Source organism: Pseudomonas sp. F-14 TE3623, assembly GCF_053629015.1.
In genome coordinates this window covers 3,667,226-3,724,896 of sequence record NZ_JBRJHM010000001.1, presented here as the reverse complement: position 1 = coordinate 3,724,896, position 57,671 = coordinate 3,667,226, and the positions used below count along the sequence as shown (strand labels likewise).

46 protein-coding genes and 3 pseudogenes (1 of these 49 cut by a window edge) are annotated in these 57,671 nt (G+C 59.7%); 29 read left to right on the top strand and 20 right to left on the bottom strand.

From position 1 onward, the window contains the following. The 9 genes from glgA to AB7M29_RS17345 all read left to right on the top strand — a co-directional run. A protein-coding gene (gene glgA / locus AB7M29_RS17385) for a glycogen synthase GlgA (RefSeq protein ID WP_217854769.1) crosses the window boundary here: on the top strand, window positions 1-172 show its 3' end. 1,415 nt of this gene lie to the left of the window's left edge; 172 of the gene's 1,587 nt are visible here — the last part of the coding sequence; the start codon falls outside the window, past its left edge; it ends in the stop codon at window positions 170-172. Window positions 173-185: 13 nt separating this feature from the next. After that, a complete protein-coding gene (gene treZ / locus AB7M29_RS17380; RefSeq protein ID WP_454247387.1) occupies window positions 186-1,982 on the top strand; it encodes a malto-oligosyltrehalose trehalohydrolase in 1,797 nt (598 codons plus the stop codon). Beyond that, complete coding sequence (gene malQ, locus AB7M29_RS17375) at window positions 1,979-4,057, top strand: 4-alpha-glucanotransferase (RefSeq protein ID WP_454247386.1); 2,079 nt, start codon at window positions 1,979-1,981, stop codon at window positions 4,055-4,057. Before treZ ends, malQ begins: the two co-directional genes overlap by 4 nt. Beyond that, window positions 4,054-6,852: a malto-oligosyltrehalose synthase gene (locus AB7M29_RS17370; RefSeq protein WP_454247385.1), complete on the top strand. Its 2,799-nt coding sequence runs from the start codon at window positions 4,054-4,056 to the stop codon at window positions 6,850-6,852. Before malQ ends, AB7M29_RS17370 begins: the two co-directional genes overlap by 4 nt. 21 nt (window positions 6,853-6,873) lie before the next feature. Beyond that, on the top strand, window positions 6,874-7,215 hold the full coding sequence (locus AB7M29_RS17365; RefSeq protein ID WP_454247384.1) for a DUF2934 domain-containing protein: 342 nt from the start codon (window positions 6,874-6,876) through the stop codon (window positions 7,213-7,215). A 128-nt stretch (window positions 7,216-7,343) separates the two neighbouring features. After that, entirely contained in the window at window positions 7,344-9,503 is a 2,160-nt protein-coding gene (gene glgX / locus AB7M29_RS17360) for a glycogen debranching protein GlgX (RefSeq protein WP_217854764.1), read from the top strand. 334 nt (window positions 9,504-9,837) lie between these two features. Continuing rightward, window positions 9,838-10,596 (top strand): PIG-L deacetylase family protein, encoded by a 759-nt coding sequence (locus tag AB7M29_RS17355; RefSeq protein ID WP_217854763.1) that lies wholly within the window; start codon window positions 9,838-9,840, stop codon window positions 10,594-10,596. 242 nt (window positions 10,597-10,838) lie between these two features. Next, window positions 10,839-11,639 (top strand): endonuclease/exonuclease/phosphatase family protein, encoded by an 801-nt coding sequence (locus tag AB7M29_RS17350; protein WP_052963430.1) that lies wholly within the window; start codon window positions 10,839-10,841, stop codon window positions 11,637-11,639. 428 nt (window positions 11,640-12,067) lie between these two features. Next, on the top strand, window positions 12,068-13,135 hold the full coding sequence (locus AB7M29_RS17345) for an autotransporter domain-containing protein (RefSeq protein ID WP_454247383.1): 1,068 nt from the start codon (window positions 12,068-12,070) through the stop codon (window positions 13,133-13,135). Window positions 13,136-13,268: 133 nt separating this feature from the next. On the opposite strand, the gene glgB is transcribed toward AB7M29_RS17345, so the two are convergent. The 3 genes from glgB to AB7M29_RS17330 form a co-directional block, all read right to left on the bottom strand. Further along, window positions 13,269-15,500 carry a 1,4-alpha-glucan branching protein GlgB gene (glgB, locus tag AB7M29_RS17340; RefSeq protein WP_454247382.1) on the bottom strand — a complete coding sequence of 744 codons (2,232 nt, stop codon included), beginning with the start codon at window positions 15,498-15,500 and terminating at the stop codon, window positions 13,269-13,271. A gap of 2 nt (window positions 15,501-15,502) precedes the next feature. Continuing rightward, window positions 15,503-18,844, bottom strand: a complete 3,342-nt coding sequence (treS, locus tag AB7M29_RS17335) for a maltose alpha-D-glucosyltransferase (RefSeq protein WP_454247381.1) — start codon at window positions 18,842-18,844, stop codon at window positions 15,503-15,505. Between the two features lie 149 nt (window positions 18,845-18,993). Next, window positions 18,994-20,988: an alpha-1,4-glucan--maltose-1-phosphate maltosyltransferase gene (locus tag AB7M29_RS17330; protein ID WP_217854759.1), complete on the bottom strand. Its 1,995-nt coding sequence runs from the start codon at window positions 20,986-20,988 to the stop codon at window positions 18,994-18,996. A gap of 216 nt (window positions 20,989-21,204) precedes the next feature. On the opposite strand from AB7M29_RS17330, the gene AB7M29_RS17325 reads away from it, so the two are divergent. Next, window positions 21,205-21,387, top strand: coding sequence for a hypothetical protein (locus AB7M29_RS17325; RefSeq protein WP_454247380.1), 183 nt, complete (start codon window positions 21,205-21,207; stop codon window positions 21,385-21,387). 18 nt (window positions 21,388-21,405) lie between these two features. Here AB7M29_RS17325 and AB7M29_RS17320 read toward each other — a convergent pair whose 3' ends face one another. Further along, window positions 21,406-21,906, bottom strand: a complete 501-nt coding sequence (locus AB7M29_RS17320; protein ID WP_217854757.1) for an MgtC/SapB family protein — start codon at window positions 21,904-21,906, stop codon at window positions 21,406-21,408. A gap of 131 nt (window positions 21,907-22,037) precedes the next feature. Here AB7M29_RS17320 and AB7M29_RS17315 point away from each other — a divergent pair, with 131 nt between their 5' ends. The 3 genes from AB7M29_RS17315 (at window position 22,038) to mapR (ending at window position 25,358) form a co-directional block, all read left to right on the top strand. Then, window positions 22,038-22,271, top strand: a complete 234-nt coding sequence (locus tag AB7M29_RS17315; protein ID WP_217854756.1) for a DUF3203 family protein — start codon at window positions 22,038-22,040, stop codon at window positions 22,269-22,271. A gap of 195 nt (window positions 22,272-22,466) precedes the next feature. After that, entirely contained in the window at window positions 22,467-23,879 is a 1,413-nt protein-coding gene (gene ccoG, locus AB7M29_RS17310) for a cytochrome c oxidase accessory protein CcoG (protein WP_217854755.1), read from the top strand. A gap of 69 nt (window positions 23,880-23,948) precedes the next feature. Continuing rightward, window positions 23,949-25,358, top strand: a complete 1,410-nt coding sequence (gene mapR / locus AB7M29_RS17305) for a GntR family transcriptional regulator MpaR (RefSeq protein ID WP_454247379.1) — start codon at window positions 23,949-23,951, stop codon at window positions 25,356-25,358. Window positions 25,359-25,507: 149 nt separating this feature from the next. Here the strand turns inward: mapR and AB7M29_RS17300 are convergent, their stop codons facing one another. The 7 genes and pseudogenes from AB7M29_RS17300 to tpx form a co-directional block, all read right to left on the bottom strand. Continuing rightward, a complete protein-coding gene (locus tag AB7M29_RS17300; RefSeq protein ID WP_052963439.1) occupies window positions 25,508-26,254 on the bottom strand; it encodes an SDR family oxidoreductase in 747 nt (248 codons plus the stop codon). Window positions 26,255-26,384: 130 nt separating this feature from the next. After that, window positions 26,385-28,466, bottom strand: a complete 2,082-nt coding sequence (locus AB7M29_RS17295; RefSeq protein ID WP_454247378.1) for a putative bifunctional diguanylate cyclase/phosphodiesterase — start codon at window positions 28,464-28,466, stop codon at window positions 26,385-26,387. A gap of 179 nt (window positions 28,467-28,645) precedes the next feature. Beyond that, on the bottom strand, window positions 28,646-30,127 hold the full coding sequence (locus tag AB7M29_RS17290; protein ID WP_217854752.1) for an efflux transporter outer membrane subunit: 1,482 nt from the start codon (window positions 30,125-30,127) through the stop codon (window positions 28,646-28,648). Beyond that, window positions 30,124-33,231 carry an efflux RND transporter permease subunit gene (locus AB7M29_RS17285; protein ID WP_454247377.1) on the bottom strand — a complete coding sequence of 1,036 codons (3,108 nt, stop codon included), beginning with the start codon at window positions 33,229-33,231 and terminating at the stop codon, window positions 30,124-30,126. Before AB7M29_RS17285 ends, AB7M29_RS17290 begins: the two co-directional genes overlap by 4 nt. After that, a pseudogene (locus AB7M29_RS17280) lies at window positions 33,228-36,333 on the bottom strand (MdtB/MuxB family multidrug efflux RND transporter permease subunit). The gene AB7M29_RS17285 and the pseudogene AB7M29_RS17280 overlap by 4 nt, the downstream one beginning before the upstream one ends. Beyond that, the gene (locus AB7M29_RS17275; protein ID WP_052963444.1) at window positions 36,330-37,646 is read right to left on the bottom strand and encodes an MdtA/MuxA family multidrug efflux RND transporter periplasmic adaptor subunit; all 1,317 of its coding nucleotides are present in this window, start codon (window positions 37,644-37,646) and stop codon (window positions 36,330-36,332) included. Before AB7M29_RS17275 ends, AB7M29_RS17280 begins: the two are co-directional and overlap by 4 nt. Window positions 37,647-37,824: 178 nt before the next feature. Further along, window positions 37,825-38,325 (bottom strand): thiol peroxidase, encoded by a 501-nt coding sequence (gene tpx / locus AB7M29_RS17270; RefSeq protein WP_048397645.1) that lies wholly within the window; start codon window positions 38,323-38,325, stop codon window positions 37,825-37,827. A 257-nt stretch (window positions 38,326-38,582) separates the two neighbouring features. Between tpx and AB7M29_RS17265 the strand changes: the two genes are divergently transcribed. Continuing rightward, a complete protein-coding gene (locus tag AB7M29_RS17265; protein WP_217854749.1) occupies window positions 38,583-39,008 on the top strand; it encodes a YciI family protein in 426 nt (141 codons plus the stop codon). 145 nt (window positions 39,009-39,153) lie between these two features. On the opposite strand, the gene AB7M29_RS17260 is transcribed toward AB7M29_RS17265, so the two are convergent. From AB7M29_RS17260 to AB7M29_RS17250, 3 genes are all read right to left on the bottom strand, one after another. Then, the gene (locus tag AB7M29_RS17260) at window positions 39,154-39,825 is read right to left on the bottom strand and encodes a DUF3313 domain-containing protein (protein WP_454247376.1); all 672 of its coding nucleotides are present in this window, start codon (window positions 39,823-39,825) and stop codon (window positions 39,154-39,156) included. 224 nt (window positions 39,826-40,049) lie between these two features. Continuing rightward, on the bottom strand, window positions 40,050-40,544 hold the full coding sequence (locus AB7M29_RS17255; protein ID WP_217854747.1) for a DUF934 domain-containing protein: 495 nt from the start codon (window positions 40,542-40,544) through the stop codon (window positions 40,050-40,052). Continuing rightward, complete coding sequence (locus AB7M29_RS17250) at window positions 40,541-42,214, bottom strand: nitrite/sulfite reductase (protein WP_454247375.1); 1,674 nt, start codon at window positions 42,212-42,214, stop codon at window positions 40,541-40,543. Before AB7M29_RS17250 ends, AB7M29_RS17255 begins: the two co-directional genes overlap by 4 nt. A 433-nt stretch (window positions 42,215-42,647) precedes the next feature. Here AB7M29_RS17250 and ccoN point away from each other — a divergent pair, with 433 nt between their 5' ends. Continuing rightward, on the top strand, window positions 42,648-44,075 hold the full coding sequence (gene ccoN, locus AB7M29_RS17245) for a cytochrome-c oxidase, cbb3-type subunit I (RefSeq protein WP_454247374.1): 1,428 nt from the start codon (window positions 42,648-42,650) through the stop codon (window positions 44,073-44,075). Between the two features lie 15 nt (window positions 44,076-44,090). Further along, window positions 44,091-44,312: a hypothetical protein gene (locus AB7M29_RS17240; protein WP_052963449.1), complete on the top strand. Its 222-nt coding sequence runs from the start codon at window positions 44,091-44,093 to the stop codon at window positions 44,310-44,312. A gap of 181 nt (window positions 44,313-44,493) precedes the next feature. Here the strand turns inward: AB7M29_RS17240 and AB7M29_RS17235 are convergent, their stop codons facing one another. After that, the gene (locus AB7M29_RS17235) at window positions 44,494-44,988 is read right to left on the bottom strand and encodes a hypothetical protein (RefSeq protein WP_217854744.1); all 495 of its coding nucleotides are present in this window, start codon (window positions 44,986-44,988) and stop codon (window positions 44,494-44,496) included. Window positions 44,989-45,030: 42 nt separating this feature from the next. Between AB7M29_RS17235 and AB7M29_RS17230 the strand changes: the two genes are divergently transcribed. The 6 genes from AB7M29_RS17230 (at window position 45,031) to AB7M29_RS17205 (ending at window position 48,910) form a co-directional block, all read left to right on the top strand. Further along, window positions 45,031-45,231 (top strand): hypothetical protein, encoded by a 201-nt coding sequence (locus AB7M29_RS17230; protein WP_454247373.1) that lies wholly within the window; start codon window positions 45,031-45,033, stop codon window positions 45,229-45,231. Next, complete coding sequence (locus tag AB7M29_RS17225; protein WP_454247372.1) at window positions 45,228-46,616, top strand: hypothetical protein; 1,389 nt, start codon at window positions 45,228-45,230, stop codon at window positions 46,614-46,616. The genes AB7M29_RS17230 and AB7M29_RS17225 overlap by 4 nt, the downstream gene beginning before the upstream one ends. A gap of 81 nt (window positions 46,617-46,697) precedes the next feature. Further along, on the top strand, window positions 46,698-47,636 hold the full coding sequence (locus AB7M29_RS17220) for a halovibrin HvnC (RefSeq protein ID WP_454247371.1): 939 nt from the start codon (window positions 46,698-46,700) through the stop codon (window positions 47,634-47,636). After that, window positions 47,633-47,905, top strand: a complete 273-nt coding sequence (locus AB7M29_RS17215; RefSeq protein WP_454248769.1) for a hypothetical protein — start codon at window positions 47,633-47,635, stop codon at window positions 47,903-47,905. Before AB7M29_RS17220 ends, AB7M29_RS17215 begins: the two co-directional genes overlap by 4 nt. Continuing rightward, window positions 47,805-48,101, top strand: a complete 297-nt coding sequence (locus tag AB7M29_RS17210; RefSeq protein WP_367616714.1) for a DUF2599 domain-containing protein — start codon at window positions 47,805-47,807, stop codon at window positions 48,099-48,101. The genes AB7M29_RS17215 and AB7M29_RS17210 overlap by 101 nt, the downstream gene beginning before the upstream one ends. A gap of 116 nt (window positions 48,102-48,217) precedes the next feature. Continuing rightward, a complete protein-coding gene (locus AB7M29_RS17205) occupies window positions 48,218-48,910 on the top strand; it encodes an aspartate/glutamate racemase family protein (RefSeq protein WP_217854740.1) in 693 nt (230 codons plus the stop codon). Window positions 48,911-49,051: 141 nt separating this feature from the next. Here the strand turns inward: AB7M29_RS17205 and AB7M29_RS17200 are convergent, their stop codons facing one another. Beyond that, window positions 49,052-49,567 (bottom strand): GNAT family N-acetyltransferase, encoded by a 516-nt coding sequence (locus AB7M29_RS17200; protein ID WP_454247370.1) that lies wholly within the window; start codon window positions 49,565-49,567, stop codon window positions 49,052-49,054. Window positions 49,568-50,109: 542 nt separating this feature from the next. Here AB7M29_RS17200 and AB7M29_RS17195 point away from each other — a divergent pair. The 7 genes from AB7M29_RS17195 (at window position 50,110) to AB7M29_RS17165 (ending at window position 55,550) form a co-directional block, all read left to right on the top strand. Next, window positions 50,110-50,394, top strand: coding sequence for a DUF3077 domain-containing protein (locus tag AB7M29_RS17195; RefSeq protein WP_217854738.1), 285 nt, complete (start codon window positions 50,110-50,112; stop codon window positions 50,392-50,394). Continuing rightward, on the top strand, window positions 50,391-50,657 hold the full coding sequence (locus AB7M29_RS17190; RefSeq protein ID WP_454247369.1) for a short-chain dehydrogenase: 267 nt from the start codon (window positions 50,391-50,393) through the stop codon (window positions 50,655-50,657). The genes AB7M29_RS17195 and AB7M29_RS17190 overlap by 4 nt, the downstream gene beginning before the upstream one ends. A 203-nt stretch (window positions 50,658-50,860) precedes the next feature. Next, entirely contained in the window at window positions 50,861-51,655 is a 795-nt protein-coding gene (locus tag AB7M29_RS17185) for a hypothetical protein (RefSeq protein WP_225922906.1), read from the top strand. Next, window positions 51,646-52,929, top strand: coding sequence for an MFS transporter (locus AB7M29_RS17180; protein ID WP_454247368.1), 1,284 nt, complete (start codon window positions 51,646-51,648; stop codon window positions 52,927-52,929). Before AB7M29_RS17185 ends, AB7M29_RS17180 begins: the two co-directional genes overlap by 10 nt. Window positions 52,930-52,970: 41 nt before the next feature. Next, entirely contained in the window at window positions 52,971-53,804 is an 834-nt protein-coding gene (locus AB7M29_RS17175; RefSeq protein WP_454247367.1) for a fatty acid desaturase family protein, read from the top strand. A 3-nt stretch (window positions 53,805-53,807) separates the two neighbouring features. Then, window positions 53,808-54,791 carry a fatty acid desaturase family protein gene (locus AB7M29_RS17170; protein WP_217854734.1) on the top strand — a complete coding sequence of 328 codons (984 nt, stop codon included), beginning with the start codon at window positions 53,808-53,810 and terminating at the stop codon, window positions 54,789-54,791. Between the two features lie 3 nt (window positions 54,792-54,794). Then, a complete protein-coding gene (locus tag AB7M29_RS17165; protein WP_454247366.1) occupies window positions 54,795-55,550 on the top strand; it encodes a metal-dependent hydrolase in 756 nt (251 codons plus the stop codon). Window positions 55,551-55,660: 110 nt separating this feature from the next. Here the strand turns inward: AB7M29_RS17165 and AB7M29_RS17160 are convergent, their stop codons facing one another. The 4 genes and pseudogenes from AB7M29_RS17160 to AB7M29_RS17145 all read right to left on the bottom strand — a co-directional run bounded on the left by AB7M29_RS17160 (window position 55,661) and on the right by AB7M29_RS17145 (window position 57,668). Continuing rightward, window positions 55,661-56,641 carry a LysR family transcriptional regulator gene (locus AB7M29_RS17160; protein ID WP_217854732.1) on the bottom strand — a complete coding sequence of 327 codons (981 nt, stop codon included), beginning with the start codon at window positions 56,639-56,641 and terminating at the stop codon, window positions 55,661-55,663. 132 nt (window positions 56,642-56,773) lie between these two features. Then, window positions 56,774-56,884 (bottom strand): annotated as a pseudogene (locus tag AB7M29_RS17155) (DNA repair protein); the annotation flags it as partial. A 29-nt stretch (window positions 56,885-56,913) separates the two neighbouring features. Further along, window positions 56,914-56,991: pseudogene (locus tag AB7M29_RS17150) on the bottom strand (transposase); the annotation flags it as partial. A gap of 260 nt (window positions 56,992-57,251) precedes the next feature. Then, window positions 57,252-57,668 (bottom strand): hypothetical protein, encoded by a 417-nt coding sequence (locus AB7M29_RS17145; RefSeq protein ID WP_454247365.1) that lies wholly within the window; start codon window positions 57,666-57,668, stop codon window positions 57,252-57,254. Window positions 57,669-57,671: the final 3 nt, after the last annotated feature.

Sequence of the window (57,671 nt, the reverse complement as noted above, 5' to 3'; positions counted from 1 at the left end):
TCGCGAAGCCCTGAGCCGCGCGTTCAAGGTGTTCGCCTTCCCGGGTCTGCTCAACGCGATGCGTTGCCGGGCCATGGCGGCGCCTTTCAACTGGTGCCAGGCAGTCGAACCCTACGCCGAACTCTACGAAAAACTGGTGACTAAAGCGCTGGGAAAATCGGGCAAACAGTAAGAGGCTTTCAACGATGCCGTTACGGACCCTTGAGACCTGGCCCCACGGCGCAATCATGCTGGACGCAGAACACACGCGTTTTGCCTTGTGGGCGCCAGATGCGTTTTTCGTCAGTCTCGAACTGGAAGATGGACAATCCCTGCCGCTGCTGCCTCAGGCCGATGGCTGGTTTGTGATCAACACCCGCTGCCCCGCGGGTACCCGCTACCGCTACAACATCGATGGCGAACTGGAGGTGCCGGACCCGGCCTCCCGCGCTCAGGCGGGCGATATCGACAGTCCCAGCGTGGTGGTCGATCCCCTCGCCTATCAATGGCAACACAGCGCCTGGCAGGGTCGGCCCTGGAATGAGGCGGTTATCTACGAATTGCACGTCGGTGCACTCGGCGGTTTCAGCCAGGTTGAGCAGCATTTGGAACATCTGGTCGAGTTGGGTATTACCGCTATCGAACTGATGCCGCTGGCGCAGTTCCCCGGCGAGCGTAACTGGGGCTATGACGGGGTTTTGCTTTACGCGCCTCAAGCCTCCTACGGCTCGCCCGAACAACTCAAACACCTGATCGACACGGCCCACGGCCATGGTTTGGCGGTGATTCTCGACGTGGTCTACAACCACTTAGGTCCCGACGGCAATTACCTGCACCGCTACGCAAAGAGCTTTTTCCGCGAAGACCAACACACGCCGTGGGGCGCGGCGATCGACTTCCGGCGGCGCGAGGTGCGCGACTTCTTTATCGACAACGCGCTGATGTGGTTGCTGGAGTACCGCTTCGACGGCCTGCGCCTGGACGCGGTGCATGCCATCGAAGACCCGGACTTTCTTCAAGAGCTGGCGCAACGGGTGCGGCGGCAAACCGATCCGGCGCGACACGTGTGGCTCATGGCGGAAAACGAGCACAACCAGGCCAGCCTGCTGGAGCAAGGTTTCGACGCGCAGTGGAACGACGACGGCCATAACGCCCTGCACGTTCTGCTCACGGGTGAAACCGATGCCTATTACGCCGATTATGCCGAGCAGCCCACCGAACAACTCGCCCGCTGCCTGAGCCAGGGCTTTGTGTTTCAAGGCCATATCACCCGTCTCGGTACGGCGCGCGGTGAGCCGAGCGGTCACTTGCCGCCCACGGCCTTCGTGCTTTTTCTGCAGAACCACGACCAGATCGGCAATCGCGCCTTTGGCGAGCGCCTGCATCAACTGGCCCATCCTGATGCCCTTTACGCCGCCACCGCGTTGTTGCTGTTGTCGCCGATGATCCCGCTGATGTTCATGGGCGACGAATTTGCCGCCGAGCAACCGTTCCTGTTCTTCACCAGCCACCACGGTGAATTGGCGGAACTGGTGCGCGAAGGACGACGCAATGAGTTCGCGGCGTTCAGCGCCTTTGCTGACCCGCACAAACGCGAGCAGATTCCCGACCCGAACGCGACGCAAACCTTCGAAGCGTCACGGCCGACACTGACCACCAGCCGCCAATCGCCGATTTACGCTCTGTATCGCCAACTGCTGCAGATCCGCCACCGACACATCATCCCGCACCTGCCCGGCGCCCAGGCGCTGGGGGCGCAGGTACTGGCCGAGGGCGCGGTGACGGCGCGCTGGCGGCTGGGCGATGGCAGTCAGTTGCGCATTGACCTGAACCTCAGCGATGCACCCGTGGTCCACACCCCACAGGCCGACGCGACATTGCTGTTCGAACACCCGCCACAATCGGCCGGTCTGTTGAATCAGGGCATGCTTGCCCCGTATTGCGCGCTAGTCAGCCTCACGGCCGCAGCCCCTTTGCTACCCCCGGATGGAGAGCGCCCATGAGCAATGCGCAACTGGAAATACTGGCCAGCCGAGCAGGCTTGGCCGTCGACTGGATCGACGCCAATGGTCGCCCACAGAAAGTGACTCCGGCGGTGTTGCGCTCGGTGCTCAGCGGACTTGGCCATCCCGCCAACACTGCCCAGGAGATCGACGCCAGCCTGCTGCAATTGCAGGAAGTGCAACAAACCCGGCACCTGCCACCGCTATTGACCTGCGACGTGGGTGTTGGCCTTGATTTGGCCCACTACTTCGAACCGCAAACTCCGTGTGAAATCCATCTCGAAGACGGCTCACGGATTAACTTGAATCTCGATGACAACGCTGTGTTGCCCGGCCTGGTGCCGGTGGGTTATCAGCACGTCAGCATCGACGATCAGTCCTTCACCCTGGCGGTGGCGCCCCAGCGCTGCTACAGCGTGGGCGACGCGGTTGACAGTCAAAACCCGCGCGCCTGGGGCCTGAGCGTGCAGTTGTACTCACTGCGCCGTCCCGGTGATGGCGGTTTCGGCGATACCCAAGCCCTCGAAGATCTGGCCCGGGTGGCCGGCGAACGAGGCGCCGAAGCGTTGGCGATCAGCCCGCTGCACGCGATGTTCAGCGGCGACACCCAACGTTACAGCCCTTACTCGCCGTCCAGCCGTTTGTTTCTCAATAGCCTGTACGCGGCGCCCGGTGCGATTCTCGGTGAGCGTGCCCTGCGCACCGCGATCGATGCCACCGGCCTTGCCACTGAGCTCAAGCACCTGGAAAAACTGCCGCTGATCGACTGGCCCACCGCCGCCGAAGCCAAGCACCGCTTGCTCGAAGCCTTGTACGAAGGGTTCACCCACGGCGAACACCCTTTGCACCCGGACTTCAGCAGTTTCCGCCATGCCGGTGGCGAAGCACTGGAAAATCATTGCCGCTTCGAAGCGATCCAGGAAGCCCGTGCGCGGCGCGGTGAAAGCCTCGATTGGCGCGAGTGGCCCGAGCAATGGCGTGATCCGCGCAGCACCGCCCTGGCGCATTTTGCCGAAGAAAACTCGTCCCGCATCGGTTACTACGCATTCTGCCAATGGCTGATTGCGCGCAGCCTGGAACGCGCCCAGGCCGCCGCCCGCGGTGCCGGCATGGGTATCGGCCTGATCGCGGATCTGGCCGTTGGCGCTGACGGCGGTGGCAGCCAGGCCTGGAGTCGTCAGGACGAATTGCTCACCTCGCTGACCGTGGGTGCGCCACCGGACATCCTCAACCGTTCCGGCCAGGGCTGGGGCATTTCCGCGTTCTCCCCCGAAGGTCTGGTGCGCAACGGCTTTCGCGCGTTCATCGAAATGCTGCGGGCCAACTTCGCCCATGCCGGCGGCCTGCGTATCGATCACGTCATGGGCCTGCAACGTCTGTGGGTGATCCCCAACGACGCGCCGCCCAGCGACGGTGCCTACCTCTATTACCCGGTGGACGACCTGCTGCGCTTGCTGACCCTCGAATCCCATCGACATCAGGCCATCGTCCTCGGCGAAGACCTCGGCACCGTGCCCGAGGGTTTGCGCGAGAAACTCATCGCGCGCTCGATTCTCGGCATGCGCGTGCTGCTGTTCGAACAGGACAATACTCACTTCAAGCCGATTCTCGATTGGCCGGACAACGCCCTGGCAACCACCAGCACCCATGACCTGCCAACGCTCAATGGCTGGTGGCATGGCCGCGATATCGATTGGAGCGCTCGCTTGAATCTGGTCGACGCCCCGGGTGAAATCGAATGGCGCCAACACCGTGAACGCGAGCGCGAAGGTTTGCGCCGGGTGCTGAGCGAGGACCCGCAGAATTTTCGCGAAGAGTCCCACGAAACCGATCAGGTGCTCGACGCCGCCGTCCGCTTCCTTGGTCATACCCGCGCGCCGCTGGTATTGCTGCCAATTGAAGATGCGCTGGGTATCGAACAGCAGGCCAACCTGCCCGGCACCACCGACACCCATCCCAACTGGTCGCGCAGGCTGCCCGGCGACAGCGAAGCCCTGCTCGATGATCCGGACGCCGCCCGGCGCCTGGAACTGCTCGCCTGTGCGCGACTTCAGGCGGCCGAGCGTGACCAATGAATCAACCGTTCAACCAACCGCTGCGGGCGACTCTGCGGCTGCAATTTCATAAAGGTTTCACTCTGGATCAGGCGGTGCCGTTGGTGCCGTACTTCGCCAGCCTGGGCATCAGCCACGTCTATGCCTCGCCGCTGCTCGCCGCCCGCGCGGGGTCCATGCATGGCTACGACGTGGTGGATCCGACCACCGTCAACCCTGAACTGGGCGGCGAAGCGGCATTGCGCCGTTTGGTCGATGCGTTGCGCGAACAGAACATGGGGCTGATCCTCGATATCGTGTCCAATCACATGGCCGTTGGCGGTGGCGACAACCCTTGGTGGCTCGACTTGCTGGAATGGGGGCGCCTGAGCCCTTACGGCGAGTTCTTCGACATTCAATGGCACTCGCCCGACCCGTTGATGGAGGGCCAATTGCTGCTGCCGTTTTTGGGCAGTGATTACGGCATCGCCTTGCAGGACGGCACCCTGCCCTTGCGTTTCGATGCCCGGCGCGGCGCCTTTTATGTCGAGCACTACGAACATCACTTCCCGATTTGCCCCACGAACTACGGCGAACTGCTCAAAGCCGATGATCAATTGAATGCCGAGCAAGTCGAGCAGCTCAAATCCCTGGCAGACCGCTTCAGCACTTTGAGTTATCAGACCGACGCACACAGCTTGGCGATTCCGCTCAAAGCCGAGCTGCATGAACTCGCCAGCGATCTGGCCATTCTTCACGCCATCCAACACACCCTCGGCACCTACGACTCGCTCACCCCCGAGGGTTTCCAGCGCCTGCATAACCTGCTCGAGCGCCAGAGTTATCGCCTGGCCAGCTGGCGCACCGCGGCGGACGACATCAATTGGCGGCGCTTTTTCGATATCAATGAACTGGGCGGCCTGCGGGTCGAACGCCCGGCGGTGTTCGAGGCGACCCATGCAAAAATCTTCGAACTGGTGGCCGAAGGTCTTGTCGATGGGCTGCGCATCGATCACATCGATGGCCTCGCCGACCCGAGGGGTTACTGCCGCAAATTGCGCCGCCGAGTCGATCGCCTGGTCCCGGACCGACACCTGCCGATCTACATCGAGAAGATCCTCGGCGAAGGCGAAACCCTGCGCCGCGACTGGTCCATCGATGGCAGCACTGGTTACGAATTCATGAACCAGTTGTCGTTGCTGCAACACGACCCCGAAGGCGCCCAGACCTTGGGTGAACTCTGGAGCCGGCACAGCGAACGGCCCGCCGATTTCCGTCAGGAAGCACAACTGGCGCGCCAGCAGATTCTCAATGGCTCCCTCGCCGGGGATTTCGAAAGCGTCGCCCACGCCCTGTTGCAAGTGGCCCGGGACGATCTGATGACCCGGGACCTGACCCTCGGCGCGATCCGTCGGGCCCTACAGGAACTGATCGTGCACTTCCCGGTGTATCGCACTTACATCAGCCCGCTGGGCCGAAACTGCGCCCAGGACGAAATGTTTTTCCAGCAGGCCATGGACGGTGCAAGGCAAACCCTTGGCGAAGCCGACTGGCCCGTGCTCGATTGCCTGTCCCGCTGGCTCGGCGGTCAACCCTGGCGCAAACACCCGGTGGGCCGCCCACGCAAACTGCTCAAGCATGCCTGCGTGCGCTTCCAGCAACTGACCTCACCGGCGGCGGCCAAGGCAGTGGAAGACACCGCGCTTTATCGCTCGGCGGTGCTGCTGTCGCGCAACGATGTCGGCTACAACACCGAGCAGTTCAGTGCGCCGGTTTCCGACTTCCATGCTGCCTGCGTCAATCGCCTCGCCGAATTCCCCGACAACCTGCTCGCCACCGCGACCCACGACCACAAACGCGGCGAAGACACCCGCGCGCGGTTGGCGGTGTTGAGCGAGCGCAGCGCCTGGTACGCCGAACAGGTCGAACACTGGCGAACCCTGGCCGCCGAATTGCGCACTGAACCCGGTGCACCCTCGGCGGGCGATGAGCTGATTCTCTATCAAGCGATCCTCGGCAGTTGGCCGCTGGAGCTGCGCAGCGATGATCAGGTGGCGCTCGAGAACTACGCCCAGCGCCTCTGGCAGTGGCAACAGAAAGCCCTGCGCGAAGCCAAGTTGCAGAGCAGCTGGAGCGCACCCAACGAGGGATATGAACAGGCGACCCATGGGTTTCTCGAGCGCTTGCTGCTCAGCCCCGAAGGCCAGCCACTGCGCACGGCCATCGGTGCGGCGGCACAGAGCATCGCCGCCCCGGGCGCGTTGAATGGCTTGGCGCAAACCTTGCTGCGAATGACCGTGCCGGGGGTTCCGGATCTCTATCAGGGCAACGAGTTCTGGGACTTCACGCTGGTCGATCCGGACAACCGCCGGCCGGTGGATTACGTCAGCCGTCAGCAGGCCATGCACGTACGGTTGGACCTGCCCGATCTGTTGGTGAACTGGCGTGATGGGCGCATCAAGCAAAGCCTGATCGCCCAGACGTTACACCGGCGTGCCGAGCATGCCGGGCTGTTTCAAAAAGGGACTTATCAAGCCCTTGAAGTCCTTGGCAGTCAGGCCCACCGGGTACTGGCGTTTGCTCGTGAATGGCAGGGAAAACGGGCTATCGTGATAGTACCTATACGCTGTGCCGAACTGCTGGAAAACAGTGCCGTACCACAGATTGACGCGCCGCTCTGGGGCGATACACGGGTCACATTGCCGTTCGCCGTCCCTGAAGAAAATATGAGGGGACTTTTTGCAAGCGTCATAGTCACAAAACACAGGGAGCTGATGGTCAGCGCCGCGCTGGGGGATTTCCCGGTCAATCTCTTTATCCAAACTACCCAAGCTTGAGTTCAGTTCAGGAGCATTGCGATGAGTACCGACGATAAACGCATCCGCGAATTTGCCTATCAAATCTGGGAATCCGAAGGAAAACCCGAAGGCCAGGAAGAGCGCCATTGGGAGATGGCCCGCAAACTGGCCTACGCTGAAGCCCAAGCCAAAGCGCTGGCACCTGGCAAGTCATCGAAAGCTGGCAGCAAAAGCCTCGGAGCCAAGTCCGCGGTCGGCAAGCCCGACGGCAAGCTCAATGCCAAAAGCGTCGAACCCAAAACCAAGGCCAAAGCCAAACCCTCTGCTTCGACAGTGACCCCGCTTGGCGAAAAAAACGTCGAGAAAAAGCCACGCGCTGCGCGCAAACCGCCAACGACCTGACGCGTTTATCGCCTTGCCTCGCTTGATTTGTGGCGTGTCTCTCGCCACCGAGGGCGCGCTCGCCCTCGAAAAAAACCAGAGCCACGGTTCATCGCAGTCGAGTACCGTCACCCCATGCAGGAGCAACTATGAGCAGTCCAAAGAAAACCGCGCCCGAACCTCGTGCCGAGGCTTCGCGAATCCGTGAAGGCTTGCCCTTCCCGCTAGGCGCGACCTGGGATGGCCTGGGGGTCAATTTCGCGCTGTTTTCGGCTAACGCGACCAAGGTCGAACTGTGCATCTTCGACGATTCCGGCGAGGTGGAACTCGAGCGTATCGAGTTACCGGAATACACCGACGAGATCTACCACGGCTACTTGCCCGACGCCCACCCGGGGTTGATCTACGGTTATCGCGTGTACGGTCCTTATGACCCGGCCAACGGTCATCGCTTCAACCCCAACAAGCTGCTGATCGATCCCTACGCCAAGCAATTGGTCGGCCGATTGAAATGGTCCGAAGCGTTGTTCGGCTACACCATCGGCCACCCTGACGCGGACCTCAGTTTCGATGAACGGGACAGCGCGCCCTTCGTGCCCAAATGCAAAGTGATCGACCCGGCTCACACCTGGGGTCATGACCATCGTGTCAGCGTGCCGTGGGATAAAACGATCATTTATGAAACACACGTACGCGGTATCAGCATGCGTCACCCCTCCGTCCCCGAGAACCTGCGTGGCACCTTCGCCGGGTTGATGGTCGATGACGTGCTGGAACACATCCGCAAGCTCGGCGTGTCGACCGTGGAATTGCTACCCATTCATGCCTTCGTCAATGACCAGCATCTGCTACACAAAGGCATGACCAATTACTGGGGTTACAACAGCATCGCGTTCTTTGCCCCGGACCCACGCTACCTGGCCAGCGGCAAGATCGCCGAATTCAAGGAGATGGTCGCGCACCTGCACGAGGCCAATCTGGAAGTGATCCTCGACGTGGTCTACAACCACACCGCCGAGGGCAACGAACAAGGCCCGACCCTGTCGATGCGCGGCATCGACAACGCCTCTTACTACCGCTTGATGCCCGACGACAAGCGCTACTACATCAACGACTCCGGGACCGGCAACACCTTGGACTTGAGTCACCCGTGCGTGCTGCAAATGGTCACCGACTCCCTGCGTTACTGGGCCACGGAAATGCATGTGGACGGTTTCCGCTTTGACCTGGCGACCATTCTTGGCCGCTACCACGACGGTTTCGATGAACGTCACAGCTTTCTCGTGGCCTGCCGTCAAGACCCGGTGCTGCGTCAGGTGAAGATGATTGCAGAAGCCTGGGATTGCGGCCCCGGGGGCTATCAAGTCGGGAACTTTCCGCCGGGTTGGGTTGAGTGGAATGACAAATTCCGCGACACCGTGCGCGCGTTCTGGAAAGGCGACGACGGCCAACTGGCGGACTTCGCCAGTCGCATGACCGCCTCCGGCGAGATGTTCAATCAGCGTGGCCGGCGGCCGTATGCCTCGGTGAACTTCGTCACCGCCCACGACGGTTTCACCCTGAACGACCTGGTGTCGTACAACGACAAACACAACGAAGCCAACGACGAGAACAATCAGGACGGCAGCAACAACAACCTGTCCTGGAACCACGGAGTCGAAGGCCCCACTGACGACCCCGAGATCAACGAGCTGCGCCAGCGGCAAATGCGCAACTTCTTCGCCACGTTGCTGCTGTCCCAGGGCACGCCGATGCTGGTGGCCGGCGATGAGTTCGCCCGCACCCAGGAAGGGAATAACAACGCCTATTGCCAGGACAGCGAGATCGGTTGGGTCAATTGGGACCTGAGCGAAGACGGCAAGGCCCTGCTCAAGTTCGTCAAACGCCTGATCAAATTGCGCCTGGCCTATCCGATCCTGCGGCGCGGGCGTTTTCTGGTAGGCAATTACAACGAAGACATCGGCGTCAAGGACGTGACCTGGCTGGCCCCGGATGGCAGCGAAATGTCCACCGAACAATGGGAGGAAGGCCACGGTCGTTGCCTGGGCATGCTGCTTGATGGCCGCGCCCAGGAAACCGGCATTCGCCGCAAGGGGGCCGACGCGACCCTGCTACTGGTGGTCAACGCCCACCATGACATCGTCAACTTCTTGCTACCGGAAGTGCCTGACGGCGGTTTCTGGACCTGCATGATCGATACCAATCAACCCTCGATTCGTGGCCAGGAACGTTTCGAGCTCGGTCACGAATATTCAGTCACCGGCCGTTCGCTGCTGCTGTTCGAACTGCAGCGCGAAGAAGACGAGTAAAAAAGGAAGCAATCCATGTGGGAGCGAGCCTGCTCGCGATAGCGGTGGCACATGCAGCATCAATGTGACTGACAGACCGCTATCGCGAGCAGGTTCGCTCCCACAGGTTTTTGCTGACTATTTGCGACACCTGACACAGCTTGGATTAAAAAAACCGTATCCGACCAAAGGCTGGGGCGACGAATAGCGTTCCATGAGCAATACTCTGCCCGCAGCAATCCAGGGTTCGGAGCGCTGCAACTGCTATTTACCCCGCCTTCACGGGTCTGCCGGGCTTGCTCCCTGCAAGTAATGCGCATGACTGAGGGCAAGACAGAACAAGGAAGTAGCGCCTATGAAATCGGTTTCCATCACTGAAAACAGTTTGCCAGCGCAGATCTGGAACAGCGCCCCGCAACTGGACAATATCCCTGTCATCAACACCGAAACGCTGGTCCCGGCCGGCGCGCGCGCGGTAGTCATCGCGCCGCATCCCGGCGATGAAGTGGTGACCTGCGGTGGCCTGCTGCAATTGCTGTGCGCCCTTGGTCATCCTCTGCAATTGATCTCGATCACCGACGGTAGCGCCAGTCATCCGGGGTCACGGCAGTGGTCGGAAAAACGCCTGAGCGTGTTCCGCGTCCAGGAAAGCGTCGAAGCCTTGCGCCGGCTCGGGTTGCCGATGCACAGCCTGAAATGGATTCGCGGCGGCTTCACCGACAGCGGGTTGGGTGAGCGGGAGTCTGAATTGATCCAATTCATCGTCCGCTACCTGCGCCCTGGCGATGTGGTGTTCAGCACCTGGCGCGAAGACGGCAACCTCGACCACGATGCCGTCGGCCGGGCCTGCGCCAGGGCCGCGGCGCTGGTCGGCGCGACGCTCAACGAAATACCGGTCTGGGCCTGGCATTGGCCGACACGCGATCACGGGCTGATCCCTTGGCATCGCGCACGCAAGGTACGCCTCGACAACTGGACCGTCGCGCGCAAAAGCCACGCCACCTACGCCTACGCCAGCCAACTCGCCGGCGAGCCGGCAATCGGCATCGCCCCAATGCTGCCCCCGGTGATACTGGAGCGCATGCGATTGCCGTATGAAATTGTGTTTGTATGAATCATTCGGGGAGTGCCTTAGGCGAGGGGGCTTGTCGGAACGCCGCATCGCCCCGTTCGGCTGCGAAGCAGTCGCAAAGCTTTTGGGGCCGCTTCGCGACCCAACGGGGGCAAGCCCCCTCGCCACAAAAGCCCCCTCGCCACAGTAGTCCGCTCCCACATTGGATTGGCGTCGCTCAAACTGAACTGCTCGTCCGTGTATCAGTCGCATGGAAACAGCAGCCCTGATTCAGAGGAGTGAACGTGACCAGCGATGCCGAACGACAGGCCGTCGAATCAATGCCACCGAACACGCCTCCGGCGATTCATCGACTGAGAGTGCTGACGGTCAACACCCACAAAGGCTTCACTGCCCTCAACCGGCGTTTCATCCTCCCGGAACTGCGTGAAGCGGTACGCAGCACGTCGGCAGACCTGGTGTTTCTGCAGGAAGTAGTCGGTGAGCACGACCGGCATTCTTCCCGTTACAACGATTGGCCACAGACCTCGCAATACGAGTTCCTGGCCGACAGCATGTGGAGTGATTTCGCTTACGGTCGCAACGCGGTCTACCCCGACGGCCACCACGGCAATGCCCTGCTGTCGAAATACCCGATCCGCGAATTTCGCAACCTCGACGTCTCGATCACCGGCCCCGAGCGGCGTGGGTTGTTGCACTGTGTGCTGGATGTGCCGGGGCATGCCGAAGTGCATGCCATCTGCGTGCACCTGAGCCTGTTGGAAAGCCATCGACAACTCCAGTTGCAGTTGCTCTGCCTCTTGCTTGAGTCGTTGCCCGATGACGCCCCGGTGATTATTGCCGGCGACTTCAACGACTGGCAGTTGCAAGGCAATGCCGCCCTCGCCCGACGCGACTACCTGCATGAAGCCTTTGAACGCCATCATGGCCGGCCGGCGAAAACTTACCCGGCGCGTTTTCCCCTGCTGCGCCTGGACCGGATCTACCTGCGTAATGCCAGCAGTCATGAGCCGCGAATACTCGGCCACAAACCCTGGACGCATCTGTCGGACCATTTACCGCTGGCGGTGGAAGTGCGCCTGTAACACCGTCAAATGGCAGTCGCCAAGGACTGCCAACTCTGACAGAAAAAATGACAGCAATGGCGCGCCGACGCCGTTTGTTTATCCTGCACTGGATCATCCGCCAAACAACCGATAGCCCCCTACCCAACGCGTCTGGCTCGCGCCTTTCTGGATGATTTTTTGCACAAACAACAACTTATATACGCGCCAAAAATCAGTCACTTACAAAGCCTAAAATAGACTTACCGCTTATCGGCCACTTTCTTGACGCAGCGTCAGCAGTCTTCTTAGCTAGTGCTTACTACCCCCGGAAATCCATCAGGGGCAAGCCTCCAGACTCCTGTAAAAACGGGCGGGTCTGACCTTGCCTCAATCCATTCGGTCGCCCCTCATTCGGGGTAGGAGAGACGCCAAAGCGAGATACGCATGCGATTGCAAGGTAGACCCCCATGAAAACTTCGTTCACCCCACAAGAGATCAGAATCACTTTTTGCACGGTCACGAGTTCATTACTGCTGTGCTCATCCATGGAGGTGCAGGCCGCGTCTGCCGAGGACGAAACAACCCCTTTGTATAACCAGGAGTTACCTGGCCTCACCTTACCTGCCGGCGCCCCCCCCTATCCCGGCCGTTCACGCGTCAATCCAGACTTACAAAATTCACGCCTGACGGTTGAAGATGCCTCGCCTTCAGCCTGGGACCACGTCTACGGAAAGACCTCACGGCAGGCCCAAACCGACTCTCTGGCCCAGGGTTCTTCTATCCCCGGCGCCAGCGAATTCAAAGGCCCGGCGGTGCTGACCGTAGAAAGCAACAGCGGCCATACCCAACGGGTTGGACTGATCGGCGGCACCACCCAATTCCAGGGCAATGACAACGGCCTGCTGACCAGTCGCGCCCTTGCCGACCCCGGCCATGACACGCTCAACCTTCAAGGCCAAAGTCTCGGCGCCTACTGGAGCCTGACCGGCCCGCAAGGCTGGCACGTGGACTTGTCGGCCAGCGGTGGCCGGGTCAACGGTTACAGCCGCAATGACCAAGGCGCGCGACAAGCCGCCGAAGGCAGCGCGGTGACGTTGTCGGTGGAAGGTGGTTTCCCGATTGGTCTGGGTAATAACTGGGTGATCGAACCCCAGGCACAATTGATCAATCAACGCATTACGCTGGATACGCCCTATGCCGGTTCTGGTAATGCGTCATCCAGCGACTTGATGTCCTGGAGTGGTCGTGTCGGTGCACGCTTGAAAGGCAGTTACGATATTAACGGCCTGCCCGTCGAACCGTATGTGCGCACCAATGTGTGGCACACGGTGTACACCGGCAATACCGTGAGCCTGGATCAGGTCGACAAAATCAGCAGCAGTCGCAAATCCTCGACGGTGGATGTGGGTCTGGGTTTGGTGGCCAGAGTGACGCCTTTGGTCAGCTTTTATGTCAGTGCCGATTACAGCAGTGATGTGGATGACAATGATTTGAACGGGTTGATTGGCAGCCTTGGGGTGCGGATGCGTTGGTGAGTGCATGATTCAAGAAGCGCTTTGTTCGGTCTGGCCCCTTCGCGAGCAAGCCCGCTCCCACATTGGATTGTCGTCGTACACAAAACCAATGTGGGAGCGGGCTTGCTCGCGAATGGAGCGACGCGGTTTTAGATCAACCCTCCGGACGCAAAATCAACACTGCCAACGGCGGCAGGTTCAACTCCAGTGAGAGCGCCTGGCCATGGCTCGGTTCTTCGTCGGTGAACACCCCGCCGCCGTTACCGTAGTTGGACCCGGCATAGGTGTCCGCATCGCTGTTGATCAACTCGACCCAACGCCCGGCAAACGGTACGCCGACGCGGTAGGCCTGTCGCGGCACCGGGGTAAAGTTGGCCACCACCAACACCGGCCGCCCGTCCTTGCTCCAGCGCAGCCAGGCGTAGACGCTGTTGACCGCATCGTCGCCAATCAACCACTGGAAGCCTTGTGGGGCATCGTCCTGATCATGCAGTGCCGGCTCTTCGCGATACAACCGATTCAGGTCACCGACCAGTTTGCGCACCCCTTGGTGTTCCGGGTATTGCAGCAAATACCAGTCCAGTTGCTGATCGTGATTCCACTCTCGCCACTGGCCGAATTCGCAGCCCATGAACAACAGTTTCTTGCCGGGATGCGTCCACATGAAACTCAGATAAGCCCGCAGGTTGGCAAACTTCTGCCAGCGATCGCCGGGCATCTTGTCGATCAGCGAATGCTTGCCATGCACCACTTCATCGTGAGAAATCGGCAGGATGAAGCGCTCGGACCAGGCATACACCAGGCCGAAACTCAGCTCGTTGTGATGATGGGCGCGGTACACCGGATCCTGCTGAATGTAATGCAGTGAATCGTGCATCCAGCCCATGTTCCATTTATAGGCAAAACCCAGCCCACCCTGTTGCGTGCTCTGGCTGACACCCGGCCACGCCGTGGATTCTTCGGCAATCACCAACGCGCCCGGCGTTTCCAGGGCCACCACATCGTTGAGATGGCGGACGAAATCAATGGCTTCCAGATTCTCCCGACCGCCGTGACGGTTGGGCACCCATTCGCCGGCCTTGCGCGAGTAATCTCGATACAGCATCGACGCCACTGCATCCACGCGCAGACCATCGACGTGGAAATGCCTGAGCCAGTGCAACGCCGACGCCAGCATGTAGCCATGCACCTCGGTGCGGCCCAGGTTGTAGATCAGCGTGTCCCAATCCTGGTGAAAACCTTCCTGCGGGTTGCCGTACTCATACAACGCGGTGCCGTCGAACTGCGCCAGGCCGTGGGTGTCGGTGGGGAAATGCGCCGGCACCCAATCGAGGATCACGCCGATCTCGGCCTGGTGACAGGCATTGACGAACGCGGCGAAGTCATCCGGCGTTCCGTAGCGGGCGCTCGGGGCGAATTGCGACAACAGTTGATAACCCCAGGAGCCACCGAACGGATGCTCCATGATCGGCATCAGTTCGATGTGGGTGAAACCCAGCTCCTTCACATAAGGAATCAGCCGCTCGGCCAACTCGGGCCAGGTGTACTGACGGGCGACCTCGCCCAGGTCATCCAGCTCGCATTGCCAGGAACCGGCGTGCAACTCGTAGATCGACAACGGTGCGCTGGTTCGCTGACGCTCGCCCCGCGACTGCATCCAGGCGTGGTCCTGCCAGTCGATTTTCAGCGGTGAGGCGACTTTCGATGCCGTGTCCGGTGGCAAAGCGGTGGCAAGGGCCATCGGGTCGGCCTTGAGCGGCAGAATGCCGTGGGCGCCGAGGATTTCGTATTTGTAGGCCTCCCCCGCTTGCAGGCGCGGAATGAACAATTCCCAGACGCCGGAAGGGTGGCGCAAACGCATCGGATGCCGGCGACCGTCCCAGACGTTGAAATCACCGACCACCGAAACCCTTCTGGCATTCGGCGCCCACACGGCGAAGCGCACGCCATCCACGCCATCGACCGTCTTCAGCTGCGCGCCGAGGCAACTGCTCAGGTCGCGGTGATTGCCCTCGGCGAACAGGTACAAATCCATCTCGCCGAGTAACGGGCCAAAGCTGTAAGGGTCCTCGGCGAGTTGCTCGCCACCGGCCCAACGGGTTCGCAACAGATAGGGCCGGGCCCCCTCGAAGTGCCCGACGAACAGCCCCGGGGTTTGGGTGGTCTCAAGGCTGCCGAGTTCCTCCCCGGACTCTTTGTCCACCACCTGCACGCTCAAGGCGTCCGGTAGATAGGCTCGAATGAACTGCCCGCCGGCGCCATCGCCATGCGGGCCGAGAATTGCAAAGGGGTCTTGGTGCTCGGCGCGTACCAACGCATCGATATCCCGCGCCCTGGGTAGCAGCGCCTGTCCCACATGCCCCTGTTCCTTGTTCGAGATACTCATGACTACTCTCCACCAAGATCGGAAAAGGGTTTGAGCCCACTCAATAACCCGTACAGACCGTGCAACGGCACGGGCAGCCAAGTGGGGCGATTTTCAGCCTCATAGGCCACTTCATAAGCCGCCTTCTCCAGACCGAACAACGCCAGCGCGGCGTCTTCGCCTTCGGGATCTTGCCATGCATGAGCAAGACTAGCTGCCGCCAGCCGATAAGCGTCGACAAATGCTTGCCGCGCTTCCCTCAGATAACGATCGGCGACCCGTTGACGCGCGGCTTGGGCCTCGGCGGTGTTATCGACGTTATGCACGTTGATTGTCATCGCCGCGGCGTAATCGAAGGAGCGCAATACGCCGCTGACATCTTTATAAGGGCTGTGTTTACCGCGGCGCTCATGCAGCGGCCGCGCCGGCTCGCCCTCGAAATCGATCAGGTAGGCATCGCCCTTGATCACCAGCACCTGCCCCAGGTGCAAGTCACCATGGACGCGGATACGCAAACCGCCAGCAGCCTTTTTACCCAGTTCCTGGACATGGCTGAGGATGGATTTTTTGTTGTCCAGCAAGCGACTGACCAATGCCTGATCCTCGGCGTTCAGTTCAGTCTGATGCTGCTTGAGTAACTTCAGGGCATGTTCCAGTTGCGCCGCCACGTCCTTGGCCGAGGCCAGGGCATCTTTCTGGGTGGTGACCTGTGGAGCGAAGTCCGGGTTGGCGCTCGGGGCCGCCAACACCTGATGCATTTCCCCCAGACGCTGGCCGAGCATGCCGGCAAAATCCTTCAGCTCGCCGAGGGCATTGTAGTGCTGCTCCTGTTCCGAGACAGCATCGGCGAGTTCGTCGCGAAGCGCCCGTTCGAGGTTGTTCTGGGTCCACTCCCACGCATCGCCCTGATTGCTCAAGTAGCCTTGGGCGATCATCAACAGCGTGTCCTCGCCCGCTGCATCGCGACGAATCACCGCCCCCAGCAGCGGCGAAATATTCTGGAAACCGGCATGGGTCAGGTACGCACTCATTTCCAGTTCCGGGTGCACCCCTGTCGCGACCTTGCGGATCAGTTTCAGCACCAGGCTGCTGCCGATCACTACCGAACTGTTGGATTGCTCGGCGGACAGGTAGCGCACCTCCGACTCGGCTGTCAGGCCAAGCCTGGTCAGTTCGTCGGTCGGCTCGAAGCGGATCTCGCCACCGTCGGATGACAACACCGTGCCGGCCTGCATGCCCTGCAACACGGCATGAACAAAGCTGTCGAGGCTGAAGGCATCGGTGATCAAACCGACCTGACGCCCGCGCCGGACCCTGGCCAGCGCCAATTGCTGCGGCAACGCCGCGCCGACTTGCTCCTCGGAGATAAAACCGAATGGCAACTGATAGCGGCTGGTCTGACCGCCGCTGGTGACGTCGATTTCACCCAACAGCACGGGATGCTGCGGGTCGCCAAAGCGCACGCCGTAAGCGAGGTTGACGTTGTCGATGATGCCGTCCTTGCCGGCGTACCAGCGGCGGTTTTGCAACCAGCTCGGCAGGATGCCCTGTTCCAGGGTGTGGCGGGACGGCGCTTCGAGCAGCTCTTCCATGCGTTTCTTCAGCACCAGGGTGGTGAAGTCCGGCAGGCTTTGTGCCGGCTCCACGTGCCAGCTGGGCATTTGGTTTTCCGCCGCCAGCCCGAACCAATAGAAGCCGTAAGGCGCCAGCGTCAGCAGGAAATTCAACTGGCCGATGGGCGGGAACGCATTACCGCCAAGCATCTCCACCGGAACCATGCCGACATAAGCCGACAGATCCAGTTCCGCCGCTTGCGCGCTACGGGATACGTTGGCCACGCACAGAATAATTTCGTGCTTGCCGTCCGGGCCGGTGAATTCGCGGGTATAAGCCAGAATCCGTCGATTGCTCGGCGAGAGCATCTTCAGCGTCCCGCGACCGAAGGCCTTGGACTGCTTGCGCACCGCGAGCAGGCGCCGGTTCCAGTTCAACAATGAATGAGGGTCGCCGGCTTGGGTTTCGACGTTGACCGACAGATAGCCGTAGAGCGGGTCCATGATCGGCGGCAGCACCAGGCTGGCCGGGTCGGCGCGGGAAAAACCGCCGTTGCGGTCGATCGACCACTGCATCGGCGTGCGCACACCGTCGCGATCGCCGAGGTAGATGTTGTCGCCCATGCCGATTTCATCGCCGTAATACAGGGTCGGCGTACCGGGCATCGACAGCAGCAAACTGTTGAGCAATTCCACGCGACGACGATCACGTTCCATCAATGGCGCCAGCCGCCGGCGAATCCCCAGGTTGATCCGCGCCCGACGGTCGGCGGCATAGTAATTCCACAGGTAATCGCGCTCCCGGTCGGTGACCATTTCCAGGGTCAGCTCATCGTGGTTGCGCAGGAAAATCGCCCACTGGCAGTTGGCCGGAATTTCCGGGGTCTGGCGCAGGATATCGGTGATCGGGAAGCGATCTTCCTGGGCCAGCGCCATGTACATGCGCGGCATCAACGGGAAGTGAAAGGCCATGTGGCATTCATCGCCGTTCTGGCCAGTGGCGTCGGTGTTGCCAAAGTACAGCTGAGTGTCTTCCGGCCATTGATTGGCCTCGGCCAGCAACATGCGGTCGGGATAGTTTGCGTCGATCTCGGCACGGATCTGCTTGAGGACGTCGTGGGTCTCGGGCAGGTTTTCGTTGTTGGTGCCGTCGCGCTCGATCAGGTACGGGATCGCGTCCAGACGCAGACCGTCGATGCCCATGTCGAGCCAGTAACGCATCACCGACAGCACTGCTTTCATTACCTGCGGGTTGTCGAAGTTCAGGTCCGGTTGGTGCGAATAGAAACGGTGCCAGAAGTACTGACCGGCCACCGGGTCCCAGGTCCAGTTGGATTTTTCGGTGTCGAGAAAGATGATGCGAGTGCCATCGTATTTCTGATCGTTATCAGACCAGACATAGAAGTCACGGGCCGCCGAACCAGGCTTGGCCTTGCGCGCGCGCTGGAACCACGCGTGCTGGTCCGAGGTGTGGTTGATGACCAGTTCGGTAATCACCCGCAGGCCGCGTTTATGGGCCTCGGAAATGAACCGCTTGGCATCGGCCATGGTGCCGTAGTCAGGGTGCACGCCACGGTATTCGGCGATGTCATAGCCATCGTCGCGTCGTGGCGAGGGGTAGAACGGCAACAGCCAGATGGTGTTGACGCCCAGATCGGCAATGTAATCGAGTTTGGCGATAAGGCCGGGAAAGTCGCCGATCCCGTCATTGTTGGAGTCGAAAAAAGACTTAACGTGAACTTGGTAGATCACCGCATCCTTGTACCAGAGCGGGTCTTTGATAAAGGTGGCTGACCTGGGTTTCTTCGCCATTTGTAACTCCTGTTGAATTCGAAAAAGCCGCTGAGCCGATCACCAACCTTGTGGGAGCGAGCCTGCTCGCGATAGCTTTCTATCAGTCGACATGTCTGTTGAATTTGAAGGAGCCATCGCGAGCAGGCTCGCTCCCACAGGTACTGCGTCTACACGGTAATCCGCCAAATCCCGAACGGCAGATGCCACGGCTCGATCCGCATGAACTGGTACTTGCCGTGCCAGGTCCAGCGGTGGCCGTTCATCAAGTCCTCGCCCTGAGTGACAGCATCGTCGGGCAGGCCCATTTCCCACAGCGGCAATTCGAAATTCGCCTCCTGGGCGTGATGCGGATCGAGGCTGACCGCCACCAGAATGAAATTGCTGCCGTCGACGCTGCGTTTGCCGAAGTACAGAATGTTGTCGTTCCAGGCGTTATAGACCTTCAGGCCCAGGTGCGTGTGCAGCGCCGGGTTCTGCCGGCGGATGCGGTTCAACTGGGCGATTTCGGCAATGATGTTGCCCGGTGCATTGAAGTCCCGCGGACGGATCTCGTACTTCTCGGAATTGAGGTATTCCTCCCGGCCCGGCACCGGTGCCGCTTCACACAGTTCAAAACCCGAGTACATACCCCATAGGCCAGAGCCCATGGTCGCCAGTGCGGCACGAATCAGAAAACCGGCGCGCCCGGATTCATGCAGGAACGCCGGGTTGATGTCCGGCGTGTTGACGAAAAAATTCGGCCGGTAGCATTCACGCCACGGCGATTCGTTGAGTTCGGTTAAATAGGTCGCCAGCTCGCTCTTGGTGTTGCGCCAAGTGAAATAGGTGTAGCTCTGGGAGTAACCGACCTTGCCCAGGCGCGCCATCATCGCCGGCGTGGTAAAGGCCTCGGCCAGGAAGATCACCTCGGGGTACAGCGCCCGCACATCAGCGATCAGCCACTGCCAGAACGGCAATGGTTTGGTGTGAGGATTGTCGACGCGAAACAGCTTCACGCCCTCCTTGACCCAACCCACAACGATGTCACGCAACTCGATCCACAGACTGGGAATCGCGTCCACGGCATAGAAATCGACGTTGACGATGTCCTGGTATTTCTTCGGCGGGTTCTCGGCGTATTTGATCGTGCCGTCCGGCCGCCAGTTGAACCAGCCCGGGTGCTGTTTGAGCCACGGGTGATCCTGGGAGCACTGAATCGCAAAATCGAGAGCGATTTCCAGCCCATGCTCGGCGGCCGCCACAACGAGTCGGCGAAAGTCCTCGCGCGTGCCCAGTTCCGAGTGAATCGCCTCATGCCCACCCTCTTCGCTGCCGATGGCGTAAGGGCTGCCCGGATCGTCGGGGCCAGCGATAAGCGAGTTGTTCGGGCCTTTGCGGTAGCTGCGGCCGATCGGGTGGATCGGCGTGAAATACAGCACGTCGAAGCCCATGTCCTGAATCATCGGCAGCCGCGAATGCACGTCGTTAAAAGTGCCGTGACGGGCCGGATCATCGGTGATCGAGCGCGGAAACAATTCATACCAACTGGCGAACTGCGCCAGCGTGCGTTCCACGTCTACCGGGTATTCCGGGCTCAGGCTCAGGAAGGGACGATGGTCGGCCTGGGCCATCAAGTCCGCGCTGCGTTGGTGCAGAAACAAGGCGACTTGCTCGGTTTCGAGCAGACCGGACAACTCATGGTGCAACGCCGCCAGTTGTTCACTGAGCGGGCCCTCGGAACGTTCGGCTGCCTGCTGGACGTGGGAGCGCCCTTCCTGCAATTCCAGGCTGACCGAAACGCCGACGGCGTGTTTTTTCTCAAGTTCATAACAAAAACTGGCGTACTGATCGATCCAGGCTTCGAGGCAGAACACATAACGCCCCTGCTTCTTGACACGAAACTGGCCCTGCCAGCCGTTATTGCCCAGCTCAGCCATCACCTCGCTCTGCCAGGCTTCGTCGCCGTCGGCACGCCAGCGGATGCGCACGGCCATTTTGTCGTGACCGTCGGCAAACACTTTGCTGGTCACCACCACGTCCTGATCAATCACGGCTTTAACGGCGAATTGCCCGCCATCGAGGGTCGGCATGGTGTTTTCGATCACGATCCGCGGTAGCAGTAACGCCTGCGACAGCGGTATATGCGGGTTGTAGCTCAACTCTGTGGGTTTCTCAGCGGTCATCGAGCATCTCTCCTTAACGCCCCAAGGACGCTCTTGTGCCTGGTCGTCGTTCACACGAAGCGATCTGCCCCGGCATGAACTCACTTAAGTTCCGAACAGCAGGCGCCGGTAAAAGTTCAGAGGGATTTGCCAAGTCTTTCGGGGAATCAAATTCCCTGAGTACGGGTCAATCAACTTAAGCACGACTCACGCCATCTGCCACTGGAGACTGTTTCGATGAGTATTCCTATCCCCGCCGAGACACCCGATCCGAACATTGATGAGCCGACGATTCCGCCCACACCGCCAACCCCGCCGACCGAACCCGGCCCCATCCCGGAGCAGGAACCGCCAGGCACCAGCCCGCCACCGCGGGAAGAGCCGCCGAGCACCCAGCCGCCGGAGATCGTGAGTCCGTAAACTGCATGAAGACTCAAATTATGGGTGTCGATCCTTTTCAAACTGGCGCACGACGATAGGCATTACGCCGAGAATCACCAATGCCAGCAACGTACTGAGCACGGCTGTCGCCTCGCGGCCCATTCCGGCCGAAACACCAATGGCCGCCGTCATCCACAAACCGGCGGCGGTGGTCAGGCCTTTGACATGGCCCTCATCACCATCAGTGTTTTTCAGGATAGTCCCGGCGCCAAGAAACCCGATGCCGGCGATCACGCCCTGCACCACTCGGCTCATGGCATCGGCCTGGGATCCTGACATCTGCGGCACCAGCACAAACAGCGCCGCGCCCAGCGCCACCAGCATATGGGTGCGAACCCCGGCGGCCTTGCCCTTTTGCTCACGCTCGAAACCCAAAATGCCGCCCAGCAAGGCGGCCATCAGCAAGCGCACCGTAATGCGTGTCAGTTGTGAAGCATCGCCAATGTCGGCGAACTCCGCTTGCAGCGTCACCCAAACCTCATGCCACCAAGCGTCCATGGGCGCAGTCCTTATGATGATTTAATGACTCGATAGAGGATGGACCGCACCCACCATTAATCGGTTGCACAGAACGATGACCGGCGGATACGCCCTAACACTTCAGAATCCGCCGAAAAAAGGACGCCTCCATGACCGTGCGCATCGAAAACCAGACCTGTTTCTTCATCACCCAAAACGGCGAAGAAATCCGTCTTTGCTCCGACGTGACCATCATCACCGACGGGGAAAAATCCATGTCGGCGGTCGACCTCGACGACCAGCGTATCTACATCACCGAAGCAGAAGCCGATGCATTGACCGTAGCAGGCGCAGTGGATGAACGCCGGCATTTGAAGGCCACGGACAGTGATTCGGTGATTTGACTGACCCGCATCAACACACGCCGCAAACACCTGGCATAGGCGTTTGCGGCCTGCCGTTGCGGGTGCATCAAGTTGTCGCAGGCGAGTGCCAGAAACTCATCTGATCCGCTTTTTATTGCTATAGCTGAGTCTGTTATGCAAACAGATCGCTGGTCATAGTGCTCAGGCCTGATGGAGGCTGATGAGCGAAAGACCATGAGCGATAGAATCCCCGTCCGAACCGTTGAAACGTTCGAGCCTTTGCGTCCAAAGATAAAGGCAAAGTCCAGCGACAACCTGATCCATACCCGCAGCTTCACGGGTTTGTTCCGCACCCTGCGCATGAGCGGCGCGGGGTTTCTGTTTCTGCTGTTCTTCGGCACGGTGTGGCTGAACTGGGGTGGCCGCCAGGCAGTGCTCTGGGACCTTTGCGAAAGCAAATTCCACATCTTCGGCGCCACCTTCTGGCCACAGGACTTCATTCTGCTTTCGGCGCTGCTGATCATTGCCGCGTTCGGCCTGTTTGCGATCACCGTGTTCGCAGGCCGGGTCTGGTGCGGTTACACCTGCCCGCAGAGTTCCTGGACGTGGATCTTCATGTGGTGCGAGAAGCTCACCGAAGGCGAGCGCAACCAACGGATCAAGCTGCAAGCTGCACCCTGGGGCCTGAACAAACTGATCCGCCGCTCGGCCAAACACACCCTGTGGCTGGCGATCAGCCTGCTCACCGGCCTGACGTTTGTCGGCTACTTCACGCCGATCCGCCCCCTGGCTGAAGAACTGCTGACTTTGCAAATCGGCGGTGTCAGCCTGTTCTGGGTGCTGTTCTTCACTGGGGCCACTTACATCAATGCCGGTTGGCTGCGCGAAGCGGTGTGCATGCACATGTGCCCGTATGCGCGGTTCCAGAGCGTGATGTTCGACAAGGACACCCTGACCATTTCCTATGACGTGGCCCGCGGCGAAAACCGTGGCCCGCGCAAACGTGACGTCAAACCCACCGATGTCGGGCTGGGGGATTGCATTGATTGCCAATTGTGCGTGCAGGTCTGCCCAACCGGCATCGATATTCGCGACGGTTTGCAGATGGAATGCATCGGTTGCGCCGCGTGCATCGACGCCTGTGATTCGATCATGGACAAAATGGGTTATGCCCGTGGGTTGATCAGCTACACCTCGGAGCATGAGTTGCAGGGTGGCAAGACCCACCTGCTGCGCCCGCGACTGATCGGCTACAGCGCGGTGCTGCTGGTGATGATCGGCGCCCTTGCCCTGGCGCTGGTGGAACGGCCGATGGTGTCGCTGGACGTGAGCAAGGACCGTGGCCTGTTCCGCGAGAACAGTGAAGGCCAGATCGAAAACATCTACAGCCTGAAGGTCATCAACAAGACCCAGCAACGTCAGGATTATCAATTGACACTGGTCGATGGCGACGGCTTCCAGCTGCAAGGCAAGACCGAACTGAGCCTGGCCCCCGGTGAGATCGTCGACGTACCGGTGTCGGTGGCCATGACCACGGATCGCCCGAGCAGCAGCTCGCAGACCATCAGTTTCAAGATTGTCGACAGCGATGAGCCGGACATCTACAGCGTGGCCAAGAGCCGGTTTGTTGCGCCGATGAACCGTTGAGCCTTTAAGATGCAGCCCCCTCGCCACATAAGCTCCATTTGCCCAATAGCGCTCCAAACCGGGACTTAAATGAAACGCTACGAAAAATTCGCCGACGACATCGCTGAACTGATCCGCTCCGGCGTCCTCGGTCCCGGCCAGCGGGTGCCATCGGTGCGCTACGCCAGTCAGACCTACGGCGTCAGCCCGTCCACCGTGTTCCAGGCCTATTACCTGCTCGAACGCCGGGGCCTGATCCGCGCCCGGCCGCGTTCCGGCTACTTCGTCAATGCGCATGCACCGAGCCCGTTCTCGGAGCCGGTGATCAGCAGCCAGGTCAACGAGTCCACCGAAGTCGACGTCAGCGAACTGGTGTTCTCGGTGCTGGACTCGATCAAGGATCCGAACACCGTGCCCTTCGGTTCGGCGTTCCCCAGCCCCACGCTGTTCCCGCTGCAACGCCTGTCCCGCTCGCTGGCCAGTGCCGCCCGCGAGATGGACCCGCGCATGGTGGTCACCGACATGTCGCCGGGTAACCCGCAACTGCGTCGACAAATAGCCCTGCGCTACATGGTCGGCGGGCTGATGTTGCCCATGGAAGAGTTGCTGATCACCAACGGCGCCCTCGAAGCCCTGAACCTGTGCCTGCAAGCGGTCACCGAACCCGGCGATCTGGTGGCCATCGAAGCCCCGGCGTTCTACGCCAGCCTGCAAGTGCTGGAACGGCTGAAGCTCAAAGCAGTGGAAATTCCCGTCCACCCACGAGACGGCATCGACCTCGGCGTGCTCGCCCAAACCCTGGAACGACACCCGATCAAGGCTTGCTGGTGCATGACCAGTTTCCAGAACCCCATGGGCGCGACCATGCCCGAAGAGAAGAAGCAGGAGCTGGTGGAGCTGTTGCGCAGCCATCAGGTGCCGCTGATCGAAGACGACGTCTACGCCGAGCTCTATTACGGCCAACAGGCGCCAAAACCGGCCAAGGCTTTTGACACCGAAGGGTTGGTGATGCACTGCGGTTCGTTCGCCAAGAGCCTGGCCCCCGGTTACCGCATCGGCTGGGTCGCTGCCGGGCGGTATGCACAGAAAATCGAACGCCTGAAGCTGATGACCTCGCTCTGCGCCTCAATGCCCGCCCAGGCCGCCATCGCCGATTACTTGCAACACGGCGGCTACGACCGGCACCTGCGCAAACTGCGTTACGCCCTGGAAGAACAGCAAAGCGCCATGCTCGCCGCCATCGCCCGTTACTTCCCGGCCCAGACGCGCGTCAGTCAGCCGGCAGGGGGCTACTTTTTGTGGCTGGAACTGCCGCCGCAGATGGATTCATTAAAGTTGTTTCAGATGGCATTGGCGCAAGGGATCAGCATTGCGCCGGGGCCGATCTTTTCACCGACCCAGCGGTTCAGGAATTGTATTCGGCTGAATTATGGCAGCCCTTGGACTGAAGATTCGGAGAAGGCGATGGAGACGTTGGGGCGGATTGTGCGGTCGTTCTGAAGGTTTGATGTTGTCTGGGCTATCGCCTTCGCGAGCAAGCCCGCTCCCACAGGGGACGGTGATGTTCACAAATGTTGTGTTCACATCCGTCCCCTGTGGGAGCGGGCTTGCTCGCGAAGAGGCCAGAACAGACAAAGCAAATCCCGGGATTAACGCCCGCCCCCCAGGTCGACGAAAGTCCCCGTCGCATAAGAAGCCTTATCCGACAACAACCAAACAATCGCCTCCGCCACTTCATCCGGCCGCCCACCCCGAGCCATCGGGATCGCCGACTCCAGCTTGCTGACCCGGTCCGGATCACCGCTCAATGCATGGAAATCGGTGTAGATGTAACCCGGTCGCACGGCGTTGACGCGAATACCCTCGCCCGCCACTTCCTTCGACAGGCCGATGGTGAAGGTGTCCAGCGCGCCTTTGGACGCTGCGTAGTCGACATATTCGCTGGGGGCGCCCAAGCGGGCTGCGACCGACGACACGTTGACGATGCTGCCACCCTGCCCGCCATGTTTGGGCGACATGCGCAGGATCGCGTGTTTGGCGCAAAGGATCGGTGCCAGGACGTTGGTCTTGAGGATTTTCAGAATACGGAATTCGGACATTTCGTCGATCCGCGACTTTTGCCCGACAGTGCCGGCGTTGTTCACCAGCGCCGTGACCCGACCCAGTTCGGTGTCTACGCGGTGGAACAGACCGATCACTTCGTCTTCGATGCTGACATCGGCACGCACGGCAATGGCCTGGGCGCCGAGTGCGCGGACTTGTTCCAGCACACTGTGCGCCGCCTGTTCGTCGGACTGATAGTTGATACAGATCCGATAGCCAAGCTCAGCGGCCAACAGGGCCGTAGCGGCGCCAATTCCACGGCTGCCGCCGGTGATGACGATGACTTTGTCCATGCTGGCATTTCCCCCGTTACAAGCGTATGCAGTCGGGGCCAAGAATAACCGCCATTGCGCGGTTTTGCATGAACCTGCGTCAATTCCAATGACACAAACCTGTGGCGAGGGGGCTTGCCACAGGGGTCCATCAGCCAGTAGCCAATTGCTCCCCACGATGAATATCGGCCATGAATCGATCAGCAGGCAGCGGATGCCCCAGCAGGTAACCCTGCAACGAGTCGCAGCCCAGTTGGGTCAGGAAGTCTTGCTGGACATCGGTTTCCACCCCTTCGGCGACGATCCGCAAGCCAAGCGCCTGGCCGAGGACGACGATGGCCGAGACGATGGCTGCGTCGTCGCTGTCGTGTTCCAGATCGCGGACGAATCCCCGATCAATCTTCAATTCATTGGCCGGCAGGCGCTTGAGGTACATCAAACTCGAATAACCGGTGCCAAAATCATCGATGGACAGGTCGACGCCCATTTCCGAGAGTTCCTGCAGCACCGTCATGCTCGCATCGGCGTCGCTCATGGCAGTGGTTTCGGTGATTTCCAGGGTCAGGCTGTTGGCCGGCAAATGATGAGTGGCCAAGGCCTTGGCGACGCTCTGGACCAACCCGGCGTGGCAGAACTGCAAGGCCGAGAGGTTCACCGCGATGCGCCAGTCGGTGTAACCGAGCACATACCACTCGCGCATCTGACGGCAGGCTTCGTTGAGCACCCATTCGCCGATCGGAATGATCAGCCCGGTCTTCTCCGCAAGATCGATGAAGCTGTCCGGCTGCAGCATGCCCTGGGTCGGGTGCTCCCAGCGCAGCAATGCCTCGGCGCCCACCGGTCGACCATTGCCAGCGTCGAACTTGGGTTGGTAATAGAGACTGAACTGCTGCTGATCGACAGCGTTGCGCAGGTCTTGCAGCAATTGCAGCTGTTTGCGCGCGTTGCTGTTCATCGAGGCATCAAAGAAGCGATGACCGTTTTTGCCGGCACCCTTGGCGTGGTACATCGCGGCGTCGGCGTTCATCAGCAATTCCTCGGCAATCTCACCGTTACCGGGATAGAGCGCGATGCCGACGCTGGCGGAAATCTGCAAGTCATGCTCCGCGACCCGGAACGAGCGCGCGATCAGCCCCACCTGTCGCGCCGCCAGATTCAGCGCGTCATTCGGCTCGGCGAGCTGCACCAGCAGCACAAATTCATCGCCACCGATTCGCGCCAGGGTGTCCTGGCTGCGCAAATCTTCACGCAGGCGCAGGCCGACCTCACGCAGCAACTGGTCGCCCATGTGGTGTCCAAAGGCATCGTTGACCGGTTTGAAGCCGTCCAGATCAATGAACATCAACGCAAAACAGCCGCCCTGCTCCTTCACCCTCGACATCGCCTGATCGATACGGTCGGCCAGCAATACTCGGTTCGGCAGCCCGGTGAGGGTGTCGTGCAGCGCCAGTTGGGTGAGTTCGCGATTGGCTTCGGTCAGCGATTGAGCGAGGTCCGCGGTGCGAGCCTCCAGGCGTGCATCGAGGATCGAGGTCAGCAAGGCGATACTCAACACCGCGAGGGTGGTGATCAGCACAAGATTGTCCAGGCCCTCACCGTTCAGGCCATCGGCCGCCGCGCCACAGAAACTGCCATCGGCAAAACGGGCCGCGGCCATGCCGGTGTAGTGCATGCCGACGATGGCAATGCCCATGATCACTGCTGCACCGCCGCGGATCAGGCGGACATAAGGTGCGTGCCGGCGCAGACGAAAAGCGATCCATAACGCTGCACCCGACGCGCCAACGGCGATGAGCAACGACGCGCTAAACAGTGCAGGGTCGTAATCGATGCCCGGCTGCATGCGCATGGCGGCCATGCCGGTGTAATGCATGGCACTGATGCCAGCGCCCATCACCAGCGCGCCGAACGCCAGTTGCCAGGCCGGCAGTTGTGGCTGGCTGACCAGCCACAGAGCAAAACCGCAGGACAGGACCGCAATCAACAGGGAGAGCGCCGTGAGAGTAACGTCGTAGCCCAGATCGATCGGCAATGTGAACGCGAGCATGCCGATGAAATGCATCGACCACACGCCGATACCCATCGCGAAAGCGCCGCCCGCCGTCCATAGATGCACCGCCCGACCCTTGGCCGTGGCGATGCGACCGGTGAGGTCGAGCGCGGTATAAGAGGCAAGTATCGCCACACAGAGCGATATGAAAACCAGCGTAAGGGAATAACTACCGATGAGCATGGGACTTCTCGCGACCGCTCCCGCCGTGCTGCGTTCGTGCATGGGGAGCAAAGCCGGCGATTGTACTGATTCCGCGGACGAACGCACTCACAAAGTCATCAAAAGGCCATCAAGGCGATGAAACGTGTGATCGCCGCTCAACTGATCGTTCCCCCGCTCTGCGTGGGAACGATCATGCGCTACTTTTTGTCGCTCACCTGAAGCTGCCCGTCCCACCCGCCGCCCAGTGCGGCAATCAATTGCACGCTGGCGATCAAGCGGCTCTGCAGCAAACTCAGCACGTTGCGTTCGTTGCTCAACGCCGTGGCTTGAACCACCACCACATCCAGATAAGCAATCACCCCGGCCTTGTACTGATTCTGGGTCAATCGCAAGGATTCTCGCGCCGCATCCAGGGCTTCCTGGCGCACCTTGGCTTCGTCTTCCAGCACCTTGAGTTGCACCAGATAGTTTTCCACTTCACGGAAGCCGTCGAGCACGGTCTGGCGGTACTTGGCGACGGTTTCGTCATAGGCCGCTTCGCTGCGATCGACTTCCGCCGAGCGCTGCCCACCGTCGAACAGGGTCATGGCCAGTTGCGGCCCGACCGACCAGAAGCGGTTCGGCACACTGATCCAGTTGTTAGAGGTGCTGCTGCTATAGCCGCCGTTCAGGCTCAGGGTCAGGTCTGGGTAGTAAGCGGCTTTGGCCACGCCGATGTTGGCGTTGGCGGCCATCACCGAGCGCTCGGCGGAGGCGATGTCCGGGCGGCGTTCCAGCAATTGCGAAGGCAGGCTCAGCGGTACCTGCGGCAATGCCGGGATGTCTTTGGTTTCAGCCAGGCTGAATTCGGCCGGCGGCAGACCAATCAGCACAGCGATGGCGTTCTCGAACTGCGCGCGCTGCCAGATCAGGTCGACCATCTCCGCCTGGGTGCTTTTAAGCTGAGTGGTGGCCTGGGCCACTGCGTCCTTGCCGGAGACACCGGCGCGGTATTGGTTTTCGGTCATGGTCAGCGAACGTTGATAGGCCTCGACCGTCGCTTCCAGCAGGCGTTTCTGTTCGTCGATCACCCGCAGTTGCAGGTAGTTCTGCAGCAGCTCCGATTGCTGGCTCAGGCGCATCGCCGCCAGATCGGCAAAACTCGCCTCGGCGTTGGCCGTGTCGGCTTCCAGGCCTCGGCGCAATTTGCCCCAGACGTCCGCTTCCCAACTGACCCCGGCCTGCGCGGTGTACGTGTCGCGAATACCGCTGGAGGAACTGCTCAGGCTCGAACTGCTGCTACCGGTGCCCTGGCTGGAACGGGTTTTCCCGACCGTCAGGTCCACCGTCGGGAAAAACGCCCCCCGGGCACTGCGCACCAAGGCCTGGGCTTGGCGGTACTGGGCTTCGGACTGGGCGACGGTCTGGTTGGCGCTGTTGAGTTTTTCGATCAGCCCATTAAGCTGCCGATCGCCATACAGCTCCCACCAGGCACCACGCGCCAGAGAGTCGCTGGGATTGGCCTGACGCCAGCCAGCCGCTTCCTTGTACTGTGCCGGCGCGGCGGCTTGCGGGCGCTGGTAATCCGGGCCGATGGCGCAGGCACTGAGCATCGCCATGCACAGCGACAGGCTCAGCAAACGCGAGCCTCGGGCCGTGATCAGCGGTGCAACCAGATTGATAAGCGAACGGTCAGTCATAGCGGAGTTTCCAGAGCAGCATCGGTACGCACCCCACGCCAACGGTTGAAACGATGGCGCAGATTGTCGAGATAGAGGTAAACCACCGGGGTGGTGTAAAGGGTCAGCACTTGGCTGAAGACCAGCCCGCCGATGATGGTCAGGCCCAGTGGCTGGCGCATTTCCGCCCCTTCGGCCCGGCTCAGCAGCAACGGCAAGGCACCGAGGATTGCCGCCAGGGTGGTCATCAGAATCGGTCGAAGCCGTTGCAGACAAGCACTGCGGATCGATTCCAGCGGCTCCAGGCCCTGGTGCCGTTCCAGTTGCAGCGCCAGGTCGATCATCAGAATCGCATTCTTCTTCACAACGCCGATCAGCAAGAACAGCCCGAGCAAGGAGATCAGGCTGAACTCGCCGCCCAGCACATAAATCGACAGCAACGCCCCGACCCCGGCGGACGGCAAGGTCGAAAGAATCGTCAGCGGGTGGATGTAGCTTTCATACAACACACCCAGCACCAGATACACCGCCACCAGCGCGCCGAGAATCATCCACGGCTGGCTCTTCTGGGTGGCGGCGAACGCATCGGTGGTACCGGCCATTTTCGCGATCACGTCTTCCGGCAGACCGACCTTGGCAATCGCCCGCTCAATGGCCGCCGAGCCCTGCTCCACCGTCACGCCTTCGGCCATGTCGAAAGCGATGCTTTCCGAAGCGAACTGGCCTTCGTGGCTGACCCGGTCGTCTTCCAGGCTGTTTTCGTAGTGAGCGATGGTCGACAGCGGAATCCGCGCACCGTCGGCAGTGATCACCTGGACTTGCTTGAGCGTGATCGGGTCCTGGGCGTATTTCGGGTTGACCTCCATCACCACCTGATACTGGTTGAGGCTGTCGTAGATCGTCGAAATCTGCCGCTGGCTGTAGGCGTTGTTCAGCACCGCGGTGACCATGTCCATGTCCACGCCCAGACGCTTGGCCTGATCGCGATCGACGATAAGGGTCACTTGCTGGGCACCACGGCCTTCGCGTGCGTCAATCGCCGTCAACTCCGGCAGCGCCTTGAGGGCGGTGACGACTTTCGGATACCACTCGCGCAACGCGCCGAGATCGCCGCTTTGCAGGATGTAGGAATATTGCGAGGTGGTCTGCTCGCGGCCGCCGCCAAATTGCAGGTCCTGATCCGCCATCAGCATCAATTGCGCACCGGGCACCTTGGGCATTTCCTTGCGCAGGCGTTCGATGACTTTCTGGGCGGACAGGTTGCGTTCCTTGATCGGCTTCAGCCGCAACAGCATGAAGGCGTTGTTGGTGCCGTTATTGCCACCGATGAACCCGGCGACGCTTTGCACCGCCTCGTCCTTGAGCACGGCGCGGCGGAAGATCTCCATCTTCGGCTGCATCACACTGAACGACAGACCGTCGTCACCGCGCACAAAACCGATCAACTGGCCGGTATCCTGCTGAGGTAAAAATGTTTTAGGAACAACGACATACAACGCGATATTCACGCCAATCGTCACGATCAGGCTGAGCAAGGTCAGTCGACGGTGACGCAGCACCCAGTCGAGGCTGCTGGCGTATTTGCCGACCATCCACTCGTTGGTCCGCTGGCTCCAGCGTTGCAGGCGGTTTTCCTGCCCCGGAGTATGCGGCTTGAGCCAGCGCGCGCAGAGCATCGGCGTCAATGTCAGCGACACCAGCAACGACACCACAATGGCCGCCGCCAAGGTGATGGAAAACTCGCGGAACAGGCTTTCGATGATCCCGCCCATGAACAGGATCGACAGAAACACCGCCACCAGCGAGACGTTCATCGACAGCAGCGTGAAGCCGACTTCCTCGGCCCCGAGGTACGCGGCCTTCATCGGTGGCACGCCCTTGTCGATGTGCCGGGAAATGTTCTCCAGCACCACGATGGCATCGTCCACCACCAGCCCGGTGGCCAGGATCAGCGCCATCAGCGACAGGTTGTTCAGGGAGAACCCGTAGAGGTACATCACCGCAAACGTGCCCACCAGCGATACCGGTACCGCCAGGGTCGGAATCAGCGAGGCACGGAAGTTACCGAGGAACAGGAACACCACCAGAATCACCAGCGCCACGGCAATCAGCAGGGTCATTTCCGCTTCGTGCAGAGTGGCCTTGATCACCGGCGAACGGTCCATCGCCAGGTTCAGTTTGACGCTGGCCGGCAACACGGCCTGCAACGCAGGCAACTGCGCCTTGATCTCGTTGACCGTCTCGATGATGTTGGCACCGGCCTGGCGGTTGATCACCAGCAACACCGCCGCGTCGTCGTTGAAGAATCCGCTGTTGTAGCGGTCCTCGACGCCGTCACTGACCTTGGCCACATCCTTCAGGCGCAGGGCCGCGCCGTCCGCGTAGTGAATGATCAGCGACTCGTAATCCTTGGCTTTTTCCAGTTGATCGTTGGCCTGAACCTGCCACAGCCGCTGGCCGTCTTCGACCGAGCCCTTGGGCCGGCGCACGTTGGCGTTGGCGATGGTGTTGCGCACGTCGTCCAGCGCCACGCCGTACTGGTTGAGCGCCTGGGGTTCGAGTTCGATGCGTACCGCCGGCAACGAACTGCCGCCGATCTGCACTTCACCGACGCCCTGCACCTGCGACAGGCTCTGGGACAAAATGGTCGAGGCCAAATCATAGAGCTGGCCTTTCTCCAGCACATCCGAGGTCAGCGACAGCACCATGATCGGCGCCTGGGACGGGTTGACCTTCTTGTAGGTGGGCATGCTGCGCATGCCGCTCGGCAGCAAATTGCGCGAGGCGTTGATCGCCGCCTGCACTTCCCGCGCCGCGCCGTTGATGTCGCGGTCGAGGTCGAACTGCAGAATCACCCGCGTCGAGCCCTGGCTGGAACGGCTGCTCATGGTGTTGACCCCGGCGATGGCGCCGAAGGAACGCTCAAGCGGCGTGGCCACGGTCGAGGCCATGACCTCAGGGCTCGCGCCGGGCAAGCTGGCCTGAACCACGATCACCGGGAAATCCATCTGCGGCAGCGGCGATACCGGCAACAGGCCGAAGCTCACGCCGCCCAGCAATATGATCGCCAGGCTCAACAACATCGTTGCGACCGGGCGCTTGATGAAAGGTCCGGACAGGTTCATGGCTGTTCTACCGGTTCCACAGACTCGGACTTACGGCCCCAGCGCCGCCCGAGGCGGTCGAAGTACAAGTAGATGACGGGCGTGGTAAACAGCGTCAGCACCTGACTCACCAGCAAGCCACCGACCATCACCAGACCCAAAGGCTGGCGCAGTTCCGCGCCGGAACCGGTGGCCAGCATCAGCGGCACCGCGCCGAACAACGCCGCCAGGGTGGTCATCAGAATCGGCCGGAAGCGCAGCAGCGCGGCCTGATAGATCGCGGTTTGCGGGTCCATGCCTTGGTTACGTTCCGCCTCGAGGGCGAAGTCGATCATCATGATCGCGTTCTTTTTCACGATACCGATCAGCAGGATGATGCCGATGATCGCGATCATCCCCAGGTCATTGCCGCTCAACAGCAACGCCAGCAAGGCGCCGACCGCCGCCGAGGGCAAGGTCGAGAGAATGGTGATCGGGTGAATGTAACTCTCGTAGAGCACGCCGAGCACGATGTACATGGTCACCACCGCCGCCAGAATCAGCAGCAAGGTGCTCGACAGCGACGCCTGGAACGCTTCGGCCGCGCCCTGGAACTGGGTCTGCACGCCAATCGGCATGCCGATGTCTTTCTGCACCTGATCGATGATCTCGACCGCATGCCCCAGTGCCACGCCGGGCGCCAGGTTGAAGGACATCATCACCGCCGGGAACTGGCCGATGTGGGTGATCGCCAGTTGCGCCTGGCGTTCCTCGACATGCGCCAGGCTGGACAGGCGCACCTGACCGCCATCAGTGGTCTTGACGTGAATCTGGTTCAGCGCATCCGGGCCGATCTTCTCGCCGGACTGCGATTGCAGCACCACGCGGTATTGGCTGGCCTGGGTGTAAATAGTGGAAATCTGCCGCTGACCAAAGGCGTCGTACAGCGCATCGGTGATGTTCGACACCGATACGCCGACCCGCGACGCCGCATCGCGGTCGATCACCAGATAAACCTGCAAGCCCTTGTCCTGCAAATCGCTGGCGACGTCGGTCAGCTCCGGCCGTTGCGCCAGCGCTTCCACCAGACGCCCGCTCCACAGGCTGAGCAACTCGGAATCCGGCGACGACATGCTGAACTGGTACTGCGTACGGCTGACCCGGTCCTCGATGGTCAGGTCCTGCACCGGCTGCATGAACAGGCGAATGCCGATCAGCTTGTCCAGCTCCGGTTGCAGGCGCGCGATCACTTCGGTGGCACTCAGGTCGCGCTTGCCGTGGGACTTGAGGTTGATCAGCAGCCGGCCGCTGTTCAGCGTCGAATTGTCGCCATCGACCCCGATGTAAGACGACAGGCTCTCAACCGCCGGATCGGCGAGGATTACCTTGGCCAGTTCCTGCTGCCGCTCGCTCATCGCCGCGAAGGAAATCGACTGCGGTGCCTCGGAAATCCCCTGGATCACCCCGGTGTCCTGCACCGGGAAGAAGCCCTTGGGCACCACCATGTACAGGAACACGGTCAACGCCAGCGTGCCGATGGCCACCATCAGGGTTAGCGGCTGGTGCTTGAGAACCCACGTTAACTTACGTCCGTAAGCCGCGATCATCCAATCAATTGCGGCGCCACTGGAGCGGTAAAACCGGCCCTGTTCTGCTTCCTTGGGCTCACGCTTGAGCAGCCGCGCGCACATCATTGGCGTCAGGGTCAGGGAGACGACAAAGGGAAATCAGGATCGCCACCGCCAGGGTGATCGCAAACTCGCGGAACAAGCGCCCCACTACGTCGGCCATGAACAACAGCGGAATCAACACCGCGATCAGCGACAGCGTCAGGGAAATCAGGGTGAAGCCAATCTGCTTCGCGCCCTTGAGCGCCGCTTGCAGCGGGCTGTCGCCCTCTTCAATAAATCGGGAAATGTTCTCCAGCATGACGATCGCATCGTCCACCACGAAACCGGTGGCGATGGTCAGCGCCATCAGGGTCAGGTTGTTGACCGAAAAGCCTGCGAGGTACATCACGCCGAAGGTGCCGATCAACGACAGCGGCACGGCCACCGAGGGAATGATCGTGGCGCTGGCCCGCCGCAGGAACAGGAATGTGACCATCACCACCAGCGCGATGGCGATCAGCAGTTCGTGTTGCACGTCGGTGACCGAGGCGCGGATGGTCTGGGTGCGGTCGGTGAGTACCGTGACGTCGAGACCGGCCGGCAGGTTGTCGGTGATGCTTGGCAGCAAGGCCTTGATCCGGTCGACCACTTCAATGACGTTGGCGCCGGGCTGGCGCTGGATGTTCAGCAGCACCGCCTGATTTTCATTGGCCCACGCTGCCAGACGTTCGTTCTCGGCACCATCGACGATCTCCGCCACGTCCTTGAGTCGCAACGGCGCGCCGTTAGCGTAGGCGAGGATCAGGTTGGCGTAGTCCTTGGGTGACGTCAGTTGGTCGTTGGCGTCGAGCATCGACACCCGGGTCGGGCCGTCAAAGTTGCCCTTGGGTTGATTGACGTTGGAGGCGCCAATCAGGGTGCGCACGTCCGACAGGTTCAGGCCATTGGCCGCCAGGGCCTCGGGATTGACCTTGATGCGCACCGCCTGACGCTGGCCGCCGGCAATGCTGACCATGCCGACGCCGCTGATTTGGGCGATTTTCTGCGCCATGCGCGTGTCGACCAAATCATTGAGTTTGGGCAACAGCATAGTCTTGGAGGTGATAGCCAGGGTCAGCACCGGGGTGTCCGCCGGGTTGACCTTGTTGTACACCGGCGGTGCCGGCAAATCCTTGGGCAGCAAATTGGTCGCGGCGTTGATCGCCGCCTGCACTTGCTGCTCGGCGACGTCCATGTTGATGTCGAGGCTGAAACGCAGGGTCAGCACCGAGGCGCCGCCAGAACTGGTGGACGCCATCTGGGTCAGGCCGGGCATCTGCCCGAACTGACGCTCCAGCGGCGCAGTCACGGCGCTGGTCATGACATCCGGGCTGGCGCCGGGATAGAGCGTCATGACGCGAATGGTCGGGTAGTCGACCTGGGGCAATGCCGACACTGGCAGCAGCCGATAAGCGATCACGCCGGCCAGAATAATCGCCAGCATGCTCAGGGTCGTGGCGACTGGGCGAAGGATAAACAGCCGCGAGATGTTCATGCGCCGCCCTTTTTCGCCTTGTCAGTGACTGTCGCCTCAGGCGCAGTGGCGGCCGACTTGCCTTGCAGGTGTTCGGTCGGGGTGGTCGGTACATCCTTGCTGTCGTTGACGACCTCCACTTCGCTGCCTTCTTTCAGGCGGTCGGTGCCTTCCAGCACCACCCGATCACCAGCGGCCAGGCCTTCGGTGATCACCGTGTTGTCACCGTCACTGGCGCCGACTTTCAACTGGCGGATGGTGACCTTCTTGTCACCGTCCATGGCATAGACGAACGTGCCGTTGGTGCCGAACTGGATCGCCGCCGAGGGCGCAAGCACCACGCCTTTGAGGGTGTCGGCCAGCAAGTGGACATTGACGAATTGATTAGGGAACAGCGCTTGATCGCGGTTCTCGTAGCGAGCCTTGAATTTCAGGGTGCCGGTGGTGACGTCGATCTGGTTGTCCAGGCTCTGCAACACGCCAGTGGCCTGCAGTTTGGTGTCACCACGATCCCAGGCTTCGGCGGGCAGTTTGGCGCCGGTGCGATAGCGGGCCAGCACGGTGTCCAGGCTGTTTTCCGGCAAGGTAAAGGCCACGCTGATCGGTTGGGTCTGGGTGATGATCACCAGCGCCGTGGTGTCGTTGGCCGCCACAAGGTTGCCGACGTCCAGCTGACGCAGGCCCACGCGCCCGGCAATCGGGGCACGAATTTTGGTGAATTCCAGGTTGAGCTTGGCGTCATTGACCGCCGCCTGATTGGTCTTGACCGTGCCCAGGTACTGGCCGACCAATGCTTCGGCAGTATCGAGGGTTTGCTTGGCGATACTGTCTTCGCGGTACAAGCCGCGATAGCGCTCGACATCGACCTGAGCATTCTTCAGTTGTGCCTGATTCTGCAGCAAGGTGCCTTCGGCCTGGAGCAAGGCGTTCTGGTAAGGGCGCGGATCGATCTCGGCCAGCAGGTCGCCCGCCTTGACCATTTGCCCTTCTTCGAACGAAATTTTGATCAATTCACCGCCAACCCGGCTGCGTACATTGATGGTGTTCAGCGCGGTCACGGTGCCCAGCGCCTTGTAATACAGCGGGAAATCGCCTTTGACCGCTGGCGCCACGCGCACCGGCACCGGCCCGCTCGCCCCGCCGAACCCCGGACGCATCCCCCCCGACCGGCCTGTATGCCCGGCAACGGCTTTCTGCCCTGCGCCCTCCTTCGGGCTGCTACCTGCGGGCCAGAATTTCCAGCACAGGCCAGCGATGACCAACAGGACAAGCAGGCCGAACAGCCAGCGACGAGGATTGCGGGAAGCGGAGGATTGCATGGAATGATCAACCATTGGGCGCGTGAGCTTCTTTCTACAGGAGGCTGAACGATAAGCACTGACGGGTATTAAGCAAAGCGCCTTTACCGGCAATTTACCTTTGGCTTACGTAACAGAAGATTTATCTAAGACACTGAAGCACAAATGAAAACGGCCTGGACAGGGCCAGGCCGTTAACAATTGTAAACTTCGCTTACTTCAGAACGGCAAGTGCTGCGTCGTAGTTCGGCTCTTCAGCGATTTCCTTGACCAGTTCGCTGTGCAGGACCTTGTCGTTTTCGTCCAGCACCACGACGGCACGGGCGGTCAGGCCTTTGAGCGGGCCATCGGCAATCGCCACGCCGTAGTTCTCGATGAACTCGGCACCGCGCAGGGTCGACAGGTTCTGGACGTTTTCCAGGCCTTCGGCGCCGCAGAAACGAGCTTGGGCGAACGGCAGGTCAGCGGAGATGCACAGCACTACGGTGTTGGCGATGTCATTGGCCTGGGCGTTGAACTTGCGCACGGAGGTAGCGCAGGTCGGGGTGTCGATGCTTGGGAAGATGTTCAACACTTTGCGCTTGCCGGCGAAGCTCGCCAGGGTCACGTCGGACAGATTGCCGGCAACCAGGGAAAAGGCTGGCGCCTGGGAACCGGCTTGTGGCAACTGGCCGTTGACTTGAACCGGGTTGCCTTTAAGAGTGACTTGAGCCATGAACGGAGTCCTTCTGAACGTTGATGTAGAGAATTTTGACGAGGCCGAAGTTAACCACGAAATGGTCTGGCGACCTATGCCCAGATACAAATTGTGATATGTCGTCGCACAAAACTGGATACACGCGTTTCAACAAAACTTACTAACACTGCATAAGCTTGTGGGAGCGAGGCGATTTTCCATTGGCCGCGTTGTCGATTTGGCCCGTCGCTATTCGACTAGACAGCGAGTCACTCAAATCCAGCGGAGACAAGACCATGCGATTCATGATCATTGTGAAAGCCAGCCCGGATTCCGAGGCCGGTGTGATGCCCAGCGAAGAACTGATGACCGCGATGGGCAATTTTAACGAGGAACTGGCCAAGGCCGGCATTCTTATCGATTGCGACGGCCTGCAGCCCAGCAGCAAAGGCGCCCGCGTACGTTTTTCGGGTGACCAGCGCACGGTGATCGACGGCCCGTTCGCCGCAACCAAGGAGCTGATCGCCGGCTATTGGATATGGCAGGTGAAGTCGAAAGAGGAAGCGATCGAGTGGGTCAAGCGCTGCCCCAATCCGATGCCGGGGACGGAGGCCGAGATCGAGATTCGCCAGGTGTACGAGGCCGAAGACTTCGGTGCCGAGTTCACACCGCAATTGCGCGAGCAGGAAGAGCGAGTGCGTGCGCAGGCGAAGAAGCACTGAAACTCACTTGATACGCCTGAAGGACCGCTTTTCGCGAGCAGGCTCGCACCCACATTTGATCTCTGGTGTTCGCAAATAGTGTGCTCACAGCAGATCCAGTGTGGGAGCGAGCCTGCTCGCGATATAGGCCCTCAGCCCCGCCGCACTATTTGGACTTGAGCTTCAGATACGACTGATGCAGGTCCGACGCCCAGCCATCGATCACGTTTTTCACGTCATTGGGCTTCATCACCTGATCTGAGTTTTCCAGCGGTTTGCCGGTGCCCTTGCGCACGACCTGGGCGACGGCTTTGTTGCTGCCGCCATCGAGAAACACCGCTTCGGTGGCCAGATCGGTTTCCTGGTCGCGAATGCCGGTGGCCGTGCTGACGGCCGCTGCCACTAGGGCGATCGGGATGACTTCATAAGGCTTGAGACCTTGGGTCTTGCTGCTGACGGCGGTGATCGCCGCACGCACCACCATAACGCCAGGGCCGGGGCCGGAGGCCAGTGGCAGGGATCTGCCTATTTCGCGTTTAAGTGCTTGATCGTAGTAGCTGGTGATGCCGTTCAGTGTGGTCTGAGGGATTTTCACCGTCGGTTCCGGCTTCGGATAGAGCTGAGTCGGTTCGACGTAGACACTGGTGAATTTGTTGATATCGAGCTTGGGGTCCATCCAGCGCATCACCACGGCGCCCGATGGCGACTTGGCTTCCTTCAGCTGACTGTAGTCCTTGAGAAAACCGGAGTACTGGTCTGGCTCGACGACTTTGCTGGAGCACCCCACCACCCCGATAGAGGCGATGCACAGTGTGCTCATCATTAACGCAAGCTTCATGCTGTAACTCCTGTCAGAAGGCCGGGCAACAATATTGCATATGGGAATTACAGGTATAGCCAATACTCGGCGTTTTGTTATCAAAACACACAATATTCATCTATTGCTGCAGCACATCGTTGATATCAAAGACCTCTTCGCGGGCAAGCCTCGCTCCCACAGGATTTTCGTCGCTCAAAACTCTTGACTTACCAGCATTGGGACAGGCCTCCTCGCCACAGGCTTCAGCGCCGTCTGAACAACGGCCGCGGCTCAATCACCGAGCGCCCATAAAGCACGCTCATCCCCGCCAATCCCTTCAGCGCATCTTCGGCGGATTTGTCTTCGCGCACGGCAAAGCTGTCGAAACCGCATTGGCGCATGTGGCTGAGTTGATCGCGTAGCACATCGCCAATCGCGCGCAATTCGCCTTGCCAACCGAAACGCGTACGCAACAAATAGGCTTGGCTGTAGGCGCGTCCGTCGCGAAAACTCGGGAAGTCCAGGGCAATCAGCGGCAGGTCGGGAAACCATGGGGCCAGGTTTATCACTTCGTCGTTGGGCCCCAGCCAGACACCTTCGAGCGCTGATGTCCTATCGGCATTCAGGGCCAGCCACTGGGGTAACGGCAGTATCAGCGGTCCAGCCGGCAATTCATCCGTTACGTCACGAATCAACTGCCACGGATCATCGCGCACCCACTCGGCGCCGCTGTCTTGCAAACGAATGAGATTGTTCATGCCGACACCTCCAGCATTTTCGGGTACACCCGCTCCTTGAACGGCTCCAGACCGATGCGCGCAAAGGTATCGACGAACAACTCCTCGCTCTCCCGATAGCGAACGAATGTACCGATGATCCGCTCGATCACCGCAGGCACTTCGGCGGCGCTGAAGGACGGGCCGATGACTTTGCCCAACGCGCTGTTCTTGCCCTGGGCGCCGCCGAGGGTGATTTGGTACCACTCACTGCCGTTCTTATCGACGCCAAGAATGCCGATGTTGCCGATATGGTGGTGACCGCAGGCGTTCATGCAGCCAGAAATGTTCAAGCTGATGTCGCCCAGGTCATGCAGGTAATCCAGGTCCTCGAAGCGCGCCTGAATCGCTTGCGCGATGGGGATTGATTTGGCGTTGGCCAGCGCGCAAAAGTCGCCGCCGGGGCAAGCGATGATGTCGGTCAGCAAGCCGATGTTGGCGCATCCCAGGCCTTGCTCGCAGGTCACGCACCACAGCGGGTAAAGGTCAGCCTTAGGCACATCCGGCAGGACGATGTTCTGTTCATGGGCGATGCGGATTTCGCCAAAACCAAACTGCTCGGACCACTGGGCCACCGCTTCCATTTGCTCGGCGGTGACATCCCCCGGCGGCGCGGCGATGCCCGGTTTGGTCGACAGCACCACGCTGGCGTAACCCGCCACCTTGTGCGGCTGAACGTTGCGCGCCACCCAACGGGCGAACGCCGGGTTCTCGGCCAGGCGTGTGCCGAAGTCCAGGTCGGTGCCGGCCAGTGAACGGTAATCGGGCGGCACGAAGGCACTGGCGACACGCTCATACTCGACGTCGGTCAACTGCGCCGGACCGTCCTTGATGTGCTGCCACTCCTCCTCCACTTCTTTGGCAAAGGCTTCGATACCCAAGGCCTTGACCAGAATCTTGATCCGCGCCTTGTACTTGTTATCGCGCCGCCCGTGACGGTTATAGACCCGCAACACCGCCTCGACATAGGACAGCAGGTGCTGCCACGGCAAGCCTTCGCGAATCTGCAAACCGAGGATCGGCGTGCGACCTAACCCGCCGCCAACAATCACCCGCAAGAGCATTTGTCCGCTGTCATCGCGATAAAGATAAAGGCCGATGTCATGCATCATGATCGCCGCGCGGTCCTGCTTCGCCGAGCAGATGGCGATCTTGAACTTGCGCGGCAGGAACAGGAATTCCGGGTTGATGGTCGACCATTGCCGCAGGATCTCTGCCAGTGGGCGCGGGTCCATCAACTCGTCCGCCGCGACGCCGGCGAAGGCTTCGGTGGTGATGTTGCGCACGCAGTTACCGGAGGTCTGGATCGCATGCATTTCTACTTGGGCCAGGCGTTCGAGGATGTCCGGCACCTGAGCCAGCTCGATCCAGTTGAACTGCATGTTCTGCCGGGTGGTGAAGTGGCCGTAACCACGATCGTAGTCCCGCGCAATGCTCGCCAGCATGCGCATTTGCTTCGCGCTCAGCGTGCCGTAAGGAATCGCCACGCGCAGCATGTAGGCATGCTTTTGCATGTACAGGCCATTCTGCAAACGCAGGGGCAGGAACTCTTCTTCGCTCAAATCGCCTGCCATGAAACGTTCGACCTGATCGCGAAACTGCGCAACACGCTCGAACACCAGGGCACGGTCATAGTTGTCGTACTGATACATGTGGCTGCCACCTCATCAGGATTATCGGGCTCTGTGGCTAATGCCAGTCAGTCAGGTGCAGAACCTGTGGGAGCGGGCTTGCTCGCGAAGAGGCCGTCACATTCAACATTACCGGGTGACTGACACTCCGTCTTCGCGAGCAAGCCCGCTCCCACAAGGATTGCGGTGTTCAATTCCTTAACTGGTCGGCATCAGGCTCTGCGGCTCGTTCTTGAGGTGGCGACTATGCACCGGCAGCGCAGCACGTTACAGATTCAGCTACACACTAAAAAACCGTATCAGAGCGCAGCCTATGGCCTCAGGCCCGCATCCCATCTGATCCGCACAAACTCGGTTTTTCTGAGTCTGTTTTGTTTGCGGCAGGGTTTCTACAGTTCATGGCATGCCAGACCGGGTGGCCTGGCAAGTCTTTGCAACCGTGGAAGAACTGACCATGAGCACAGCAACAATCGGACAGGCCTATAACTACAAGGTCGTTCGCCAATTCGTCGTGGCAACCATCGTCTGGGGTGTCGTCGGGATGGCGATGGGGGTATGGATCGCCTCGCAACTGGTGTGGCCCGAGATGAACCTCGACCTGCCGTGGACCACCTTCGGCCGCTTGCGCCCGCTGCACACCAGCCTGGTGATTTTCGGCTTTGCCGGCAGCGCGCAATTCGCCGCCAGTTACTACGCGGTGCAACGCACCTGCCAGGTTCGGCTGTACTCCGACAAGCTCGCCGCCTTCACCTTCTGGGGCTGGCAATCGGTAATCGTGGTGATGCTGATTACCCTGCCGCTGGGCTACACCACCACCAAGGAATATGCCGAGATCGAATTCTCCGGTGCGGTGTGGATGACGGTGGTCTGGGTCGCTTACGCCATCGTGTTCTTCACCACCGTGGTGCAACGCAAGACCAAGCACATCTACGTCGGCAACTGGTTTTTCGGCGCGTTCATCGTGGTGATCGCCATGCTGCACGTGGTCAATCACCTGTCGATTCCGGTGGACTGGTTCAAGTCGTATCCGGTGTATTCCGGAGCCACCGACGCCATGGTCCAGTGGTGGTACGGGCACAACGCCGTGGGGTTTTTCCTGACCACCGGCTTCCTCGGGATGATGTATTACTTCGTGCCGAAACAGGTCAATCGGCCGGTGTATTCCTATCGCTTGTCCATCGTGCATTTCTGGGCGCTGATCACCCTGTACATCTGGGCCGGCCCGCACCACCTGCACTACACCGCACTGCCAGACTGGGCGCAGTCGCTGGGCATGGCGATGTCGCTGATTCTGCTGGCGCCGAGCTGGGGCGGGATGATCAATGGGATGATGACGTTGTCGGGGGCCTGGCATAAGTTGCGCACCGACCCGATCCTGCGCTTTCTGGTGCTGTCATTGGCCTTCTACGGCATGTCGACGTTTGAAGGGCCGATGATGGCGATCAAGACGGTCAACGCCCTCTCCCACTATACCGACTGGACCATCGGCCACGTTCACGCCGGGGCCCTCGGTTGGGTGGCGATGATCACGTTTGGTGCCATCTACCACATGGTCCCGAAAGTCTTCGGTCGCCCGCAGATGCACAGCATCGGCCTGATCAACACACACTTCTGGCTAGCGACCATCGGCACCGTACTCTACATCGCCTCGATGTGGGTCAACGGCATCACCCAGGGGTTAATGTGGCGCGCGATCAACGACGACGGCACGCTGACCTACTCCTTCGTCGAAGCCTTGCAAGCCAGTCATCCGGGGTTCGTGGTGCGCTTTGTCGGCGGGGTGTTCTTCCTCAGCGGCATGTTGCTGATGGCCTACAACACCTGGCGCACGGTGCGTGTAGCGGACGTGAAAATGGCCGAACTTGAAGCGCAAATTGCCTGAGGCAAGGAGCCGGACATGATCGAGATGGGGTTGAATCTATTGGGTGTTTTGGGGCTTTGGTTGGCGGTTGAGTACTGCCTGAAACACCAGACGGCCGAGAGCCTGGACGATGCCAGCCTGATTCCGTTTGCCGATGACCCCGAAGTGGCGCGGCGGGTGGAGTTGGCGACGGGCAAGACCGTGAAAGCAGTAGCGCCGGAAGAAGTGAAGCCGGGTTGGGGCAACCTCGAAATCTGATACACCCCACCTACTGAGGGAGCTGCAGTGAATCCATCTGTTGCGAACGCCGCAGATCAATGTGGGAGCGGGCTTGCTCGCGAAGAGGCCATAACATTCAGCATCAATGTTGAATGTTAGTCCGCCTTCGCGAGCAAGCCCGCTCCCACAGTGGTTATGTGTTCGTCACAAATAACACGCTTCAGCCGCGCTCGCGGGGAATCAGGCTCTGCAGCTGCTGCGCCAAAAAGTTCGCATCGAAGGCAAAAGTGTCCGGGTCTTTCAAGCCATTGGTCTTGCGCCACTGCCAACTGCTGGAGGGCGGCAGGCACACCAGCGAAATGCTGCCATAACGCGCGGCGGTCAAGCCCATTACTGCGAGGGAAATCTGCCCACCTACGCCCATCACGTCGGGCACAAACTCCACCGGTTTTCCGGCGATGACGATGCTCAGCTTCTCGGTCTTGAACGTCGACGTCTCCGCTGGAACGCTCGGCCCGGACGCGACATACGCCTCGCGGCTCACTTCCAACAGATTCGGCGTCAGGACCGGCGCCAGCCACTGCTGGATCTGATCGAACAACTCACCAATGCGCGTCGCCCACACGGCCGATTGCGACTCAAACAGTTGCTTCTTGTGCGCTTCGCTATCTGCATAGTGGCGAAGCATCTCGCCCAGTTGCTGTACGTCGTCCATTGCGGTGTTCCTTTGGTTGAAGCGGTGCTGCGGAAGTCGATCATGGCAGATGCCGACCGCTCGCGTATGGCAAAGGTGCGAACGGCTACACAGCCGCGGCAGATCAACGCGACGAACGGTCGTGTTTTTCCTGCTTTTCAGGGCTCCACCTGTCAGATCTGTCAGTTGCGGGGCATGACGACCCGGGTATTAGATAAACCTGTCCGCAAAGCCCACATCACGATCAAGGAACGCGAGCCATGACCAGCAAGGAAGACGTCGGGGTTTTAAAAATTGATAAGGTCATCATCCCCGGGTTGACGGTTCCGGTCATCCATCCTGACCCGGACGTTACGGGAGGCCTGGCACTTTCTCTCATTGTCAACTCGGTGGTGAAAGTGCTGGTCGATCCCTGGCTCTCTCAGGCCGCTTTCGACGTTGCAGCGCTCTGGATCAATAATGAGCCCGCAGCGGTGGCCACCAAAACCATCAATCCGGGTGAGGAAAACCAGCGGTTCACGATGGATCTGCCGGCTGCGTATCTGCAGAACGGCATCAACCGGATTCGCTTGAGAGTCACACGTGTCAGTCAAGAACCCGAGACCTCTGAAGATCTTGTGGTGCTTTATCACACACCTCGCCCGGGGGGCGAAGTAGTGGGCTCCGGGGACAACCCCAATCTCCTGATGACGCTTCCCGCGGATGTCATTGCCAACGGACTGAATGCCGATCGCGTCGTGCAAGGGGTAGATGTCACGCTGCGCTTGGTCTACATGCGCGTACACGACAAATTGACCCTGGATTGTGATGGACATACGGTTTTTCACACCGTAACCGCCGCCCAGGCCGCAGCCGGCATCGTCATTCTGAAGCTGTTCGCCGATGCGTTCCCGAAGGACAATGCCAATTTCGCTATGCGTTTCAGAGTTGTCGATCAAATCGGCAACTCATCTGGCCCGCTAGCGATCTGGTCGAAAACCACCTACATCAATGTTCATATCAGAACACCCGTCCTTGATCTGAAGGCGCCAACAGTGCAGGAAGCCAGGGAACTCGGCGGAACCCGATTGAACTTTGTACAGGACTTCTACGAGGCCCAGTTCGCCACGGTCCTGGTTACTTACACCGGCTCCGCCCGAGGGCAAACTGTCAAAGTCTATTGGATCGGGCGCAATTCGACTTATGGCAGCGAGATTCAAACCGTCGACTATGCAGGACAGGTACTGAGATTTCTGGTCCCCAGGCTGGAAGTGGTTGATTGCATCGGTAGCGGTGCGCAGATCAGTTACACCGTGAGGCTGCCAGATACCACCGAAGATCTACCGTCAAAAGACCTGGACATCACGGTCACCGCGCAAAAACACCTGTTACGGGAACCGACGCTTAATGCGGATAAAACCAACCTCAGGATTTACTACCCCGCACTCGAAGACGATTACAAAGCGCGCATTTCGTTGACTGTCGGCGGTACGCGTTATGACGGCGACGAAATCCAAATCCCACAAGTCGCGCCGTACTTCAACATCGCGGTCACCCCAAGCTGGGTGAGCCTGAACAAAGGGAAATTGGGCCTCTTCAATTTCACCCTGAAAAGGACAGGCACGACAGAGCCGATCATTTTTTCCTGGTACCTGAGGGTGATCCTGTAACGGTCGGGCCGTACCCGTCACCAGCGCCCCCTACATCCAAAATGCCTCAATGGCATAACGTCCAATGACGAGGGATCTGTCATGCAAAAAATAATAGGTGTTCTGTTAATCGCGTTAATGGTGGGTTGCACTCAGGTCGATATAAAACCACCGAGCGAAAGTGAAGTAGGGACGCTTAATAATGTCCAGACCCTGAATGGCCCTGCCATCGCCACCCAGCTAAACACGCTGTACAGCCGCAAATTTCCCAACTGCAACAAGTCAGACTCACAGCCCGCGTTCCTGTGCTCGGGCGTGACCCTCAGGGTCACGGTAAAAGACCCCAACAACATCTATAAAGTTTGGGACCCCAGCCCTGCCTCAATCAAAAATGGCGGAGTGGCATTCTCCTATCTACGGGCGGATTCCAATTTTGGCCGACTCGCCTGGGGTCATGGTAACGGTTATATCCTGTATCCGATCTTCGAAGCACCGACAGACAAGTATGACCTGGACTACCTATGTTCCTATCCCTACGACGCATGGACCTGGACCCGTAATGCCAATGCCGTCTGCGTCGCCCACCCCACTTATCCGGCTCAAAGTCAGATCTGCCATAACGCTGGGGTAACCAGTGCAGAACAATGGCTCACCGTCTGGAAGACTCCTGGAGGAAACCCCAACCAGCGCCAATGCGGGTTCGACGTATCGGATGACCGCAACACATTAGCAGGCCCGGCCTTCTATCAATCCATACGCGCCAGAGGCCTTGCGGGGGTGACGGGGTACAACGAACATAACGAAATTCTGATCAAGACCTGGAGTTTTCGCGACCCCAACAAGTTCCCGATCATGGCGTTTTTCTATATTTACGGTGGTACCAACGCCGGCCTTGCCGAAGCTCGATACAACCAACAGGACTTCTATAACTCGACCAACCCGAGAATCGTTGTACCGATTGTGCGGCTAACGCCGGCCGCTAGTGCCGATGGAAACTCCAGTTTTTCCTACGCCCCGGCGGATCAGGTGGTGACTCAATGAACACCCTACTGTCGCGCACGCTCGGCAACGCTCCGCGCATTCTCTTTCATTCGCTAATGGGCGTGGGTTTGATGTTGAGTATCAACTCGCCCCTTTATGCGCAAACAGCAAAAGATGCTCCTGACAGCTACATCCTCACTGTGGAGCGCTGTGTGAAATACATCGAAAGTGCGCAATGGGTTTATCGGGACTATCGGTGGTCGTTCTCTATTACGCCCACGACTTGTGCGCGACGGACACTACCGGAAGGGACCCAGGCTGTGGGATGAGCTCACCCGTGACTATTCCAATAGCCGCTACTGGAAAAATACTCATGGGATGCGCCATCAACTGATCTGTCATTTGGCGATTGCACGAGATAAACCACAGTGGAACCTGGAACCGTGGCGACCTGATGTGGGGTATGCAAAAACCTTGGAGGCTGGCTGCAATCATGTCGTCCCCTTGCCTGAAAAGGCACCATGACACTTCACCAAAACATGAGCATTACAGTTGATTTATCGCTGGTGCTCGCCAATGAACAAATGGAAACTCCCTTCAGGCCTGGCCTCTCAACACAGGCCATAGCCTGAGGAAATCCAATGCGCACCATCGGCCTTATCGGCGGCATGAGCTGGGAGTCCAGCGCCGAGTATTACCGACTCATCAACCAGCAGGTACGTGATCGCCTCGGGCCGTTGCGCTCGGCAAAACTGTTGATGTACAGCGTCGACTTCGGCCCTGTCGAACAGGCCCAGCATGCCGGGCGCTGGGACGATGCAGCGGTGATTCTGGTGGATGCGGCCCAGCGTCTGGAAGCGGGCGGCGCCGAGTGCGTGGTGCTGTGTACCAACACAATGCACAAGGTGGCCGGGCAGATTCAGGCCTCCATCGATATTCCGTTCCTGCACATTGCCGATCCGGCCGGCCAAGCGGCACTGGACGCCAGCGCGCTGCGAGTGGGTTTGCTGGGCACCGCGTTCACCATGGAGCAAGACTTTCTCAAGGAGCGTCTGACGGCCAAAGGCCTGACGGTGCTAGTGCCGGAGGCCGAGGAGCGCCAGGCCGTGCACCGGATCATCTATGACGAGTTGTGCGTCGGGGTGATCAGCGAAGCCTCACGCCAGGTCTATCAACGGGTGATCGAATCGCTGACCGAACGCGGCGCCCAGGCGATTATTCTCGGCTGTACCGAAATCGGCCTGCTGATCAAACCCGAGCACAGCGCCCTGCCCTTGCTCGACACCACCGAACTGCATGCGCAGGCGGCGGTGGCGTTCGCGTTGGGCGACTGACTCGCGCAGAACCTGTAGGAGCGAGCCTTGCCCGCGAAGAATGCACCGCGGTTTTTCAGGTATTACGCGTCATCGTTCTTCGCGGGCAAGTCGGATCGCCGCACCGCTCGCTCCTACAGGACTTTCGTCGCTCAAATTTCTTCACTTACTAGCGCGACGCAGGCGCGCCATGCTCAGGGTATCGACCAGCCGACCGTCACGCACGGCGTAATCGCGAAACAGGCCTTCGGTCTCGAAACCGAATTTCTGGTACAGGCCGATGGCCGCTTCGTTGTCGGCGTACACCGTTAGTTCGACCCGTTGCAGGTTCATCCAGTTGTCGGCGACGTCCAGCGCTGCTGCCAGCAGTTTCGAGCCGATGCCCTTGCCCTGCCAAGCCACGGCCACACACATGCCGAGGCTGCCGGCGTGGCTGCGGCGGATCCGCGAAAACTGCTCAAGGCCAATGTTGCCGATGACCGATCCCTGGTGCAGCGCCACCAGTTTCACCGCCCGCTCGTTGTCCGCCATCAGGCGTTGGCGCCAGACTTCGGTGGACTGAAACGGCATTTGCAGCACCTGCCGGGCCACGGCCGGATCGTTGTAGAGCGCGGTGACGCCCTCGATGTGCTGCTCGCTGAAGCGTTCGAGGTGAATGGCGGGGTCGTGGTCGGGCATGGCGGTGTTCGTCCTTGATCGGTGTGTGGCCGACCACTCTAAACCGCGATCCCCATGAGTGGCGAGATCAAAATGTGGGAGCGGGCTTGCTCGCGAATGCGGTGTGTCATTCAACATCCATGTCAACTGAATAACCGCTTTCGCGAGCAAGCCCGCTCCCACATGGATCTGTGTCAATTCTGGGACCGCGTCTGCCGCTTGTTGAAGGCAGGGCGCGTGGAATTCATACCGGCACAGACCTACACGCGAAGAAGCGCTTCGCCGGTTGACGGCCCTGCCCTCACTCCCTATCCTCGCGCCTGTCACGACTCATTCGTGATCGGGTTTGACGGCCTGTATTTTTCTTACGACGCGCATAGCCTTTCTCTGCTCGAGCACTTTTGTGCCCGCTGCATTTCCTTTATGGCGACTGTGCGCGGGGCACCTTCGGGTGCGCCGGTGTTCGTGAGAGCCGGTCCGTCAACCCACGCACAGTTGCCACCCAATTTCGTTTGACGGCGTTTTTTTGTGGCGGCTCTTTTGAATCTCACGGAGCTACAACCATGACGGAACCAACCACAAAATCCACCCCCTTCGTCCGCTGCGACCACGTCGACCACCACCTCTTCGCTGTACAACCCGGCATCCCGTTACTCGACGCCCTGGAGCACGCCTCGGTCTACCTCAGCTGCGCCGAAGCCCTCGCCCATCAAGCCCCCACCGCCACCCGCCCGGAACACAGCGCTTCGTTGCGTTGGGCCAGCCAGCAGATGCTCGGCACCGCACGCTCGCTGGTGCAAGCTTCGGTCGACGGTTTACACGCCGCTCAGGCGGGAGGTGATGCATGAATCCGCACATGCCGATGACGCATAACGAAGACAACATTCCAGTGTTGCTGGTGGCCACCCAAGCGCCATTGGATGTACTGCATAGCAGTGCAGCCAGCCGTTTTCTGGCGGTGACGCAGATGATGGAAAGTCTGGCCAGCCTTGATATCACTGGGGCCAAAGGCACCGATGTGCAGCAACTGGCACATGCGGCGGCGGTGTTGCTGCGCGATGGCTGTGATGTGATGGATGTACTGGGGCGGCAGATTCGGGCTCGGATCTGACGAAAAGCAAAGTCAAAAGATCGCAGCCTTCGGCAGCGCCTACAGGGACCATGTGAACCCGTCATTGCGCGGGTGTACGCAACCTTTGTAGGAGCTGCCGAAGGCTGCGATCTTTTGCGACCCCATCATCAGACGTTCACAAAGGCGCAATACATTAGCGCGGATTGATTTCTCGCCCCTTCAATCTGTGAGCCGTATACGTAATGTTGCCTGTTGCCGAGATGGAAGCTGCCTTAAAAAACGGGATTGCAAAGGTCCCTGATCGTTGCGCTGGTAGACATGAAGTGGGGGCTTACAGCCCCTCTGATGACCTTGAGATCGAGGTTCGATTTCTGTCGCCAGCCGACATTCCTTCGGTGCTTGAACTTGAGCAAAGGAAATGGGAAGACGATCAGCGCGCCGATGCCTCGATGCTGGCGTCACGGATCGCCTCCTTCCCTGCATTGAGTATCGGGGCTTTTTGCACTCGCACGGGGACTGCACTGGCGTCAGTGTTTATGAAGCCTGCCCGGCACGACATCATACGCAAGTGCCCAACGTGGGCAGACTGTGCAAGAAAACAGCACGGCGACGAGTCCGCAAAAACCGGCGTGCTGTTTGGCATCAGCCTGAGCAGCGTTGATCCGAAAGCGGCGCAAGCCATTTTCGAATTCTTTTGGCCCCATGCGCTGAAGGCGGGATGGTCAGAGGTCTATCTTGGCTCGCCAGTCCCGGGCCTTCGTAACTGGATCTCGAAAAACCCTGACATTCCGGTGGCACAGTATGTGCGAAGCGAGCACAAGGGCCTGCCGCTGGATCCGCAACTGCGGTATTACTTCAAAAAAGGCTTTCGCAAGATCGTCGCCATCAAAGACAACTATTTCCCCCATGAACGCTCTCTGGATTTCGGCGTGCTGATCTTAGGAAAAGTGCCACTCTCCAGCCTTTCCTTTATATGGAAGCGAGTTCCGCTGCCTTGGCTGCAGCGTATGAAAAAACTGTTCTTCGTATGCTTGTGAACGCTTCCCTGGCAGCAGAAAGCGCAGCACGTCCACTCGCGCGCGACAGACGTTTTTGGCGGCTGCTGGCCTGCGCTGCGGCGTCCATGATGGGAGACCAGTTCAGCTTGGTCGCCTTTCCTCTGCTGGTCATGGCGATAACGCCAGACCCGATGGTGCTCGGCTGGGCTTTTGCCGCGCTCGCATTACCGCGCGCCTTGTTCCTGTTGGCGGGCGGCTCGCTGGTCGACCGTTTTGGCGCCCGCTCGGTATGGATGTTCGGCTGCTGTTCGAGTGCAATGGCGCTATGCGGCTTGTCCTGGGCGGTTTTTCAAGGCCACGCCACGTTGCCCGTGATCTATGGATGCGCCGCATTATTGGGACTGTTCAGCGCGCTCACTTTACCGGCTGGCAGTGCCCTGGTGCCCGGCATTGTGAACCCGCGCGATCTGGAGCAGGCCAACGGCATCTTTCTTGCGCTCAGACAGGTCACCATGGCCTTGGGCCCGGTCGCGGCCGGTGCGCTCATCGCCAGCGCGTTTTGGCTCCCTGGTGTGCGCCCAGACGCAAACGGCGCGCTGGACGGCTATGCCATCGCGTTTGCACTCGATGCGCTGACCTTTGCCCTGTCCGCGTTCGGCCTGAGCACTCTGCGTATCCGCAGAGCGACTTCCCCTGATTCCGGCCCCACGGCCTCGGCAGAAGGCCTGCGTTATTTCTTTCAGAATCGACCGTTGCGCACGTATCTGGCCTATATGGCGGCCATGACGCTGTTCATGACCGGACCGGTACAGATCGCCGTGCCGCTACTGGTTCACATGCGCTTCACCCCCGAGGCGCAAGCTCTGGGCTGGTTATTCGGTGCCCAAGGCGCGGGTACCTTGGTCGGCATGCTGATGTTCACGACCCACTCGAAACTGCGGATTATCAATTTAGGCACCACCCTGCTCGCAGTGGATGCCGCCATCGCCTTGCTGATGATGCCGCTGGGATGGGTATATGCCCTCTGGCAAGGCGTGGCACTGCTGTTCGCCATCGGTATCTTCGGCGGCTTTGTACAGGTCATGGCATACACCTGGCTGCAGCGAGCATTACCGCCTGCATTGCTCGGTCGCGGCATGAGCCTGTTCATGCTCGTGTTTGCCGGACTCGCGCCGGTCTCGGCAGCGATTTCAGGCTGGGTTTTGCAATTCACCTCCATCGAAGCCGTGTTCGTAGCATCCGGTGTGCTGCTATTGACGACGGTGACGTTTTTTTACGTTGGCTCGGGCCTTGGGAGGCTGTCGGATGTTTAATCGAATAGAGCCTTTGAACAGTGCCACGAGGTCTGCCCGTCATGCCCAGCTATCTGTTCATGGCCCTGTGCGCCTTGAATACGGCCGCGATTGTCTGGCTGGCTGCGCACGAGGCGCTCGGCTGGCTGGCCATTGCTCCGCTGATAGTATTTCAGGCGATTCTGATGATCGGGGTTCAGGAGGCCAAACATCAATGTGTGCATCGCCAGTTCCTCGTTGGCACGCGTCTGAACGATGCAGTGGGTGTGTTCACGGCTGCCATTTTCGGCGTCAACTTCGTGGGCTACCGCTGCTTTCACCTCGAACACCATCGCAAAACGTGCCAGACCGATGATCCCGAAGGTTTGCTGTACCAACAGACATGGCGAACACGCCTGATCAGCCTGTTTGGCGCCGTTGAGCAACTGTGGGTTGCCGTTTCCATCAATATTTTTTCCCGACGCTACACACCTCCTCATGCGCTCCGGCGCTGGCGCTGGAACAATGCCTTTCTCGCCGTTTTCGTCGCAGCGCTGGCTTTGGGCATCCATGAGGTGCCTCGACAAATCGTATGCGCCTACCTGCTTCCGTATTGCATTTTTGCCTGGCTGGATTTCTGGCTGACCCAGGCCGAGCACTATGGAGTACCTATCTCGGCTCAGGATCTGCGCCGCGCGCCCTCTGACATCACGACCGATTTATATCTGCCAACGCCACTGTCCTGGCTCGTCCTGCATCGCTCGTTGCACCGCATTCACCATGAGGCGCCGGCGACGCGCTGGTTCCATGCTCACGCTCGATCGAGGGCTCTGGCCGAATGCAAGCCAGGCGGCGTGACGGACCTCCCCACCTTCTTTGCGACCTGGATGCGACTCGGTCCCCGACTCTGGAAGTAAGCCATGACAGACGCAGCTATCGAACCACGGCACACAAAGACTGCCGAGACCCAACACCCCATCCGCACTGTAGAGCGCGCCCAGCTATTGGAGTGGGGCAAACCCGCCCCATTGCGTTTACTCGCCGCCACGGTTCTCGAGTGGGTGCTTATCCTGTGTACAGCAGGTCTGGCAATGTACGCAGGCACGATTTGGGCCTCGGTGTTGGCCGTGGTGTTCATCGGCACAAGGCAGCATGCATTACTCATTCTGATGCACGAGTTTTCACATCGGCAGTTCAGCCGGACTCGCCCTGTACTCAACGACACGCTTGGCGATTTCTTGACGGCAATCCCATTCACCATCACCATTTTCGGGTTTCGTCGCGACCACACCGCCCACCATCGGCATACCGCAACCGACCACGATCCCAACTGGGTTTCATGCAAGGGACAGGACCGATTCACGTTTCCAAAATCCGCGTTCAACATTGCCATCCTGTTGCTGAAACACTGCGCAGGGCTTTACGGCTTCCACGAGTTGAAAACGGCCTTGGTGACGTCAAAAATGGCGTCGCAATGCCCACCTTCCACGCGGTATCGCCAATGGATTTTTGCCGTTTTGCTCGCGGGAGTTCTCACCTGGTTCCACCTCTGGCTGGCGGCCTTGGTGTATTGGCTCCTGCCTCTGTTTACCGTGTTGATGGCCCTGCTGTATTGGCGCGATGTGGCAGAACACTTCGCCATGCCCAACCCCGGTCCCGGAGCATCCCGAACGGTGATTGCAACCTGGTGGGAACGCTTGTTGATCGCCCCCCACGGCGTCGGCTTTCATGCCGAACACCACCTGTATCCTGCCGTGCCGTGCTTTCGCCTCAGGCAGGTGCATGAAGCGCTCGCGAAAGACGAGGCACATGCCCGGCAGGCGCAAATCACGCGAGGTTATTTCTCGGGATTGATTCGCGAGATCGCTGCCGCCGACACCCCGCGCTCATGTGTGAGCCATTGACCCATGGATTACCTCGAGCAGCCTGTATCCGACAATAGTGAAGAGGCCACTATCTTCAATCCATTCTGGAACGACACATCGATCAAGACCTATCTGTTCGATGCTTGTTCGGTACTGCTTCCTGCGGGTGAGCAATTCGTGATTTCGGTGGTGGAGTCATCCGCGTTGCGATTACAGCAAACGTCGGCGCTTGCCGAACATTCGCGCAGCTTCGTGGCCGAGGAACGTGCCCACCAACGAGCGCACCGGCGGTACAACCAGCAACTGGAAACCCAGGGGTTTGAAGTCAAGAAGTTCGAGCACATGATCGAAAAAGATCTCGAGGCTCTTCAGTCGAAATTGTCACTCAATGCGCAACTGGCATTGGCTGCCGCGTTCGAGCACGTGACGGCCGTCATGTCCGCTGCCGCCTTGCGTAAGAACGGTTTGCTCTCGGTCAAGGAGTCACCACAGACCCGCCTGTGGCGATGGCATTGCGCTGAAGAAGTGGCGCACCAGCACGTCACCACGGACCTGGTGCGGTCGCTGGGCATACCCTATTGGCAGCGGATTTTCTTTTTCCTGGCAGCATCGGGGCTCATGGCATTCGATGTCATTCGCCACATGCACAGTTTTGCCCGCCTCGACATCGCCCGCGGCCGCGTCAGCTCGAAGCAAGTACGGCGTGCCGCGGGCAGCTTGCTGTTGCGCGATGGCGCCAATCTGGCGTTGATGGCAATCAGATGGGCCGCCTACTTTCTTCCGCTGAAAAAAAGCTGATTTCGGAAGGCACTGGCTCGCGAAGGGACCATCACATTCAACGTTGATGTTGACTGCTAGATCGCTAGATCGCTATCGCGAGCAGGCTCCTTCCCACATTTGAACAGTGGCTAGCCTTCGAACCACTCCCGCCGCTCGCTGAACGTGTTGTAGATCAACTCGACGATCCCCTGCACCTCGGCCTCATTCCGGGAGTCGGCATTGACCGCCATCCACACCTGACGCTGCATCGGTTGCTTGAAGAGCCCGGGCAATGCCACCAGTCCCCGGTCGAATTGGCTCATGTAGTGCGGCAACAAACCGATGCAGGCGCTGCAACGGATCATCTCCAGCATCAGCTCATAGGAATGCAGTTGCACCACCCCCGCCAGTCGCTGCTCCACCAGACTGTTCCATGGGCAAAAAGCGGTGACTTGGCGATCGTGCTGCCATTGCACCAGCATGAAATCGGCCAGGTCACCCAGGCTGTCCGGCCGCGCCGCGACCCGTGAATACCGTTTGGCGATATGCGGCAGATAATCCAGCCGTGCCAGACGCTGGGGTTCGCTGATGGCGAAACTGGGGCCCGGCAATGGCGAATCGGTGCCCGCCAGCCACACCACCACATCGGCACTGATCGCTCGCAGCGACAGCTCGCTGTCCAGGGAAATGATGTCCAGACGCACACTGGCGTTACGCCGCAGCAGCGAGACCAGATCACGGCCTAGGATGTCGTGCAGGATCGATTCGGCGACGGCCAGGCGAATCAAGGGCTGTTCAATCACCGGCAACTTGCGCTCGTGCACCAATGCAATCAACTGCGCCTGCAACTGCTGTCCGTCACGACTCAAGGTCAACGCGCTGCCCTGGGACTTGAACAGCGAACGTTGCAGCTGATCTTCCAGCTGCGCCAGGTGCTTACGCAGCTGGGTCGCCCGCACATTGAGGCTGCGCGCGGCTTGCATGAAACAGCCGCAACGTGCGCTGACCAGAAAGTATTGCGCCACCTCCGCATCAATCCCCGCGGCCTGTGCCAGCCAGAACTCGGATGGCCCCTGCGGGAATCGGTATTCGACAACATCCCGACGTCCTGTGGGTTCTATGAATGACATCGATGACTCCTTGTCGATCTTTGTTTTTGATTGCTTCCAGCGCGATGGAAATTCTTTAAACCAGTGAGAAACCTGTGTGCGGGCTCATCTGGCGAGGGGCTTGCTCTCATCACCAGAAATTCGCCCTGCACCGACATCCTTGGCCGCGCCGTATATCTGTTGATTCTTGACCGAACATTGCTGCATTTGTGTGTCACGCTCAGCCAATTGCGTCTCGAGCCGGGCACGTTCGGCTTCTCGACCAGCGTTCGGCCCACTCAATTGCTTGTTGTCTACGTCGCTGCGTGTTTGCCCAGCCACGTGTGCAGCAACGCGAAGTTCAAGGAGAACTCGGGCATTTGCAGCAAGGCATTCTCTCACCCGGCTCCCGCCTTCGGCTTGTGAAAAGCGAAAAAAAGGCCCCTCAAGCGCATCACATAGGCATGACCGGAATGGCGATGTGCTACCGAACTTTTGTCATAAAACTTAGTGTAGAAGGTTGGAACATGTGGTGACGTCGGGCAAACGACAATTGACTGGGAATTAATTTTTCAATTAGCGCTATACCGAAATACTTAATAACTTGTCGGCACAACGCTAACAATAAAAAAAACTCACATCCTCATAGACACTAGCTGTTACTCAAATCGAAAGACCCAGTAACTTTTAGCGTTGGAGGCCCGAATGAGTCCCCGATATTTTTCATGTCCATGTAAAATATCCCGCGGACCCGTCGAGGTGATTTTGTCAACCACACCATCACGTGGCCCGTCAAAGGAATATACTCAAAGCTGTGCCCATCCGAATAGTCAAGAAGCTCCACCTCCAGCTTATCAACATTATAAAGCCCGGTTGTTTTTCGCGGAAAAGTAAGCCGGAAGAACATTTTAGGCTCCATTATCCCACCGACACCCTGACGAACCGAAACCTGAAAGCCAACACGGGTCTCTTCAAATGAAACTACATCTGCTCTTATATTTCCTCGACCATCAGTTTTGACCTCGAAGGTACCGACAGTATTGACACTCATCTTAGTTTCAATATTCATCTT

Excerpts from the sequence above, each read along its gene's own strand:
- treZ (WP_454247387.1), top strand. The coding sequence starts at position 186 with ATGCCGTTACGGACCCTTGAGACCTGGCCCCACGGCGCAATCATGCTG.
- malQ (WP_454247386.1), top strand. The coding sequence starts at position 1,979 with ATGAGCAATGCGCAACTGGAAATACTGGCCAGCCGAGCAGGCTTGGCC.
- AB7M29_RS17370 (WP_454247385.1), top strand. The coding sequence starts at position 4,054 with ATGAATCAACCGTTCAACCAACCGCTGCGGGCGACTCTGCGGCTGCAA.
- AB7M29_RS17365 (WP_454247384.1), top strand. The coding sequence starts at position 6,874 with ATGAGTACCGACGATAAACGCATCCGCGAATTTGCCTATCAAATCTGG.
- glgX (WP_217854764.1), top strand. The coding sequence starts at position 7,344 with ATGAGCAGTCCAAAGAAAACCGCGCCCGAACCTCGTGCCGAGGCTTCG.
- AB7M29_RS17355 (WP_217854763.1), top strand. The coding sequence starts at position 9,838 with ATGAAATCGGTTTCCATCACTGAAAACAGTTTGCCAGCGCAGATCTGG.
- AB7M29_RS17345 (WP_454247383.1), top strand. The coding sequence starts at position 12,068 with ATGAAAACTTCGTTCACCCCACAAGAGATCAGAATCACTTTTTGCACG.
- glgB (WP_454247382.1), bottom strand. The coding sequence starts at position 15,500 with ATGAGTATCTCGAACAAGGAACAGGGGCATGTGGGACAGGCGCTGCTA.
- treS (WP_454247381.1), bottom strand. The coding sequence starts at position 18,844 with ATGGCGAAGAAACCCAGGTCAGCCACCTTTATCAAAGACCCGCTCTGG.
- AB7M29_RS17330 (WP_217854759.1), bottom strand. The coding sequence starts at position 20,988 with ATGACCGCTGAGAAACCCACAGAGTTGAGCTACAACCCGCATATACCG.
- AB7M29_RS17325 (WP_454247380.1), top strand. The coding sequence starts at position 21,205 with ATGAGTATTCCTATCCCCGCCGAGACACCCGATCCGAACATTGATGAG.
- AB7M29_RS17320 (WP_217854757.1), bottom strand. The coding sequence starts at position 21,906 with ATGGACGCTTGGTGGCATGAGGTTTGGGTGACGCTGCAAGCGGAGTTC.
- AB7M29_RS17315 (WP_217854756.1), top strand. The coding sequence starts at position 22,038 with ATGACCGTGCGCATCGAAAACCAGACCTGTTTCTTCATCACCCAAAAC.
- ccoG (WP_217854755.1), top strand. The coding sequence starts at position 22,467 with ATGAGCGATAGAATCCCCGTCCGAACCGTTGAAACGTTCGAGCCTTTG.
- mapR (WP_454247379.1), top strand. The coding sequence starts at position 23,949 with ATGAAACGCTACGAAAAATTCGCCGACGACATCGCTGAACTGATCCGC.
- AB7M29_RS17300 (WP_052963439.1), bottom strand. The coding sequence starts at position 26,254 with ATGGACAAAGTCATCGTCATCACCGGCGGCAGCCGTGGAATTGGCGCC.
- AB7M29_RS17295 (WP_454247378.1), bottom strand. The coding sequence starts at position 28,466 with ATGCTCATCGGTAGTTATTCCCTTACGCTGGTTTTCATATCGCTCTGT.
- AB7M29_RS17290 (WP_217854752.1), bottom strand. The coding sequence starts at position 30,127 with ATGACTGACCGTTCGCTTATCAATCTGGTTGCACCGCTGATCACGGCC.
- AB7M29_RS17285 (WP_454247377.1), bottom strand. The coding sequence starts at position 33,231 with ATGAACCTGTCCGGACCTTTCATCAAGCGCCCGGTCGCAACGATGTTG.
- AB7M29_RS17275 (WP_052963444.1), bottom strand. The coding sequence starts at position 37,646 with ATGGTTGATCATTCCATGCAATCCTCCGCTTCCCGCAATCCTCGTCGC.
- tpx (WP_048397645.1), bottom strand. The coding sequence starts at position 38,325 with ATGGCTCAAGTCACTCTTAAAGGCAACCCGGTTCAAGTCAACGGCCAG.
- AB7M29_RS17265 (WP_217854749.1), top strand. The coding sequence starts at position 38,583 with ATGCGATTCATGATCATTGTGAAAGCCAGCCCGGATTCCGAGGCCGGT.
- AB7M29_RS17260 (WP_454247376.1), bottom strand. The coding sequence starts at position 39,825 with ATGAAGCTTGCGTTAATGATGAGCACACTGTGCATCGCCTCTATCGGG.
- AB7M29_RS17255 (WP_217854747.1), bottom strand. The coding sequence starts at position 40,544 with ATGAACAATCTCATTCGTTTGCAAGACAGCGGCGCCGAGTGGGTGCGC.
- AB7M29_RS17250 (WP_454247375.1), bottom strand. The coding sequence starts at position 42,214 with ATGTATCAGTACGACAACTATGACCGTGCCCTGGTGTTCGAGCGTGTT.
- ccoN (WP_454247374.1), top strand. The coding sequence starts at position 42,648 with ATGAGCACAGCAACAATCGGACAGGCCTATAACTACAAGGTCGTTCGC.
- AB7M29_RS17240 (WP_052963449.1), top strand. The coding sequence starts at position 44,091 with ATGATCGAGATGGGGTTGAATCTATTGGGTGTTTTGGGGCTTTGGTTG.
- AB7M29_RS17235 (WP_217854744.1), bottom strand. The coding sequence starts at position 44,988 with ATGGACGACGTACAGCAACTGGGCGAGATGCTTCGCCACTATGCAGAT.
- AB7M29_RS17230 (WP_454247373.1), top strand. The coding sequence starts at position 45,031 with ATGGCAGATGCCGACCGCTCGCGTATGGCAAAGGTGCGAACGGCTACA.
- AB7M29_RS17225 (WP_454247372.1), top strand. The coding sequence starts at position 45,228 with ATGACCAGCAAGGAAGACGTCGGGGTTTTAAAAATTGATAAGGTCATC.
- AB7M29_RS17220 (WP_454247371.1), top strand. The coding sequence starts at position 46,698 with ATGCAAAAAATAATAGGTGTTCTGTTAATCGCGTTAATGGTGGGTTGC.
- AB7M29_RS17215 (WP_454248769.1), top strand. The coding sequence starts at position 47,633 with ATGAACACCCTACTGTCGCGCACGCTCGGCAACGCTCCGCGCATTCTC.
- AB7M29_RS17205 (WP_217854740.1), top strand. The coding sequence starts at position 48,218 with ATGCGCACCATCGGCCTTATCGGCGGCATGAGCTGGGAGTCCAGCGCC.
- AB7M29_RS17200 (WP_454247370.1), bottom strand. The coding sequence starts at position 49,567 with ATGCCCGACCACGACCCCGCCATTCACCTCGAACGCTTCAGCGAGCAG.
- AB7M29_RS17195 (WP_217854738.1), top strand. The coding sequence starts at position 50,110 with ATGACGGAACCAACCACAAAATCCACCCCCTTCGTCCGCTGCGACCAC.
- AB7M29_RS17190 (WP_454247369.1), top strand. The coding sequence starts at position 50,391 with ATGAATCCGCACATGCCGATGACGCATAACGAAGACAACATTCCAGTG.
- AB7M29_RS17185 (WP_225922906.1), top strand. The coding sequence starts at position 50,861 with ATGTTGCCTGTTGCCGAGATGGAAGCTGCCTTAAAAAACGGGATTGCA.
- AB7M29_RS17180 (WP_454247368.1), top strand. The coding sequence starts at position 51,646 with ATGCTTGTGAACGCTTCCCTGGCAGCAGAAAGCGCAGCACGTCCACTC.
- AB7M29_RS17175 (WP_454247367.1), top strand. The coding sequence starts at position 52,971 with ATGCCCAGCTATCTGTTCATGGCCCTGTGCGCCTTGAATACGGCCGCG.
- AB7M29_RS17170 (WP_217854734.1), top strand. The coding sequence starts at position 53,808 with ATGACAGACGCAGCTATCGAACCACGGCACACAAAGACTGCCGAGACC.
- AB7M29_RS17165 (WP_454247366.1), top strand. The coding sequence starts at position 54,795 with ATGGATTACCTCGAGCAGCCTGTATCCGACAATAGTGAAGAGGCCACT.
- AB7M29_RS17160 (WP_217854732.1), bottom strand. The coding sequence starts at position 56,641 with ATGTCATTCATAGAACCCACAGGACGTCGGGATGTTGTCGAATACCGA.
- AB7M29_RS17145 (WP_454247365.1), bottom strand. The coding sequence starts at position 57,668 with ATGAATATTGAAACTAAGATGAGTGTCAATACTGTCGGTACCTTCGAG.